The sequence below is a fragment of the Actinomycetota bacterium genome (assembly GCA_030019255.1).
Classification (GTDB): domain Bacteria; phylum Actinomycetota; class Geothermincolia; order Geothermincolales; family RBG-13-55-18; genus Solincola_A.
Window position 1 is genome coordinate 1 of record JASEFK010000017.1, and the last position, 47,739, is coordinate 47,739.

Annotated in this window: 45 protein-coding genes; 40 read left to right on the top strand and 5 right to left on the bottom strand. The window is 65.1% G+C overall.

All coding sequences use genetic code 11. The features are described from left to right. From QME84_11435 to QME84_11445, 3 genes are all read right to left on the bottom strand, one after another. Positions 1-1,884 (bottom strand): PAS domain-containing protein (locus tag QME84_11435; GenBank protein MDI6874875.1); only part of this gene is annotated, 1,884 nt, incomplete at its 3' end. Positions 1,885-1,914: 30 nt separating this feature from the next. Then, positions 1,915-2,433, bottom strand: a complete 519-nt coding sequence (locus tag QME84_11440) for a chemotaxis protein CheW (protein MDI6874876.1) — start codon at positions 2,431-2,433, stop codon at positions 1,915-1,917. A 148-nt stretch (positions 2,434-2,581) separates the two neighbouring features. Continuing rightward, on the bottom strand, positions 2,582-5,386 hold the full coding sequence (locus QME84_11445) for a chemotaxis protein CheA (protein MDI6874877.1): 2,805 nt from the start codon (positions 5,384-5,386) through the stop codon (positions 2,582-2,584). Between the two features lie 599 nt (positions 5,387-5,985). Here QME84_11445 and QME84_11450 point away from each other — a divergent pair. The 15 genes from QME84_11450 to QME84_11520 all read left to right on the top strand — a co-directional run bounded on the left by QME84_11450 (position 5,986) and on the right by QME84_11520 (position 22,358). Continuing rightward, on the top strand, positions 5,986-6,870 hold the full coding sequence (locus tag QME84_11450) for a helix-turn-helix transcriptional regulator (GenBank protein ID MDI6874878.1): 885 nt from the start codon (positions 5,986-5,988) through the stop codon (positions 6,868-6,870). Positions 6,871-7,842: 972 nt separating this feature from the next. Then, complete coding sequence (locus tag QME84_11455) at positions 7,843-9,687, top strand: GAF domain-containing sensor histidine kinase (GenBank protein ID MDI6874879.1); 1,845 nt, start codon at positions 7,843-7,845, stop codon at positions 9,685-9,687. A gap of 102 nt (positions 9,688-9,789) precedes the next feature. After that, positions 9,790-11,319, top strand: a complete 1,530-nt coding sequence (locus QME84_11460; GenBank protein ID MDI6874880.1) for a response regulator transcription factor — start codon at positions 9,790-9,792, stop codon at positions 11,317-11,319. 318 nt (positions 11,320-11,637) lie between these two features. Continuing rightward, on the top strand, positions 11,638-14,259 hold the full coding sequence (locus tag QME84_11465) for an ATP-binding protein (protein ID MDI6874881.1): 2,622 nt from the start codon (positions 11,638-11,640) through the stop codon (positions 14,257-14,259). A gap of 1 nt (position 14,260) precedes the next feature. Next, positions 14,261-15,013 (top strand): flagellar hook-basal body protein, encoded by a 753-nt coding sequence (locus tag QME84_11470; GenBank protein ID MDI6874882.1) that lies wholly within the window; start codon positions 14,261-14,263, stop codon positions 15,011-15,013. 52 nt (positions 15,014-15,065) lie between these two features. Beyond that, the gene (locus tag QME84_11475) at positions 15,066-15,227 is read left to right on the top strand and encodes a hypothetical protein (protein ID MDI6874883.1); all 162 of its coding nucleotides are present in this window, start codon (positions 15,066-15,068) and stop codon (positions 15,225-15,227) included. Positions 15,228-15,253: 26 nt separating this feature from the next. Further along, positions 15,254-16,015, top strand: a complete 762-nt coding sequence (locus QME84_11480) for a flagellar hook basal-body protein (GenBank protein ID MDI6874884.1) — start codon at positions 15,254-15,256, stop codon at positions 16,013-16,015. A 141-nt stretch (positions 16,016-16,156) separates the two neighbouring features. After that, the gene (locus QME84_11485; protein MDI6874885.1) at positions 16,157-16,531 is read left to right on the top strand and encodes a hypothetical protein; all 375 of its coding nucleotides are present in this window, start codon (positions 16,157-16,159) and stop codon (positions 16,529-16,531) included. 17 nt (positions 16,532-16,548) lie between these two features. Then, positions 16,549-16,953 (top strand): hypothetical protein, encoded by a 405-nt coding sequence (locus tag QME84_11490; protein MDI6874886.1) that lies wholly within the window; start codon positions 16,549-16,551, stop codon positions 16,951-16,953. After that, positions 16,946-17,557 carry a hypothetical protein gene (locus QME84_11495; protein ID MDI6874887.1) on the top strand — a complete coding sequence of 204 codons (612 nt, stop codon included), beginning with the start codon at positions 16,946-16,948 and terminating at the stop codon, positions 17,555-17,557. Before QME84_11490 ends, QME84_11495 begins: the two co-directional genes overlap by 8 nt. 87 nt (positions 17,558-17,644) lie before the next feature. Further along, positions 17,645-19,057 (top strand): flagellar hook-associated protein FlgK, encoded by a 1,413-nt coding sequence (flgK, locus tag QME84_11500; GenBank protein ID MDI6874888.1) that lies wholly within the window; start codon positions 17,645-17,647, stop codon positions 19,055-19,057. A 328-nt stretch (positions 19,058-19,385) separates the two neighbouring features. Further along, positions 19,386-20,285: a flagellar hook-associated protein FlgL gene (gene flgL / locus QME84_11505; protein ID MDI6874889.1), complete on the top strand. Its 900-nt coding sequence runs from the start codon at positions 19,386-19,388 to the stop codon at positions 20,283-20,285. A 137-nt stretch (positions 20,286-20,422) separates the two neighbouring features. Continuing rightward, the gene (fliW, locus tag QME84_11510; protein ID MDI6874890.1) at positions 20,423-20,923 is read left to right on the top strand and encodes a flagellar assembly protein FliW; all 501 of its coding nucleotides are present in this window, start codon (positions 20,423-20,425) and stop codon (positions 20,921-20,923) included. A 154-nt stretch (positions 20,924-21,077) separates the two neighbouring features. Then, positions 21,078-21,326 (top strand): carbon storage regulator CsrA, encoded by a 249-nt coding sequence (gene csrA / locus QME84_11515; protein ID MDI6874891.1) that lies wholly within the window; start codon positions 21,078-21,080, stop codon positions 21,324-21,326. Positions 21,327-21,584: 258 nt separating this feature from the next. Beyond that, positions 21,585-22,358: a response regulator gene (locus QME84_11520; protein MDI6874892.1), complete on the top strand. Its 774-nt coding sequence runs from the start codon at positions 21,585-21,587 to the stop codon at positions 22,356-22,358. A gap of 9 nt (positions 22,359-22,367) precedes the next feature. Here QME84_11520 and QME84_11525 read toward each other — a convergent pair whose 3' ends face one another. Continuing rightward, complete coding sequence (locus tag QME84_11525) at positions 22,368-23,447, bottom strand: glycosyltransferase (protein ID MDI6874893.1); 1,080 nt, start codon at positions 23,445-23,447, stop codon at positions 22,368-22,370. 33 nt (positions 23,448-23,480) lie between these two features. Next, complete coding sequence (locus tag QME84_11530; GenBank protein MDI6874894.1) at positions 23,481-24,548, bottom strand: glycosyltransferase; 1,068 nt, start codon at positions 24,546-24,548, stop codon at positions 23,481-23,483. Between the two features lie 501 nt (positions 24,549-25,049). Here QME84_11530 and QME84_11535 point away from each other — a divergent pair. The 25 genes from QME84_11535 (at position 25,050) to fliM (ending at position 47,626) form a co-directional block, all read left to right on the top strand. Next, positions 25,050-25,238 carry a hypothetical protein gene (locus QME84_11535; GenBank protein ID MDI6874895.1) on the top strand — a complete coding sequence of 63 codons (189 nt, stop codon included), beginning with the start codon at positions 25,050-25,052 and terminating at the stop codon, positions 25,236-25,238. A 239-nt stretch (positions 25,239-25,477) separates the two neighbouring features. After that, a complete protein-coding gene (locus QME84_11540) occupies positions 25,478-26,584 on the top strand; it encodes a flagellin (protein MDI6874896.1) in 1,107 nt (368 codons plus the stop codon). 128 nt (positions 26,585-26,712) lie between these two features. Further along, positions 26,713-27,114, top strand: coding sequence for a flagellar protein FlaG (locus QME84_11545; protein MDI6874897.1), 402 nt, complete (start codon positions 26,713-26,715; stop codon positions 27,112-27,114). A gap of 82 nt (positions 27,115-27,196) precedes the next feature. Beyond that, positions 27,197-29,983 carry a flagellar filament capping protein FliD gene (gene fliD / locus QME84_11550; protein MDI6874898.1) on the top strand — a complete coding sequence of 929 codons (2,787 nt, stop codon included), beginning with the start codon at positions 27,197-27,199 and terminating at the stop codon, positions 29,981-29,983. A 103-nt stretch (positions 29,984-30,086) separates the two neighbouring features. Next, complete coding sequence (gene fliS / locus QME84_11555) at positions 30,087-30,524, top strand: flagellar export chaperone FliS (protein ID MDI6874899.1); 438 nt, start codon at positions 30,087-30,089, stop codon at positions 30,522-30,524. A 262-nt stretch (positions 30,525-30,786) separates the two neighbouring features. Further along, entirely contained in the window at positions 30,787-31,137 is a 351-nt protein-coding gene (locus tag QME84_11560; protein MDI6874900.1) for a hypothetical protein, read from the top strand. A 236-nt stretch (positions 31,138-31,373) separates the two neighbouring features. Continuing rightward, positions 31,374-32,354 (top strand): HDOD domain-containing protein, encoded by a 981-nt coding sequence (locus QME84_11565; protein ID MDI6874901.1) that lies wholly within the window; start codon positions 31,374-31,376, stop codon positions 32,352-32,354. Next, positions 32,338-32,715 (top strand): flagellar basal body rod protein FlgB, encoded by a 378-nt coding sequence (gene flgB / locus QME84_11570; GenBank protein ID MDI6874902.1) that lies wholly within the window; start codon positions 32,338-32,340, stop codon positions 32,713-32,715. The genes QME84_11565 and flgB overlap by 17 nt, the downstream gene beginning before the upstream one ends. Positions 32,716-32,920: 205 nt before the next feature. Beyond that, positions 32,921-33,340, top strand: coding sequence for a flagellar basal body rod protein FlgC (flgC, locus tag QME84_11575; protein ID MDI6874903.1), 420 nt, complete (start codon positions 32,921-32,923; stop codon positions 33,338-33,340). Positions 33,341-33,401: 61 nt separating this feature from the next. Then, on the top strand, positions 33,402-33,722 hold the full coding sequence (gene fliE, locus QME84_11580) for a flagellar hook-basal body complex protein FliE (GenBank protein MDI6874904.1): 321 nt from the start codon (positions 33,402-33,404) through the stop codon (positions 33,720-33,722). Positions 33,723-33,797: 75 nt separating this feature from the next. Continuing rightward, on the top strand, positions 33,798-35,321 hold the full coding sequence (gene fliF, locus QME84_11585) for a flagellar basal-body MS-ring/collar protein FliF (GenBank protein ID MDI6874905.1): 1,524 nt from the start codon (positions 33,798-33,800) through the stop codon (positions 35,319-35,321). A 126-nt stretch (positions 35,322-35,447) separates the two neighbouring features. After that, positions 35,448-36,446: a flagellar motor switch protein FliG gene (fliG, locus tag QME84_11590; protein MDI6874906.1), complete on the top strand. Its 999-nt coding sequence runs from the start codon at positions 35,448-35,450 to the stop codon at positions 36,444-36,446. After that, positions 36,430-37,185: a FliH/SctL family protein gene (locus tag QME84_11595; protein MDI6874907.1), complete on the top strand. Its 756-nt coding sequence runs from the start codon at positions 36,430-36,432 to the stop codon at positions 37,183-37,185. Before fliG ends, QME84_11595 begins: the two co-directional genes overlap by 17 nt. A 34-nt stretch (positions 37,186-37,219) precedes the next feature. Then, entirely contained in the window at positions 37,220-38,578 is a 1,359-nt protein-coding gene (fliI, locus tag QME84_11600; GenBank protein MDI6874908.1) for a flagellar protein export ATPase FliI, read from the top strand. Positions 38,579-38,687: 109 nt separating this feature from the next. Continuing rightward, positions 38,688-39,176 (top strand): flagellar export protein FliJ, encoded by a 489-nt coding sequence (gene fliJ, locus QME84_11605; GenBank protein MDI6874909.1) that lies wholly within the window; start codon positions 38,688-38,690, stop codon positions 39,174-39,176. Between the two features lie 49 nt (positions 39,177-39,225). Next, positions 39,226-39,768 (top strand): hypothetical protein, encoded by a 543-nt coding sequence (locus QME84_11610; GenBank protein ID MDI6874910.1) that lies wholly within the window; start codon positions 39,226-39,228, stop codon positions 39,766-39,768. Positions 39,769-39,960: 192 nt separating this feature from the next. Continuing rightward, the gene (locus QME84_11615; GenBank protein MDI6874911.1) at positions 39,961-40,500 is read left to right on the top strand and encodes a C40 family peptidase; all 540 of its coding nucleotides are present in this window, start codon (positions 39,961-39,963) and stop codon (positions 40,498-40,500) included. Positions 40,501-41,537: 1,037 nt separating this feature from the next. Continuing rightward, positions 41,538-42,227 carry a flagellar hook-length control protein FliK gene (locus tag QME84_11620; protein ID MDI6874912.1) on the top strand — a complete coding sequence of 230 codons (690 nt, stop codon included), beginning with the start codon at positions 41,538-41,540 and terminating at the stop codon, positions 42,225-42,227. A gap of 34 nt (positions 42,228-42,261) precedes the next feature. Then, entirely contained in the window at positions 42,262-42,684 is a 423-nt protein-coding gene (locus QME84_11625; protein MDI6874913.1) for a flagellar hook capping FlgD N-terminal domain-containing protein, read from the top strand. A 16-nt stretch (positions 42,685-42,700) separates the two neighbouring features. Next, complete coding sequence (locus QME84_11630) at positions 42,701-43,108, top strand: hypothetical protein (GenBank protein MDI6874914.1); 408 nt, start codon at positions 42,701-42,703, stop codon at positions 43,106-43,108. Between the two features lie 87 nt (positions 43,109-43,195). Next, positions 43,196-44,428, top strand: a complete 1,233-nt coding sequence (locus QME84_11635) for a flagellar hook protein FlgE (GenBank protein ID MDI6874915.1) — start codon at positions 43,196-43,198, stop codon at positions 44,426-44,428. A 63-nt stretch (positions 44,429-44,491) separates the two neighbouring features. Further along, positions 44,492-44,761 (top strand): flagellar FlbD family protein, encoded by a 270-nt coding sequence (locus tag QME84_11640; GenBank protein MDI6874916.1) that lies wholly within the window; start codon positions 44,492-44,494, stop codon positions 44,759-44,761. 62 nt (positions 44,762-44,823) lie between these two features. Continuing rightward, complete coding sequence (locus QME84_11645; GenBank protein MDI6874917.1) at positions 44,824-45,654, top strand: motility protein A; 831 nt, start codon at positions 44,824-44,826, stop codon at positions 45,652-45,654. 29 nt (positions 45,655-45,683) lie between these two features. Then, the gene (locus QME84_11650) at positions 45,684-46,553 is read left to right on the top strand and encodes a flagellar motor protein MotB (GenBank protein ID MDI6874918.1); all 870 of its coding nucleotides are present in this window, start codon (positions 45,684-45,686) and stop codon (positions 46,551-46,553) included. A 95-nt stretch (positions 46,554-46,648) separates the two neighbouring features. Further along, a complete protein-coding gene (fliM, locus tag QME84_11655) occupies positions 46,649-47,626 on the top strand; it encodes a flagellar motor switch protein FliM (protein MDI6874919.1) in 978 nt (325 codons plus the stop codon). Positions 47,627-47,739 lie beyond the last annotated feature (113 nt).

The following is a 47,739-nucleotide window of genomic DNA, read 5'->3' on the forward strand; positions in this document are numbered from 1 at the left end:
CTCCACGGCGGCGTTCAGGGCCAGGAGGTTGGTCTGGAAGGCGATCTCGTCGATGGTCTTGATGATCTTGGCCGTCTGGTCGGAGGAGGCCTTGATCTCGGAGATGGCCTGGGTCATCCTCTCCACCGCCTCGCTCGCCCGGTCGGCGGAGCCCTTGGCCTCCTGGGCCAGCTTGCGGGCCTCCTCGGCGCTCTCCGCATTCTGGCGGCTCATGCCCGCTATCTCCTCCACCGAGGCGGTGACCTCCTCCAGGGAGGAGGCCTGCTCGGAGGCCCCCTGGGCCAGGGACTGGGAGGAGTCGGAGATCTGCTCCGAGGCCCCGGCGGTCTGGGAGGCCGCCTCCCTCACCTGGGAGAGGGCCTGGTTGAGGTTCTCGATCATGGTCCGGAAGGCGATACCGAAGGCGTCCTTCTCCGAGAGGGGCCGCACCTCCTGGTCCAGGTCCCGCACGGCTATCTTGCCCGCCACCTCGGCCATCTCCCGGAGGTAGGAGACGAGGCGGTCCAGGGACTCCTTGATGGCCAGGTAGGATTCCTTCACCGAGGCGGTATCCTCGTCCCCCGGGTCCACCTCGTAGGCGGTGTCCAGGTCGCCGGTGGAGAGGGACTCCATGGCGGAGATAAGCTTCTCCGTCTCCCGGGACTGGTATTCTCCCAGCTTCTCCATGCGCCGGGCGGCACGTTTGATCTCCGTCTGGTCGACGACAAACTCGCTGGCGCCGATGACCTCTCCTTGCATATCCCGCAGGGGTAAGCCGGTATACGAGATCTCCAAGTCCTTGCCGCCCGGATGAGCGTGGGTCTTGCTGCTGGCCGCGGAGCCGTCCCGCATGGCCCTTCCCACGGCGCAATTCGTCGTATGACAATCGCCGGTCTTGAAGTGGCTGTAGCACTTGGTGCCGCGGAGCTGTTCCTTGGGAGCCCCGATCACCTCCGCTCCTGCCCGGTTCATGAAGCGGATGTTGAATTCCCTGTCCACGATCATGAAGGGAGAGGGAAGGTTGTCGATGTACCCGACCAGTCGGTCCAGGACGGCGTTGAAGCCCTCGATGATGGGCCGGAACTCGAAGTTCACCTTCTCCGGGTCGCCGCGGGCGTCCAGGTCACCCGCGATAGCGGCGGAGGCCAGGGACTCGACCTGGGCCATGAGCCCCCCGAGGATGCCCTTCACGTTCCTCCAGAAGTAGAGGCCGATAAGCAGGGCGGCTACGGCCCCCAACACCAGGATGATCACGGACACCACGGTGGAACGGGAGGCCGTGGAATAGGCAGCGTCCCGGGAGGTGGCTGCCACGGCCATGTTCTCCTCCACTATCTGGTCCAGGGTTGCGTTGGCTTCCTTCCACTTCTCCCGGGCGGAGAGCATGAGGTCCTCGATGCGGGTGTCCAGCTCTTCCACCCGGGGGTCATCCTCGTCCGCACCGGAATTGAGTAGCGATTCGTATTCCCGGGCCGCGGCCACGAAGGCGTCCGTTTCCTCCTTGAAGGCCTGGTACTGGGGCTTGAACTGCTCCCACAGGCGGGTCTCCTCGGTGGTCTTGGGCAGGGACTCGTACAGCTTCAAATGCTCCTCGATGCGCGAGAACCCAGCCCCCTGGTACTGCCCGGTGCCCGCGATGTAGTCGAACTGGGCCTGGCGGGTGGTGGGATCCCGGAATATGCGCCCGATGCACAACCCCCGGGTACCCACCAGGATCTCGTTCATTCCTATATCCACCTGGTCGAGAGCCTCCACGGAAGGCAAGACGTCGTCCCCCAAATCCTTCACGCCGCCGCGCACGGATCCCATGCCGACGATACCCACCACTCCCACCACCACCAGGAGAACCAGGCAGAGGGCGAAGGATAGAAGGATCTTGGGTCCCAGTTTCACCTTTCGCAACATCGCCCGCTCACCTCCACACGCAGCATCCGCTCACTCCATCCCCGGGGGTTTGGAGGGTTCCTCCAGGCGGGCCAGGGAGGCCAGCTCCTCCCCCAGGAGCACTTTCCCTATGTCCAAAAGCATGATCACCCGGTTCCCGGACTTCCCCATGCCGGTGATGAACTCGGTGTCCACGGAGGCGCCGAACTCCGGGGTCTCCTCGATGTCCTCGGACACCAGGTCCAGGACCTCGGAGACCCGGTCCACCACCACCCCCATGTTCGTCCCGTCCAGGTCCACGACCACGATGCACGTCTCCCGGGTGTCCTCCTGCTCGGGCATCCCGAACTTGCGCCGCAGGTCGACGACCGGGATGATCCTGCCCCGCAGGTTGATGACTCCCCGCACGAAGTCGGGCATGCGGGGCACCTTGGTGATCTCCATGAGGCCGATGATCTCCTTGACCTTCAGGATGTCCAGGCCGTACTCCTCGTCTCCCAGGACGAAGGTGAGGTACTTGTTCAGGCCCGGGTTACGGCTCCGGTTCAACTGAGCGGTGGATGTCTCCATGCGCTCACCTCCTACATGGCTCCAGGAACGACGCATCGTGACGCCGCCTAATTACCTGACCTTTCTCTGGTCCCGTAAAGGGTGTCGCATAAAGATGCGGGACCCTTTTACGAAGGATCCGGCAATATCCCCCTTTTCCCTCACCGCATCACCTCCTCAGGGCCAGGGCGAGCAGCTCCTGGGGATCGAGGATAAGGGCCACCCGCCCGCTGCCCATGATGGCGCCCCCGGCCACCCCTGGGAGGCGGGGAAGGGCTTCCCCCAGCGGCTTGATGACCACCTGCTGCTGGCCCTCGATGTCGTCCACCAGGAGCCCGCACTTCCTCCCGTTTTCCCCCAGGACCAGGACCAGGGCCCGGTAGGGATCCTCTTCCGCCCCGGGTAGCGCGAAGAGGCGATGCAGGCGGAAGAGGGGTATGAGTTCCCCCCGGGAGAGGATGACCTCGCCCCGGCCGGAGACCGTCTTCACCTGTCCCGGCTCGGGACGGAAGGATTCCCGGATGGCGATGGAGGGCAGGATGTAGTTCTCCCCGGCTACCCGGGTAACCATGCCGTCGATGATGGCCAGGGTCAAGGGGAGGCGGAGGGTGACTCGCGTGCCGCGGCCCGGCTCGGAGTGGACCTCCACCCTTCCCCGGAGGTTCTCCACCGTGCGCCTCACCACGTCCATGCCCACGCCCCGCCCGGATATGTCGGTAACCTTGTCGGCGGTGGAGAAACCCTCGCTGAAGATGAACTGCAGGATCTCCTCCCGGGTGAGCTCCTCGCCCTCCCGCACCAGGCCCAGGGAGATGGCCCGGGCCAGGACTTTCTCGGTGTCTATTCCCCGGCCGTCGTCCTCGAGCTCGATGACTACGTTGCCCCCCTGGTGATAGCCGCGAAGGTGCAGGCGGCCCGCCTCCGGCTTGCCGCGGGACCGCCTTTCCTGCGGCGGCTCGATGCCGTGGTCGATGGCGTTGCGAATCATGTGCACCAGGGGGTTAGCGATCTCCTCCACTACGTTGCGATCGATCTCCGTGTCCTCGCCGGAATAGGTGAACTCCACGGGCACGCCCGAGCGCACCGAGAGGTCCCGGGCAGCCCTTGCCATTTTCTGGAACGTGTTTCTCAGGGAGACCATGCGCAGGGACATGGCCAGTTCCTGGAGCTCGCGGACGATCTTGGAAAGCTGGGAGAGGTTCTTGGCCAACCGGGGATTCCTGGTGAATCTCAATTCCTCCTCCTGGGCCACCATGGAGTGGGCGATGACCAGCTCGCCCACCACGTCGACTAGGGAGTCCAGGCGCCGGGTGCTTACCTTCACGAAATGCTCCTTGGGCTGGGAAAGAGATGGGCCGCCGGGCGCGGAGCCCCCGCTCTCCTGGGCCGTGGAGGGGGCCCTCGCCCCGGCTTTCTCGCCGCACCCGACGGCGGGGCGCCCGGGAAGGAAAGACCGGGTCTCGGTTCCGCCGGGGGAATCGCCACCCAACTCCTTCCACGCCAGGAGCCTCTTCATCACCTGAGGGTAGTTCAGGGGCGAGGAGTACCCGTTCCCGCGCGTGTGCTCCTCCACCCTTCGCAGCATCTCCTTGAGCAGGTCGAGGGCGCAGAGGGCCAGGTCGGCGTAAGCGCCGGTCAATTCCACCCTTCCTTCCCGGGCCTCGGACAGCAGGTTCTCCGCGGCGTGGGCCACGTTCACCATGTCCTTGAGGTTCAGGAAGCCCGCGCTTCCCTTGAGGTTGTGAAAGCCCCGGAAAGCCTCGTGGAGCCATTCCCTGGAGGTGGGATCCTTTTCCAGCTCGAGGAGGGCGGTCTCTATCCTCTGGACGTCCTCCGGGGCCTCGGCCAGGAAATCGGCAAGCTCCTCCTCGTCCGCCTCCAGTCCTTCCTGGGGCCGAAGTTCGGGTGATTCCTGGACCGCGCCACCCGATTCGGGAGCAGTCTTCCGGTTTGACGGAGTGGAGAAGGAAGAGACGGTTTCCAGGATCTCCAAGATCTCCTCGGCATCTTCCTCTCCCCCCTCCATTCGGGACCGGAGAAGATAATGCGTTCGGTCCTTGAACCGGAGAAGGAGGTCAACCAGGTCGGAAGACGGGGGTAGCGAGGCCAACATTTCGGACACCCCGGCCAGCGGCTCGGAAAGGCGGGCGAAGCCGAGGGAAGGGGCTCTCTCCGCGAGCTCCCTTAAAAGGCGTGCCACCGGGGCGAGATCCGGCCGCGGATCTTCCTCCGCCGCCAGGAGCAGGGATTCCAGTTCCTCCAGCCGCTCCAGACCCTCTTCCAGGGCGGCTTCCTCCTCCGCGGCGCGCGAGCCCAGGCCCCGGGCGAAGACCTCACCCAAAGAGGAGAGTTCCTCGCGGATGGCCTCCAGGAGCGCGGGGAACTCCGCGCCCGCGTCGGAGTCTCCCTCCTGGATGCGGAGCAACAGTTCCCTGGCGGAATCGAGCCTCTCACCGAGGGACGGTGGGAGGTAGGGGCGGTTGCGGTTGCGTTCCACGATGTTGAGCATGCCGGGCAAGAAGGAGGGCTGCAGTTCCTCGGCCAGTCCCGCGAGGACGTCGAGGTCCATGCACAGTTCCTCGACCTCCCTCTCCGTAAGGGCGATCTCCGAGTCCGGAGGAATGCCGGCCGCGGTTTTTGCTCCCGGGCGTTCCCCGCCTGGGATCGCTTCTCCTTCCGCGTCTCCGGGTTGCTTTTCCATGGATTCTTCCTGAAGGGCGATGATCAGGCGGTCGAGGGCTCGAGACAGTTCCTTGAAGCCCCCCTTCCTTCCCCGCAGGAACTTGCCCGCGGCCCTGGAGAGGGCCACGGCCTCGTTCTTGACCTCCGGAGGGGGAGGCTTGAGAAGGGCAAGCACCCTTTCCAGGACGGGGCGAACCTCGGGAAGCGAATCCTTCTCTTGCTCGTCCACCGCGGCAAGGGCCAGGGAAAGGCTCTCCAGCTCCTGTTGGAGCACTTCCAGAGAAGAAGGCATGGTTATTTGTACCCCCTCCTCACCAAGCTGAGTTTCTTCGAGTCAGCGCACCGGTTTTATCAATTGTCTGCAACAAGGTTCATGCTTCGTGAGGGAATGGACATCAACCGGATAGTTCTATGGGGTGGGAAAAACGGGGGAGTGCCGGGAGGGAGAGGGTTCCGGGCCGGGGAGGACTAGCCATGGACGGGAGGACCTCGCGGAGCTCGCTAGCCGATGACCGAGGGGCGGCTTGAGCCCTTTCCCCGGGAAAAGGCGGACGGATTCCGCGAACTTCGGGTTGAAGTTGCAGCTGAGAAAGACACAGACTTCGCATGTCGGTCCGCAGATGAACATCTTCACCACTCCGTCCCTCAATTCCGGTTGCTATTGTTGTACGTGACTCGGCATATATAGACGCCTTCAATGACATTGTCGATGGGAAACGCCTGCGGGGAATCCATACATGGGAGGAAAGCAAAGGGGTAAAAAGGAAGGATTAAATTATAGGTGCAAAGGCATTGATCTTGAAACTTGAAAAAAGAATGCTTAAATTTAATGAGGATTATTAATTTAATAAATTATTTAACATTTAAAGTCGCCAGAAAGGAGGAGGGGGCTTGGACCTTAAAGAGGCGGTCGACATCCTGGGCATGCTCCTGGAGGGGAAGGACAGAAAACCCCAGGCGGCGGAACTGCGCAGGGTGGGATCCATGATCCTTGACCTCGCCCGGGAGATGGACACGGTTCCCGGTGGGAAGCCACTCTCTTTAGATGAGCTGGAGAGAGCCTTGGGCTACCTGGAGAACCATATCGGTGAATTGGGTGGCGATGCCCTTCGCGAAGCCATGGACTTGAGGAAAAACCTTGTGGACATAAGCGAGGGAAGGGAAAAGAAATCGAGGCATGGTCATGGAGTAATAAATCAACCTCAACTTAACATTAAGTATAAGGATACTGAGACAAAGGATAGGGTTATAGAGCCGGTCATGGAAGCGGACGAGGAGGAAGCGTACGAGGCAAAAAGAGAGCCGGTCCCCTCCAGGCAAAACTTAATATCCGGGAATTCATTAACCTTCCGGGAAGGAAGGACACTCGGTAGAATGTTAAGAGATAAAAGGTTAAGTTTAGGGTTAAAACAGAAGGAAGTGGCGGAACGAATAGGCGTATCCCCGTCTTACCTGTCGTTGCTCGAAAACGAAAGGTGCCCTCGTATCTCGAGGAGATTGAAGGAAAGGGTGGAGGCCTTCTTGGAAAGGGAGGGGGACACGGAAGGGGTCGTGGAGGTCCCCGCTAACGCTTCTACCGGAACAAGTAACTTGAATAAGAAGGGAGTGACTTACACACGTACCTGCAAGGGGGGTAAAATGGAAGTTGAAGGTATCGATAACTCCCATCGCCGGGAGGATGCGCTGAAAAAACTTCTCCAGGCCTCGCTGCGACTGGGAAGGGAAGAATTATTGTTGTTGTATGAAATAGCGAGGCGGCTTGGGGAGGAAAATTAAAGTTCTACTAAAAGATAATTCTTAATGAGTATAAATTCAAACTCATAATATTAAATTAATTAAAATTCATTTAATTTACGCGAACCTGTAGAACGCATGGGGAGGAATTTTATATCCATGGATTGAGCCTGGAAAACAAAGCCGCAAGAGCTTGAACCATGACTCATCTTCTAAATAGATCCGTGTTCCGGGAGTTGGAACATGTAAGCCTGGCCTTAAGCGCAAGATCCGTGAGTCTTCCTGAAGAATTTATATCCCGGGGCGTGGGTCTGGTAATTGAGAAAACGGAAAAACGGGAATGCCGGCCGGAGTTTCGAGTACCGGTGCTTGGGTCGGGCTTTTCCTCGACGAGGTTGACGAGAACAAGGAAAATGCAAGGAATATTGCATCGTATTCCGGCCCTGTGCCGGGAATATAAATGCCATGCGCTACATCTTCGAGATCTACACTCTTGGGCCGGTCGAAGCAAGGCATGCCGTTTGGAGGTAAGAGGAAAAGAAAGTAAGGCTCTTGGGAAATGCGTGCCGGGGAGGTCCATCCAGACGAGGAACGCGAGAAGCACGGCGGAAGACCAGGCGGCTGGAGCCGCGAAGTCCACTCGAGTCTTTCCCGGGGAGTGAAGCCCGGTGTCCCGGTTGGATATGCCCGATGGACATCCCAGATAATATGCGTCTTCGTGCAATTGCATGTTTTCAATGGCGATTGCTCCGGGAACTTGTTGCGCACCCTTCGGGCTCCGTGGCCTGGAGGCCCGAAATCCCCCCAAAGGTGTACCTTTGCATCAACCCCTTTTATGGTTTACGTCGTGGATCTTGCAAGGCGGTTCGATTAATATAGTTATGCATTTTGGCGTGGAAACACGACGGTAACACGATGGAGAGGGAGGAAAAGCTCGGCGAAGGGTGGGGCGTGGGCTACTTCCACATCCCCTGGACCGGCTGAACAGTTTGGGGCTCTGGGAGAAGAGAAACCGTGGTATACATTGGAGACGAACAACGCCTCTTTAGCGACCTCAAGCTGGCTGGGGAACGTTCCGCCGCCTGGAACGATCTCCCTTCCCTCGGCGTAGCGGTGGAACCCTCGGAGGCCCTCTCCGAGCTGTTCGAATGGCTGGTGACCCGCATGGGTTTCGCGGGAGCATACCTGGCCCTTCCCAACATCTCGCTGCGGCAGTACCTGCAGAAGAAAAGGCATCCCCGCCTTCACTTCGTACCCCTGGAAGCCGAGGAGTTCATCCTTAACCTGCTGGCACGCGGCGAGGAAGAGGTCCTGTTCATCAACGGCCACGAGGATGGTATCCCTGCCTTTTTCCGCGGTTTCAAGAACGCGGCTTTTCCCGTGCCCGGACGCCTGGCGGCCGGCGGGTGCGAGAGGGTGAATTGCCTGTTCTCCAGGCGGGCAAGGGCTTCCGGGAACCGTTTCTACTGCTGGGAGGTACCCTTCTATTCCGGGGACTGCTGTTTCAAGAAGAGCGCGCGCGGAAATGGGTTCGGCTCTGCCTGCCACGGTTGTGCGCTGCTCCCCGTCTCCGTGGTCCTGGTCCTCCAGAAGGAGGATTGGACCAGGGAGGACGTCCTGGCCTTCATGCTGGCCTCCGAGCGCTGTTCCCTGGTCATGGACGATCTCTTCTTCCGGGATTTCAACGAGCGCCGGCAGAGGCTGGACGCCACCATCTCCAAGATCGCCACCCGGATGGGGGAGATCACCGACTTCCGGAAGGCCATGAACCTGCTCCTCTCCACGGCCATGGCCCTGCTGGCCGCGGACCGCGGATCCATATACGTTTACGAGGAACAGAGCGGCGAGCTGCGCTTCGCGGCCTGGCACAACCTCCCGGAGAACGTGGACGTAAGCGCTCCCCGCAAGGCCGAGTCGGGCATCGCGGCCTGGGTGGCCAAGCACGGCAAGCCGCTCATCCTGCAGGACCGGGTGGAGGGGGAGGCCTTCAAGGGCATAGACCCCAAGGTGAAGAGCGCCATTTCCTATCCCCTCTTCCACAAGGGCGAGCTCTTCGGGGTCCTGAACCTGGGGATAACCGACGAGGAAAGGAGGTTCTGCGAAGCCGACCTCCGTGTTCTGGAGTCGCTGACCGCGGTGGGGTCCATAGGCATGGAGAACGCCTTCCTGCACCGGAACATGGAGGAAAAGGAACAGCTGCATCGCAAGCTCCTCACCAAGATCATCAACGCCCAGGAGGACGAGAGGAAGAGGATTGCCTCCGACATCCACGATGACACCATCCAGTCCCTCATCAGCTGTTTCTACCAGCTGGAGGCGGCGGAGATGATGCTGGAGGAGGAGAACAACGCCAAGGCCTTGGACCTCTTGCGGGGAATAAAGAAGGACTTGCAGAGGAACATTACCTGCATGCGTCGCCTTCTCTTCGACCTGCGCCCGTCCATCCTCGACGACGCGGGGTTGGTGCCCGCCCTGGAGGATTACCTCAACCGCCTGGAGGAGGAGCTGGACATCAGGAGCTTTCTCTACGTGGACGAGGAAATGGGGGAGCTGGACCACGACGTGGGGGTGAGCGTGTACCGCATGGCCCAGGAGATATTTTCCAATGTAAGGAAACACGCCCGGGCGACGGAGGTGGAGGTGAAGCTCTACCGGAAGGGAAAGTTCCTGGTCATGGCGGTGCGGGACAACGGGGTGGGCTTCGATCCCGAGAGGGTGCTTACGGGTCGCGGAAGCGAGGAGCATTTCGGGTTGAGATCCCTCCGGGAGAGGGTGGATCTCAGCGGGGGGGAGATGGACATCCGATCGAGGCCGGGTGGGGGAACCGAGGTGGTGATAAGGATTCCAGTCGCCGTGTAGGGGTATTCCTTCTTCGGGAGGCGTGATCCTGCGGGGAGGAAGGCACGGGATGCCGTCCCGGGAGCGTGTAGTCCCCGGGAGGCGGGGGGAGGAGGACGCGAGGTGGAAAAGGAAGCGAGCCTTTCATTGTCCGGAGGGCATGAAGCCGAGAGCGACACCGAGCATGACACCGGCACCATCGGCATCGTGGTGGTGGATGACCACGAGAGCGTTCGCTCTTCCATTGCCCGCATCGTTTCCCTGCAGGAGGACATGACCCTACTGGGAGAAGCTTCCAACGGGCGCGCGGCGCTGGAGGTGGTGGAGAGAACGCGCCCCGACCTGGTGCTGGTGGACATCCGCATGCCGGAGATGGACGGCCTGGAGCTCATCCGCGTCCTCCGGGGGAATTACCCGGGCCTGAGGATCGTGGCCCTTAGCGCCCACGAAGAGGAGCTCTACGTCTCGGAGGCCCTGAAGCACGGGGCGGACACCTATGTCCTCAAGGGCGTGCCCTTGAAAGACCTCGTGGGAACCATCCGCCGGGTGATGTGGGGCAGGATCGATCTTCCTTCCGAGGTCACCGAACCGCTCATCAGTAGCTTCCGGCTGGCCGATTCCGTCCTCGGGATGCTGGGCCAGGCCTTCGCCGCATTTTACAGGGGTGAGGAGGCCCTAGATTTCCTGGCCTCCTGCGCGGCGGAGCTCTGTGGGGGAGAGCTGTACGCGCTGGCCTTCCGGAACGGCGACGCCTTTGGCATGGAAACCGGAAAGCTCAGGAAGGAGAGGAGACCGCCTATCTGCGAGGCGGAAGGATGGTCGCTCTCGGAAAGGGACCTCTTCGAGTTGGTCGCCCTGGTGGACGGAAGGCATCCAGTTGTGTGCAACGAACACCGGCTCAGGAACCGGGCCCGGGGTTGGAGAAGTCCCTACATCCACCTGGTGATCAACCCCGTGTTCTTGGGGGACGGGCTGGAGGCCCTCATGCTCATCGCCGGTTCCAGGCCTTTCCATCTCTCGCCGCCTCTCGTCCGCTACCTGGGTCTCCTTTCCGACCAGGCGGCGGTGTTCCTGGACCTCCTCGGCCTGCGCCGGGAGAAATCGAGGCTGGAGGAGGCCAACGGGAGGCTCAGGGACCTGCTCCGTTACGTGGCGGGCGAGGCGGCAGGCGGTGCAAACCTGCGGAGAATGTTGGAGATCCTGGTGGAGAGCCTGGGGCTGAGGTCGGGAACCTTGTTCGGGAGGAGCGAGGGGGGAAGGTGGAGGGTGGTTTGCAAGTACGGCCTTTCCGAGGAAGAGGCCGCCGCCCTGGCAAAGGTCATCGCCGGAAGTACCGCGTACGTGGATCCCCCGCGAACCCCGGTGTCTCCCAGCGGGACCCGGAGATGGCAATGGCAGGAAACGGAAGACGACGGCTCCACTCTCCTGGTCCTTCCCGTCGACCCGGATGCCCCGGAGAGGGAGGGCGAGAGGGAAGAGGGTTTCCTGCACCTGGATGGGGGGAGCTCCAGGGCGTGGCCGCCCTTCCCCCCCTTCCTCTTGGCCCTGGTCCTCCCGGAGGATTTCTCCCCCGAGGAGGAGGCGGACGTCTTGCAAGGTTTTGCGGCCTGCATGGGAAGTCTCCTCAAGGGGTTGAGCGAGGAGACCTGGTGAGCGCACGGGCGCGCTTCGAGAGCCGGATACCCTTCTTCTCCGCACATCTTTCCCGGTAATATCCCCCAAAATGCTCCTCCGCGCCTCTCCATTAGGGTGGTCAGGTATCTCCATGCCCGGGTGATTATGCAGGAGAGACGGAAAGGCGTTTTCTCGCGGTTCGGATCGCGCCTGGCCCGGCCGCGGGAGGGCGCCGCCTGGGTATCCCCGGCCTTCCGGGGAATGCCGCCGGTCACGGAGACGCGGTTTCGGCGTTCGGGCAGGAAGAATCAAGAGAGGGAAATGCAGGCGAAACGCTGGGAACGGAGAAGAGGCCGGGTGGCCGAGTTCGGTCGCCTCTACTCCCTGCCCTCCGGGCGGGACCTGGGAAGAGGAGCCCGGGAGCTCCTGGAAAAGCTGGCCGGGCTGGTTCCCTTCGACGTGGGACTGGCCTTCCTCAAGGAAGGCGAAACCGGGCACCTGGTTTACCTCGCCGGTTATCCCGGGGAGGACGAGGGCTTCCCGGTGGAGGATGTTCCCGTGCCGATGCAGGGAGGCATTTCCCCTCCGCGAACGCTTTCCGCCGGGGAGGACGAGGGTCTTTCCTCCTTTTTATTGCACTTCGTGAACCGGCTGGGGCTGCGCCATTTCGACTTCTTCGACATCCCCGCCGGGGGGCGCAGGACCCTCTATATCGTCCTGGGGGACAGGGGAGAGTACCGGGGGAGCCTGCGGTCCCCGACCACCGTGGGCGACGCGGTCAGGGAGAGCCTGGGCAGGCTTATCCGTGGAGCGGCGGAGGAGGAAACGCGGAGCGGCAGGCACTCGCGGGCCCTCATGGAGGTCTCCCGTATCCTGGCCGAGGAAACGGACCCCGAGCGCTTGATGGAGAGGGTCCTGGGCATCGTGGAGCGCCTGGTGGGCGCCAGGATGGCCTACCTGGCCCTCCTCGATCCCTCCGACCGCTCCCGGCTGCGGGGCGTAGCCGTGAAACTCGGCGAGGAGCTGATCGAGCTGGATACGGGGATGCGCAACGCCCTTTACCGCAAGGCCCGGGAAAAGGGGCTGGACAACCTGATCGCGGCCATGGAGGAGTGCCTGACCCCCGGCCTGGTGCGGGAGGGGGCGGTCATCCTCGAGGTGCCCGTGCGCCTGGAGGGCGAGCTCCTGGGAATGATCAAGTGCGCCCTCCGGGAGCCGCACGTGGACGAGACGGACCTCGAGTTCCTGCAGGCCTTGGCCGCCCAGCTGGCCGCGGGAATCAAGATCTCCGACCACTACCGGAAGCTGCGGGAGAGGGAAAAGGGTCTCTCCGCCCTCAACGCGCTCCTCTCCGATCTCTCCGAATGCCTCTTCCGGGAGGAGATGGCGGACTACCTGGCCCGGACCCTCCCCTCCATGGTGGGAGGAACGGAGGCCTTGCTCCTCCTCTGGAGCCGGGAAGGCGACGCGCGCCCCTCGGTGCTCGCCCGCTGGGGAGAGGGCAAGGAGCGGGGAACAAACCCCGCGGCGCTTCCCTTCCTGGAGAGGGTGCTCGGGGAGGCCCGCCTCCGGACCTCGAACGGCGAGAAGTGGGCGCTTTTCCGGAGGCTGGACCTGGTGGGCATCTGCGGCGGTCCGGAAGCACTGGAGGAGGCGGGAGTGGAGGAGGCCTTTCTTTTTCCCGCCTCCTCCTCGATGGACGGCGAATGGTGGTGCGTGGTCCTCTCCTCCCGGGAAGAGGGACTGGACGGCGATTTCCTGTTCTCGATTGCCGATTCACTGGTAGGTGCGGTGCAATCCTCCTTCTTGAGAGCGGCGTTCTACGAGGAGGCCCTCCGCGAGGAGGGCAAGTTGACCGCGGTCTTCGACGCCATGCAGGACGCGGTGTTGGTCTTCGACGGGGAGGGCAAGCTCATCGCCGCCAACCGGGTGGCCGACCGCCTCTTCGATTTCCGGAAAAGGGGCGTGATCGGCCGCGGGCTGGAGGAGGAAGACCTCCACCCCTCCCTTTACCGTTTTGTACGCGAGTCGAGCGGCGAGGGAGGAAACGTGGTCAGCGAGGAGATGATGGTTCCCATGGAACCTCCCCGTTACGTTCGGGCCTACAAGTCCAAGGTCCGGCTCCCGGCGGGGGAGGCGGCGGGGGAGGTGGTGGTGGTCAGGGACGTCACCGAGGAGAAGGAGGTGGAATTCCTCAAGGACGATTTCCTGGCCTGCGTCTCCCACGAGCTCCGGACCCCCCTGTCCATCGTCCTCGGGTACCTCGAGGTCCTGTGCGAGAACTGGGAGCGCCTGGACGAGCTCACCCGGCGGGATTCCCTGTGGCACACCCGCCGGGCGGCGGAGAAGCTCAAGGGTGTGATCGTGGACATCCTGGACACCGCCAAGGCGAGCAGGCGGGAACTGGTCCTCCGAAAAGCCCCGGTGGAGCTGGACCTGGTCGCCGAAGAGGTGACCAGGCAGGCCCGGGTGGCGGACGGGGACCACGCCTACAGGTTCGTGCGCATGCCAGGGTCCTGCGCGTGCCTGGCGGACGAGACCAAGATGAGGCGGGTGCTCTGGAATCTTCTGGACAACGCCAGGAAATTCTCGCCCCCGGGAACGGAGGTCACGGTGACCGTGGGCCGGAGGTCCGACGGCGTCTTCCTCTCCGTCGAGGACCGGGGGATAGGGATATCCCAGTGGCACCTCCCCCTCATCTTCCGCCGGTTCGCCCAGGTGGACCGCGGCGACGCCAGGAGATCGCAGGGGCTGGGCATAGGGCTTTTCCTGGTGGCGGAGATAGTGGAACTCCACAGGGGGAAGGTGGAGGTGAGGAGCGAGCCGGGTCGCGGCTCCACGTTTACCGTGCTGCTCCCCCCCGCCGAGGCCGTGAGCGCGGAGGGGGAGGCGAACGCGGGTTCCGACATGGAAGAAATTACAAGCAAGGTCATGGGCCTGGTCGAGGCCCAAGAGCAGCGAGATACGGGGAGGGCTTGACATGTTGCGGGGTCTCTATTCCTCGTTCGCGGGCATGCGCGCTTGGCTTTTCAGGCAGGACGTGGTGGCTTCCAATCTGGCAAATGTTTCCAGTCACGGGTACAAGCAGGACCTGGCCGTGTTCCGCTCCTTCCCCTCCCGGTCCATGGTGGCCCTGGAGGGGGAGGAGGGAAGCGTCGGCTCCAGGGCCCAGCCACTGGGGGCGTACACGGGCGGGGTCCTCCTCGGCGAGGTGAGGACCGATTTCTCCCAGGGAGCGCTCGAGGAGACCGGCGTGCCCACGGACCTGGCGCTGGACGGGGAGGGATTTTTCGCCGTGCGGCGGGGAGGGGAGATCCTCTATACCCGCAACGGCTCCTTCCACCTGGACGCCCGGCGTATCCTGGTCACCTCCGACAGCGCCGAGGTGCTTGACGAGGAAGGCCGTCCCATCCTGGTGGACGGGGAGCTCGTGGTGGAAGAGGACGGGACGGTCAACGTGAACGGCGCGGCGCGGACCCGCTTGGGACTCTACGCCTTCGACGACCTGGGGAGCTTGCGCAAGGTGGGCGGGGGATATTTTTCCTCCACCCAGGCCCCGCGCCGGGCTGGCGTCCGGGTAGCCCAGGGGTACCTGGAGGCCTCCAACGTCAACGCCGTGGACCAGATGGTCAAGATGATCGAGGGCCTGCGGGCGTACGAGAGCAACCAGAGGCTGATCCTGGCCCAGGACCGTACCCTGGAAAAGCTGGTCAACCAGACGGGGAAGGTTTAATCACCATGGGCTCCGACGCGCTTTTCGGAGCGGATGGAGGGGGAACGGGGTGATGAGGGTAGGCGTGGAGGGAGGTACCGCGATTTCGGGGCGTGGTAGAAGATCGCCGAACCGCATCCCCGCCGGGCGGGGAAGGCTGGGGGTGCGGGAGATATCCCGCGTGCTGGAGAACGTGGGAAGCGCCGTCCCGGCGAGGGATCGCGCGAGGCGGTAGGCAAGGAGGAAGGGGAGGCGAGGAACATGTTACCGGCCTTGAGAAACGCCGCTTCCGGCTTGTTGGCTCACCAGTTGATGATGGACGTCACCGCGAACAACCTGGCCAACGTGAACACGCCGGGCTTCAAGCGTTCCCTTCCCCGCTTCTCGGACCTCGTGGCTCCCCCCGGCGGGACCAGCCCCGAGCCGGTGGACCGGATAGGCCTGGGGACCAGGCCGGGGGAAGTGAGCAGGGACTTCCGGCAGGGGATCGTGGAACGCACGGACAACCCCCACCATCTGTGCGTGGAGGGAGAGGGCTTTTTTTTGGTCCACTTGGAGGACGGGAGCCTGGGCTTCATGCGGGCGGGCGTCCTGGGCTTGGACGCGGAGGGACGGCTCACCCTGAACGGACGGTACTTCCTGGAGCCCCCCCTGCGCCTGGACCCGGGGGTCACGGAGCTGGTGGTGGACGAGAGGGGCGCGGTGAGGGTCCCCGTCCCCGGGGGAGGGGAGGAGGAAATCGGTCGCATCATCCTGGCGCGCTTTCCCAATCCCCAGGGACTGGAGGCCAGGGGAGACGGCATCTTCGTGGCCACCGCCGCCTCGGGGGAACCGGTGGCCGACCTGCCCGGCGAAGGGGGGCTGGGGCTCCTGCGCCAGGGCTGCCTGGAGAGGTCCAACGTGGACGTGGCGGACGAGATGGTGCGCATGATTACCGCCCTGCGGGCCTACCAGCTCAACTCCAGGATGCTGCAGGCCTGCGACGAAGCCCTGGACGCGGCGAACAGGATAGTGAGAGGTTGAGGCGGGACGGCATGGCGAGCGGGATGGGAAAAAGCCTGGAAATAGCGGACCGCGACGGGATATGGAGCCGGGGAACGGAATGCAAGGCTCTTCCCGCCCCCGCCGGGGACGGGAAATCACGAGGGGGAGGGTAGGTCGTCGATGAACGCCATCTGGCCGTGGGTTTATGGGGTCGCCTCCGTGCCCGGCACGAACTCGAGTATCGCAGAGACGGGAAGGAACAACGGGGACCGGGACCTGCGGAGGGCCTGTTCGCGCTTCGAGGCCCTCTTCATCCGGGAGATCCTCTCCGCGTCCGGCCTGGAGCGGATACTGGGGTCCCCGTCGCCCCTCTTCGGCGAGGGGGAGTCGGGAGGCTCGCCGGGCGCGATGGGGGCGGAATTGTATGCCTCGGACGCCTTGAGCGCCCTGGCCGAATTCCTCGCCGCGCGGGGCGTCTTAGGGCTGGGGGAGGCCCTCTACCGTGGCCTGGTAGGTATTGCCGGTGAGGAGGGGAAAACGCCTGGGGACGGGTAGGCGGGTGGTGAGCGGAAATGCGCATGATCAACTGCGAGAAGTGCGGAAAGCTGTTTTCTTCCCTGTCCAGTCGCCTTTGCGAGGAATGCCGGGAGGAGGAAGAGGCCATGCTGAAAAGGGCCAAGGAGGAACTCTATCGCCATCCCGGCCTGGGGATGATGGAGCTGGTGCAACGCTTGGACATTCCCGTGGAGACTTTGGAGAAGTTCGTGAGGGAAGGACGGCTGGTCCTGCGCTCCAAGGAGCGGGTGACGCTAACCTGCGAGATGTGCGGCAAGGAGATCTCCGCCGGGAAGCGTTGTCCGGCCTGCGAGGCCAAGGTACGCAAGATGGCCCGCGAGCTCTACCGCGAGTCCAGGACCCGGGAGGGCATGTACTCGCTGCGCACCATCAAGGCGCGGAGGGAGGACGCCCATGAGTGAGGAGAAAGCGAGGGCGCGCCTTTCCGGTTTGCCCTTCACGCGGGGGCATGCCGCCGGCGTGGAGGGTTTCCGGAAAGGGGAAGTGCGCATGGCGGGGTGGACCGCCGCGAGGGGAGCCCTGTATCCCCGGGCGGAGGAGGTGCGCGGAGAGGTGGAATCCCTGCTGGAGAAACTGATTGCGCTTCTCCAGGAGGCCCGCCTCCTGGCGGAGAGCCTCCGGGAGGCGGCGGGCGAGCAGGGGAGAACCTCGCGATTGTGCGGTGAGCTGGACGCCGTAACCGGGGAACTGGAAGCCCTCGGGACGAGGATGAAGAACTGCCTCGCCGGTTTTCCGGAAGGTATCGACATGCCCGCCCTGGCGCGTCTCCTGGACCGCGGAGAGGATGGGCCCGTGACCTCGCGGTTGGAGCACGTGGGCAGGCTGGCGGCGGAGGTCCTGCAAAGGCAGGCGGCCAACGAGAAGCTCTTCTTCCTCCTGGGTGCGGGGATGGAGCGTTACCTCTCCGTCGTCGCCGAGGCCTCGGGAGGATGGGTTCCCTACGACTGCAGCGGCGCCCGGAGGTGGACGCGGGGATGGGAAAAAAGGACCTTGTACAGCACGTGATGAGACCGGGGAGGCGTGCTTCCGCGGTGGGGAAGAAGGGACGCGCCGCGCCGGCGGGTCCCACGGGACCGCGGTGGAGGTGACGAGATGAGTTCCACGTTCTTCGGCCTGCAGATAGCCTTTTCCGGCCTGCGGACCCAGCGCAAGGTGATGGAGACCATCAGCCACAACATCGCCAACGCCTCCACCGCCGGCTACACCCGGCAGAGGGTGGAGCTCACCGCCTCCCCGCCCTATCCCTTGGAGACCTCCCTCTACTTCCACGTCCGCCATCAGCAGGGGACGGGGGTGGAGGCGAAAAAGATCGTGCGGGTGGCCGATGCCTTTATCGACTACCAGCTGCGCGAGCAGATGGGCCTCCTGCAGGAGAAGCAGCAGATGGCGGACGTCATCTCCCAGGTGGAAGGGATATTCGGCGAACCCGGCGAGCAGGGGCTGGGCAGCGCCCTGGCCGCCTTCTTCAGCGGCTGGGAGGAGCTCACTCTGAACCCGGAGAGCCTGGCCGTGCGACGGAGTCTCATCTACCAGGGGGAGGCGCTGGCGGGGGCCTTCAATCGGCTGGGAGCAGAGATACGGGCGCTGCAGGGCAACCTGGACTTCGAGCTTGTCAGTTCGGTTGCCTCCATCAACCATCACGCCTCCTACCTGGCGGACATCAATGGCAAGATTCGCCGGATGGCGGGAAGCGGGGTGAATCCCAACGACCTGCTGGACGAGAGGGACCGTCTCCTCTCCGAGCTCCAGAAACTGGTTTTCGTGCACGTGGTGCAGCAGGAGAACGGGGAGGTCGACGTGTACATGGGCAACCGGGCGCTGGTGCGCGGGGATGCCGTCTACCGGGTGGCGGCGGAGGAGGAGGCCTCGGGTTATCACCGGCTGACCTGGGAGACCGACGGACGGCCCCTGGAGGTGCGGGGAGGCTCCCTCTACGCGGTGTACGAGATGCGGGACGAGTACCTTCCGGGCCTGAGGGAGGAGCTGAACCGGCTGACGGAGACCCTGGCCCAAAGGGTGAACCAGCTGCATTCCGAGGGATACGACCTTGCGGGCAACGCCGTGGCCGGCACCCCGTTCCAGGACTTTTTCCTGGGGAGCACCCTGGAGGAAATCAGGGTCAATCCCGCCTTGCTGGAGGACCCGTCGGGCATCGCCGCCTCCCTGGGGACGGGGCCCGGGGACGCGGAGAACGCCCGTCGCATCGCCTCCCTGCGGGACGAGAGGACCATGTTCGGTGAATATACCTTCATGGATTATTACCGGGGCGTGGTGGCCAGGGTGGGCACCGACGCCCGGGCCATGTACGCCGACCTGGAGAACACCAAGATCCTCACCTCGCAGGTGGAGAAATGGCGGGAATCGGTGAGCGGGGTGAACCTGGACGAGGAGATGGTGCGCCTGCAGGAGGCCCTCCACGCCTACCAGGCGGCGGCGCGCGCGGTGACGGCCATGGACGACGCCATCGCCACCCTCATCCAGGGAATGGGCATCGTGGGGAGGTAAGCGGGAAGGGAGGCGTGCCGGGGACGGGAACGGGTGGCAAGGCCCTCGCGGCGAGGGAAGGGGAAGCGGCGGGGATAATGGTAACAATTACCAGATAACGGACGGAGCGAGGGGTTACTGGCGGGCGAAAGGTCGCTCCGGGCGCCGGGCGAACCGAGGGAGTGATGAAAAGACGAGAGGGAGGACTTCACGGTCCGCGCAGAGGAGACGCGCGGGGAGTCGGCCCACGCGCTTCGCGGTGGCGGCGCGCGGAGAGGCACGAGGCGGGGAGGGGCGAGCCTTCGGGCGATGGAGCAGCCTTCGCGAGAGAAGCGGGGAGATGGTGACGATGAGGGTGACCAACCGGATGGCCAACCAGATGGTGCTGGCCGACCTGCAGAGGAGCCTGGAGAACCTCATGCGGGCCCAGGAAAAACTTTCCACAGGAAAGCGGGTCAACCGGCCCTCCGACGACCCCACGGCCGCCCACCGGGCGATCAGCTCCAGGGCCCAGCTGGCGGTCCTGGACCAGTTCACCCGCAACATCGGCGAGGTGAAGGCCTGGGTGGCGACGACGGAATACGCCTTGCGCGCGGTCTCCGATTCCCTCATCGAGGTGCGCACCCTGGCCGTGCAGGCGGCCAACGGGACCCTCTCCGACTCCGACCGGGAGAACATCGCCCAGCGCGTGGAGGAGTTCAACGAGCACATCTTCATGCTCACCCAGGAGCGCTATTTCGGGCGTTACGTCTTTTCCGGGACCCGGACCGGGGAGGTTCCCTTCGTGCGGTCCGGGGACGACGTCGCCTACCAGGGAAACGCGGCTCACATGAAGGTGAACATAGGGGAAGGAACTCCCCTGGTTTTCAACCTCACCGGGGAGGAGGTCTTCCTGGACCTGGGGAGCGGGGGGCACAGCCTGTTCAAGCTCCTCTCGGACCTCGCGGCCGCCATCCGCTCGGGAGATATCCGGCAAGTGGGAGGGGGACTCTTGGCCGACCTGGACGCCGCCCTGGACCGGGTGACGGAGAAGCTGGGCACGGTGGGTGCCGTCTATAACCGCCTGGAGAAGATGGAGGAGGTCATCTCCGGGCTGGTGGTGAAGCACAAGGAGTTACTCTCCCTGGCCGAGGACGCTGACCTGGCCGAGGCGGCCATGGATTTCCAGTTCAAGCAGACCGCCTACCAGGCCTCCCTGGCCGCCTGCGCCAAGGCCATCATGCCCACCCTCATGGATTACCTGAAATAGAAACCGTGGCCGGGGTGGGGCGCGGCGTCCCGGCGGGCGGAAGGGGGGCCAGGGTCGACTGGAAGGGAAGCGAGGCCCGGTTGACGGGGAGGCGGAAAGGAATATATTAGGAAAGAACCGGACTTGGAGGTGCGACGGTGCGGGAAAGCGAGGAAACCCGGGAGAGAGGGGAGCTGGAGAGCTTCCACAGCGAGAAGCTGGGCTGGATCCGGTACCGGCCCGACCAGGTGCTGGAGTTCCCGGAGGGACTTCTCGGCTTTTCCGACCTACATCGCTACGTGCTCATCGACCACCGCAAGGGCGTCTTCATGTGGCTGCAGTCCCTCGAGGACCCCGCGGTGGCTTTCCTGGTGGTGGACCCGTGGGCCTTCTTCCCGGATTATTCGCCCGAGGTCCCGGACGAGGACGTGGAGGCGCTGGAGCTCCGGGAGCCCTACAACTTCTCCCTCTTCTGCCTGGTCACCGTTCCGGCCGATCCGCGGCGGATGACCGTGAACCTGAGGGGCCCGGTGGTGGTCAACCTGAACAACCGCCGGGCCAGGCAGGTGGTGGTCTCCAACCCGGAGTATCCCATAAGGCAACCGGTCTTCCCAGAGGGGGAGGAGGCGGAGGGGGAGCGGCGAGAACCGCGGGATTGACCGTTGCGGCTTCCTCCGCCCCGTGGGCTTATGGCTTGGCTGCAGGAGCGGGACGGCGCAGCGGGCGCGGGTCGGCGGCCCGGAGCGAGGAGGGAAGAGGAGGCCGGAAGCCGGAGACGTAGGTTCGGAAGGGTAGAGGAGAAGGCGGGCAGGGATGCTGGTTCTCACGCGCAAGATAATGGAGAGCGTGGTCATCGGGGACGACATAGAGGTCTTCATCCTGGAGATCAAGGGCGACCGGGTGCGCCTGGGTATTAAGGCCCCCCGGGAGGTTTCCGTGCACCGCAGGGAGATATACGAGGAGATAACGCGCGCCAACGTAGAGGCCGCCTCGGCCACTCCCGAGGCCACCCGCGAGATGGATCGCCTGCTGGGCGAAAGGCACTTGCCGGGAGGGGGTTGACCGCCGGGTAGACGTCGCGGACGGCGGTGGATCGGGAACGGGGAGGGGCCGAGCGGAAGAGGCGAACGCCCATGATATTCCAGTGGCTTGGAAAACAGTTTAAGGGTGGAAAAGGGAACTGGAGGAAGTTGAGTTTATCCTCGGGGCCGGGAGGTTACCGGTTCCGGTCCGGCGAGGGCAGAGGCTGCATTAGGGGAGAGTCTAAGCCCTCCTCGAGGTCAGCGGGAGCGTGAGCCCGGCCTGCTTAGGAGGTAGAACTTGGAAGACAAGGACACGGGCCACGGGAAAAGGATAGTGTGTATCGAGGACGACCCCGATGTCTCCACCATGATCCGTACCGTCCTTTCCATGGAGGGCTACGAGGTGGTGGAGGCGGCCAAGGGCACCATGGGCCTGGACCTTCTTTACCGGACCTTCCCCCACGCTGTCCTCCTGGACCTACGCATGCCCATCCTGGGCGGCATGGGCATCCTGGAAATCCTCAAGGATAAAAGCGGCCTCCGGGAAGTTCCGGTGATCTGCGTGACGGCGGCGACCGACGAATTCTCCATGTACGAAGCCCTCTACCGCGGCGCCGATGCCTACCTTTTCAAGCCCATCAAGATCGATCTGCTCAAGCTGGTGCTGCGATTTCTCCTCGAGGAACGCGACCGCCCGTCCCGGGCGAGGGAGCTAGCCGGCTACGGGCGGGCGCGCGAGTTCCTGGACCTCGTGGGCCGGGACGTGGATCACCTCCCCAAGCTGGAGGCCCTCCTGGTCATATCCTCCCGGGGACGCATTGCCCGACACCGATTGGACGAGAGCATGGTCTACGGGGGTGGGGACTTGGCGTGCATCCTGGAGGAGATGGTAGAGTCGGGAATCCTCGTCGGCGAGGGAGAGGAAATCGCCGTCTCGGAGGCCTGGAGGGCCAGGGCGAGGAGGATAAGGGACCTGGCCGCGGAGCACCGTGGGCTGGAGCTCTTGGCCAACCTGGTGCACATGGGGATCAACCTCTTCGAGACCGGCGCCCCAGGGGCGGAAACGGGCTGAAGAGGTCACTTACCGGGAACTTTGCGCGTGGACGCCGGACCGCGAGACCTGGCTGCTTGGCGGGGAAGCTTCTTCGGCGATGGACAGCGGAAACGCACCTTCCGCGTGCGACCAGCGTTGAAGCAGGAAGTCCAGGTTCCGGAGGGAGGATTCGTCGTGGACGGGGGACTCCGCCGCGGACATCGATCCCAGGCGGAGGGCCTGTGATGCGTGAACCACCAGGAAGCGAAATCCGTATAAGCGGGCCCTCAGGGTCCAGTCCACGTCCCCGTAGGTGCCGGGAGGGAGGTAGCCCTCCTCGTCCAAGAAGCCCGTCTCCAAGGCCGGGCGACGGCGCAGGAGGGCGCAGTAAAGGGCCAGGGCTGGCACTTCATCCGTTCCTTCCACGGAGGAGGGCCTTTCGCCCTTGCGCAGTGGTAGGAGCAGGGGTTTGCCGTCCGGGGTGCGCGACGGGCGGTAGCCGGCATGGCAAATATTACCATCCATGTCCAGGATCAGCGCGGAGGCCGCCAACGCCCCGGGATCGCTTTCCAGGGCCGATAGAAGGTGGCGCAGCCAGTCCGGGCGCACCAGGACGTCCTCCCGCACCACGGCCAGGTAATCGCCCCGCGCCTCCAGAAGAGCCTGGTTCACGGCTGCCGGGAGGCCCGTGCCCCCCGGGTTCTCCAGTTTACGACAAGGAATGTTTTCCAGGTATCGACCGGGAACCGAACCGGGTTTGGCCAGGGAAACCATCAGCTCCCCCTCCTTCCCCAGGCTCCGGAGAATTGCTCCCAGGCACAGGTGAAGGAGGGGATGTCCCCGGAGGACGGGGACCAGCACGGTCACCCGGGTGTCCCCTTCCCGTGGCCCGGCGCCGGGATCGTCGCCCGTGTCCTCGGCGGGGGAAGGACGACTTGCGCAGCGGGGACAGGGACTGAGGGGGGAGAGGAAGCGCAGCTCGGAGAGGTGCAGCTCTCCGCAGAGGGGACAGCGCAGCTCCACCAGGGTGCCACGGCGCAGGGCCTCCTCCAGGTCCCTGAGCCCGGCGGGGCGCCCTTTGAGCAACGCCTCCCTGAATTTCTCGTGGGGAATGAAGTATTTCCTCACCGCTCGGACCTCTCTCCCGGGCCGGCGCGTCCCTCAGTTGGGGGAGGAAATCGCTTCCACGGCGGAGAGCAGGCGGCGTCTCAGGATGAGCGTCTCCAGTATCCCCTCCCAGAGGGGAGCGTAATGGTCGGACATGCGCCTCTCCACTATCTCCCTGGCCCGCCGCCCCATCCTGCGGCGCAGGTCCTCCTTCTCCACCAGCACGCTCAGGCGACCGAACCACTCCCTGCGGTGGGAGCAGAGGAAGCCGTTCTCGCCTTCCTCCACCAGGCGCCGGTAGGCGGGCAGGGGACTGGCCACGAAGGGGATGCCCAGGGCGGAGTACTCCAGGCCCTTGAGATCGCTCTTGCAGCGATTGAAGGAGTTGTCCGCCAGGGGCACCAGCCCCACGTCGAAGCGGGCCAGCATCCCAGGGTACTCCTCGAAGGGCACCGGGGGGAGGTATTCCTTCTGTTCTTCCGGTACCTGGTCAAGGAGGGCGAAGACCTCCTTGGGTCCCCCCACGGCCACCTTGACCTGCGGGTAGCGGCGGCACAGGGCCTCGAGGACCGGGACCAGGGGGCGGAAATCCTCCAGGTGGGTGGGGGAACCGGCCCAGCCCACCACCACCCTTCCCGCCTCCTTCTCCGGCCGCGGGTTCCACGCCGGGTCCCCCAGGTCGATGCAGTTGGGGAGGGGAAAGGTGTTGGGGTTCAGGGGGGTGAACAGCTCCGCGAGCTCCGGGGTGGACACGGTCACCCCGTCCGCCGCCCGGGCGCACTCCTCCAAGGCGCGAGCCTTGCCGTCCCGGCCTCGAAAGGCCCGAAAGGCCGGGTTGTAGAAGGGGGTGGCCCGCACGTGGTCGTCCACCTCCACCAGGCCCACCTTCCCCAGCGCGGCCAGCCTCCGCAGGAGGGTGAGCACGCCCTTGTGCTGGGCCATCTGGATAACGTAGACGTCGTAGGAGGTGTCCACGGGATCGTAGGTCTCCGGGTTGAGGCTCACCCCTACCCGCCAGTCGGCTCGGTGGCCCCGGCGGCGCAGGGCACGCGCCGGGTAAACGCACCGGTAATGCCCGCTCCCCGACAGGTTGGCGCAGTAGAAAAGCACCCTCATGCCCATCCCTCCCTCCAGGCCTGCTCCGCCGCGCGCGACCCCTGGTCTATGACCTTGGCGGGCGCGGGGCGGGACGGTTGGATCCTCCCCGCGCCGCCGAGTGCCATTCCATCACCCGTGGAGCGGCGGCGCAATAACCCAACGGCGGCTATGAAGTCCCCCTTTGGGGGGATTGACGTGAAGGCGACGCCGACGGCTCGAGGTCATTGGTCCACGGTGTCCCCTCCACGTGTGTAACCGTCGTGGCCGAGGCGAGACTTCAACCCGGGTAGTCGAGGTCGCGGGCCTCGATGGGCCTCTCCTGGTGCCTTCCCCGGGGGTGGCGGGCGCCGGGCGGCATGGACCCGCTTGGTTTGACACGGCCGGCGATACCGCGGCCCCTTCCCTCAATCCACCCTGCGTCGCCTGCCGCCCCGACAATCGGTGGATGGAGGAAAGGGCCGGACGTCCGAAGATGAAGGCGAGCGGGAAGGGAGCCTTCCCGGATTGACCAAGGAGGGATGCCCGTTGACCAAGGAGGGAAGGATGGAGCTCACCGACAGGCAGCTGGGGCTGCTGGAGAACGCCGTTTTCCTCTGGCTGACCATACTCCCCCCCGTCTCAGCCGAGGTGCAGAGGGAGCTAGGGGAGCTTCTCAACCAGCTGGGGAGGATGCGCTCCGCGTCCGTGGTGGGTAGGGAGCAATCCACCTCTTGACCGACTTCCCATCCGCCTTCGGGGGGATGGGCGGAGGCGCCCGGCGGGGCGAGATTAGGGTAAAAGCAGGGAAGCTCTTGGAGGTTCAAGGAAGGACGGTGATGCCATGGAGAGGGGACCTTAAGGATGCCCAGGGAGGGGCGGAGCCGGCCGGCCCCGCGGACAACAGGCCGGGAGCAGGCAGGAAGCCGTTGGGTCCGCGAGGACCCGGGAAAACTCGTCAAGGAGGATGATCGAAGATGGCACTCAGGATCAACCAGAACATCGCGGCGTACAACGCCCACCGCAACCTGACCCTCACCGACAGCCTGCTGTCCAAGTCGCTGGAGCGCCTGTCCTCGGGCCTGCGCATCAACCGCGCCGCCGACGACGCCGCCGGGCTGTCCATCAGCGAGAAGCTGCGCAGCCAGGTGCGGGGCCTGCAGCAGGCGGTGCGCAACGCCCAGGACGGCATCTCCCTCATCCAGACGGCGGAGGGCGCCCTGCAGGAGACCCACGCCATCCTACAGAGGATGCGAGAGCTGGCGGTGCAGGCGGCCAACGGAACCCTGACGGATGCCGACCGCCAAGCGATACAGTCGGAGGTGTCGAATCTCATTAACGAGGTCACCAGGATCGCCAATTCCACCAAGTTCAACGGTGAGGCCCTGCTCAATGGAGGCCTGGGATCGAGTATCACCGTGTCGGGATCCAGCCTCAACCCTCAGTACGGTATCAGTAACATAGAATCCCTCGGAGCCGCCGCCGGTACATACTACCTTTCTTTCGTCGCCAGCAGCAACGAGCTTACCTTGTCCGATGGAACCAATTCCGAGACCCTTAGAGTAACGGTTCCGAGCGGCGAGTTCGAGACCTCGGTGGTTACCTTCTCCAGTTTCTCCGTGGCGGTAACCATCAACTCCGCCCTCACCGCTGACATCGCCAGCGGAAACGGCGCTTTCGACGTGACCGCAGGGGCCATGAGCCTGCATATCGGGGCCTACAAGGATGAGACCATCACCGTGAGCGTGGGGGACATGAGGGCATCGGCACTGGGAATTGATTCCCTCGACGTGAGCTCCATAAGCGGGGCGGAAGCCGCCATCGAGTCCCTGGATTCAGCGATAAACCAAGTCTCCGAGCAGAGGTCCAACCTGGGGGCCGTTCAGAACCGCCTGGAGCACACCATCGCCAACCTGGGCGTGGCGGTGGAGAACATCTCCGCCTCCGAGTCCCGCATCCGCGACGTGGACATGGCCGCGGAGATGGTCAACTTCACCCGCCAGCAGATCATGATCCAGGCCGGCACGGCCATGCTGGCCCAGGCCAACGCGGTGCCCCAGACCGTGCTGCAGTTGCTGCGTTAATCCGGGAGGACCGGGCGGGGGCCCCGGCCCCCGCCCTATCTCGCACTCGGTAGGATGCCGCCCCTCCACGGCGCGTCCGCCGGAGGGGCGGCCCCGCCGGCCAGGGCCAGGGATGGAAGGTGATGGACATGGACGTCGGAAAGGTAGGAGCCGCCTACGCCTCCTTCTTCCAGGGGACCCGGCCCGCGGAAAGGCCGCGTGAGGAGAGTACCTCGGACCGCGCCCAGGTCTCGTCCGAGGAGACCCCCCTCGCGGCATCCAGGGCCGCGGAACGGGGACGCCCCGGCGGCGCCGAGGCGCTGACGCAGAGCCTCCTCTCCCGCCTGGTGCAGCGGCATCCCCGGGAGGTCAAGCTCCAGGTCCACGAGGCAACCAACCGGGTGATCATCCGCATCACCGACGCCCAGACGGGGGAGACCCTCACCGAGGTCCCCCGGGAGAGCTACCTAGACATGGTGGCCAGCTTCCTCTCCCGCCTGGACCGCCTGCAGGGGGAAGCCAGGGGGGTGAACCTGGACCGGGTCTTCTGAGGAGGAGACGCGGTCCCAAGACGGGTACGCGGAGGCACGGGCGCTCGAGGCGATAATCGAATATTACCGGGGGTGAAGGCCCATGAGTTATTATCTGAGCTCGATAGGAGGGGTTTCCGGTCTTTCCAGCGGGGTCGACTGGAGGGGCATCATCGATTCCCTCCTGGCCCTGGAGAGGAGGCCGGTCACCCTGCTCCAGCAAAGGCAGCAGAGGATCGCTGCGCAGGTATCAGCCCTGAACGAGATCAACGCCCGCCTTCTGGAGCTCAAGACTCGGGCCTTCACCCTCGGGCTGCCCTCCAGCCTCCTCGCCCGGAGGGTGGAGGTATCTGGGTCCTCCCTGACCGCGACCGCCTCCGCGGAGGCCCTTCCCGGCACCTATCGAGTCACCGTGCTCTCACTGGCCACCCCCACCACTGCCTCCGCCTCCGCGCCCCTGGGGATGGCGGTGGACGAGACCCTGCCCCTTGCCCAGACCCTTCCCACCGCTCCGTCGGTTGGATATTTCACCGTCAACGGGTCCCGTGTGTACGTGGACGCCGAGACCACCCTGGCCTCCGGGGATAACTCGGTGGTTGAGAGGGTGAACGCCTCCGGGAGCGGGGCGCGGGCGGTGCTCATCACCGACGCCGGGGGGCGGCTCAACCTCCTCGGTGTCTATACCACCGGGGACCGCCTGGTCCTGGGCGGCGCCTCGGACACCAGCGATTTCCTGAGCCTGGCCGGTCTTTACGGTTCCGCTGCCACCTCCGCCTGGGTGGGGGGCGTGGCCGAGGGCCCCGTGGAGGGTACCCTGGCGGGAGACCTTTCCAGCGACGTGACCGTGGCCTTCACCTACGGCGGGAACGACTACGTGACCGACGCCGGGGACCTGGGCTCCGCCCAGGCCGGCGTCACCACCCTCGAGGAGCTGGCCTCCCGCCTGGAGGCGGCCATGAACCGCGCCCTGGGGGAGGAGGGCCGAATATCGGTGGCGGTGGACGATCCCTCAGGATCCGGCAACGGGAGACTGGTGGTCGTGGATCGCTCCGGGGGCGGGGAGGTTGTTCTTACCGGGCTTTCCGGGACGGAGACCGCGGGCCTGCAGTCCCTCCTGGCCGCCGGCGGGGCCGAAGCGGGGCTGGCGGCCACGGGACAGGTGCCCCTGGGCAGGCTTTCCACCTCCCGCTTCCTCTACCAGGCGGGGTTCTCCGCTCACCTCCGGGACGGCTGGCTCTCCGGCTTTCTATCCTCGGGGGACGGAAAGGCGGGCTTTGACCTGGAGGGCACGGAGACGGTGAGCTTCACCTACAGGGGCGTGAACTACGAGACTGCCGCCCTGGAGTCCGTGCAGGCGGGGGTTACCGAGCTCTCGGCGGTGGCCGCCGACCTGGAGAGCAAGATGAACGCCGCCCTGGGGGAGGCGGGATCGGTGCGCGTGTCCCTCCTCCGGGACGAGAGCGGGAGGTACCGCCTGGCGGTGACCGATCTCGTGAACGAGGCTTCGGAGTCTCGCACCCTGGAATTCACCGCCGGCCCGGAGGTCCTGCGTCTTACAACCAGCCTGGGAGGCGAGGCGAAGGGTGCGGTATCCCTCAACGGCAAGGTGGTCTATTACGACAAGTATTCCGACACCCTCTCGGGGCTGCTCTCCCGCATCAACTCCGCAGGGGCGGGGGTTCGAGCCACCTATGACCCTCTTACCGACCGGGTGACCTTCATCTCCACGTTCACCGGCCCGGTATCCCTCGAATTGGTGGACGTGGCGGGGAACATCCTGGAGGGCCTGGGAGTGGCCGACGTCGCTTCGCAGGCCCTGGGGCAGGCTGCCTCGCTGGTCGTGGAGGGCTACAACGATGGCCTCCCCATCCATTCGGCGTCCAACACGGTCATCGGGGTGATACCCGGCCTCACCTTGACGTTGAGGGAGGTCAGCAAGAGTGACGAGCTCGGGAACCTCGTGCCCACCGTGCTCACCGTGGTGAGCGACGTGGACGCCGCCGTGCAGAAAGTAAAGGATTTCATCGATTCCTACAACCAGAACGTTGCCAAGATATCCGAATACCTAAGGTACGACGCAGAACAAAAGCAGGCTGGGCTGCTGGCCGGGGTCTCCCAGGCCCGGGACATCCTCAACCGGCTGCGCTCTCTCCCCTCGTGGGTGCCCGAGGGGTTGGAGGGGAGTCCCCGCACCCTCATGGATATCGGCATCTCCCTGGGAAGCGTGGGAACCTCGGTGGAGGAGGTGAAGGGTGGCCAGCTCCGGGTGGACGAGGAGAGGCTCTCCGCCGCCCTGCGGGACAACCCGGATAGGGTCTTCCGCATCCTGGGCCACTACGCGGGCCAGGTGACGCTGGAACCTGGAGGTACAGGGAGCATTATCTCCGCTTCCGGCCGGCCTTCCCAGGAAAGCAGGGCGGGGACCTATCGCATAGTCTCCGACGCGGAGGGAAACCTCACCGCCTACTTCACCCCGGCCGGCGGCATGGAGGAGCTGGTGGGGACCGGAATCATCTCCGCTTATGGCACCAACGACACCCTCATCCCCGGGGTGACCCTGAGGGCGGGCGCCCTGCGGGCGGGAGAGGACTACATCGTGAAGGAGGAGAACGCCACAGGGGTGGTGAAGCTCCTCGAGGAATATCTCGCACAGGTGACCTCACAGGGAGGGGTGCTCGACGGGTTGACGGCATTGCTACAGGAGAACTCAAGGGACCTGGCCTCCCAGGTAGAGAGGATGGAGGAACGCGTTAAGGCCACCGAGGCCCGGCTCATCGCCCAGTTCACCGCCATGGAAACGCTGCTGGCCCGCATGCAGACCCAGAGCCAGTGGCTGACCAACCAGATCCAGTCCCTGAACCGGAACTGGAGTGGTGGTGCTGGCTCGTGAGGCGGCAGGCAGTCGGGAAGAGAAGGCAGCCACATGCGGGGTCGCCGCGTGGCAGGCCTTGCGGCCGGAAGGGTTTCAGGAGTTCTTTGGTAAGGGGTGAGCGATGTACGACGCAAGGATAACGAGGCTCAACAGCGGCAAAGCGGCCGACGCGTACCGGGCCAACCAGGCGCAGACGGCCACCCCCATGGGCCTTATCGTTATGCTCTACGAAGGCGCCGTGTCCTTCCTGGACCAGGCGGAGAAGGCCGCCCGTGCCGGGAACTGGGAAACGGCCCAAGGCCTCGTCCGCCGGGCCCAGGACGTGGTCTATGAGCTCATGGGGTGCCTGGACATGGAGAAGGGTGGCCGCATCGCCGTGGACCTTTTCCGGATCTACGAGTACCTGGGCTACCGGCTGGTGCAGGCCCAGGTAAGGAGGGACCCGGGGCCCCTGGAGGAGGTGCGCGGCCACCTTTCCTCCCTGCGGGAGGCCTGGGTGGAGGCGGAGAAGAAGCTGCGGTCGGAGGCCAGGAGGGAGGAAAGGAGCGCCGTGCTTTGAGGGCTCCTCCCCTCGAGTGAGGCGGTTTCCTGATCACGGCAGCGACCGGGAAAGCGCGCGGCGCTCCAGGGCCTCGTCCCTCGGCCGCACTCTTGGAGGGCGGGTTCGGGAAGGGGAAGGTAATTCCGCGGCCCGGCGCCCCGAGTTCCCGGAGCGAGGCCCCCGGCGCCCGCTTTCGGGCAGGCGGCGAGGTGAAGGGGGCGACCCCGGGATAACCGGCTCAACGGAGGGGATGTCCATCGTCCTTTAGGGGGATGTAGGGGTGAGGACAAGGGAATACCCTGCGGTGGTGGAGGAACTGGAGAGGGCCTTCGAGAAGGAGAGGAAGGCCATCTTGAGCTCCGACGTGGAAGGTATTTCCAGGTCGCTTTCCGGGGTGGAGGAACTCCTGGACGAGCTCCTGGAAGCGTTGAGGACGGAGGAACCCCGCCGGGCCGCGGAGGTCCTCAAGTGGGCGGCCCGCAGGTGCGAGGAGAACGCTTCCCTCCTGCGGGCCCGCATGGAGGAGATAGGCGCGGAGGTGTCGAGGCTAAGGCGGGGGAGAAGGGCGGTGGCCGCCTACTCCCCTCCCTTGCCGGGAGGGTCGGGCAGGGCGGTGGATAGCGACGTGTGAGGTCCTCCGCGCCGCGGAGGACCCGTGGCGAAGAAAAACAACCGCCTCTCTCCCCGGGATGTCGAGGGACGCAAGGGGACTCTCCTCCACCCGAAGGGGGAGGGAAGGGAATCCGAGGAAGGTTCAGGGAAGGACAGCCCCCGGGTTGTCCTTCCCTCGTTTATCGGACCGCGCGGCGGGGTCGCGGCCGGGATGGAGAGGCTACGACCGGGCAAACGCTGGGAAAGGAGGCCGCCTTGGACGGCGCGGAATCCCTGCAGGAAAGGATACGGGAACGCATCGAGAGGATGCCGGCTCTGAACGCCGTGGTCCTGAAGCTTTTGTGCCTCACCTCGGGGGAGGATTATTCCTTCCAGGAGGTGGCGGAGACCCTGGCCTCCGACGCCTCCCTGGCCGCCCGCGTCCTGAGGGTGGCCAACTCCGCCTACTACGGCCTGCCGCGGCGGGTGGAATCCCTGGGCATGGCCGTGTCCATGATCGGCATACGGGCCGTCCGGCGCATAGTCATGAACATCACCACCTATGACCTCCTGAACGTGAACCTCCTGGGGTACGGGCTGGAGGAGGGCGGGCTTTGGGCCCACTCCCTGGCCGCCTCCCTGGCCACGGCGGAGCTCTGCGACCTCATCTCCTACCCGCACCAGGAGGAGATGCGCCTGGTGGCCTTGTTGCACGACGTGGGAAAGGTGGTGCTCTCCCCCTTCCTGGTGGAGGCGGTGGAGGACGGGGAGGTTCTCGCCGCGGGGGGCAGGAGGGGAGTGGAGATGGAGGACGAGCTCCTGGGCATCAACCACGCCGAGGTGAGCTCCCTCATCGCCGACCGCTGGAACCTCTCCCCTCGCTTCGTGGAGATCCTCAGGTGCCACCACGCGCCGGAGGAGTCGGCCAACCTGCCCCGCGGTACAGCCATCGTCAACCTCGCGGACACCATGGTCCGGGAGCTTATCAGGAGCGAGGAACCCTTCAAGGCGCTGATGGAGCTCGACCGCGAAGCCCTCCGTATCCTGCACCTCACCGAGGCCGATCTCATTCCGCACCTGGTGACCATCAACTCCCGCATCCTGGAGGAGATTCGGCAGTGGACGGGAGAGATGCTGGAGGAGGGGGGCGACGGGGAGCGGGCGCGGGCCGGTGAGTTCGACGACGAGTGGGGTCCCCTGCCCTGGGGGGAAGAAGGGCGGCGCGTGCAGGAAGGAGGCGGTGGCCGTGACATATGATCTTTTCGGCGACCGGGTTTTCCAGCTTCTCGGAAAGGCCATGGACGTCTACGCGCTGCGTCACGAAGTGACGGCCAACAACATCGCCAACGCCAACACCCCGGGTTTCAAGCGCTCCTACGTGCCCTTCGAGTCCGAGCTGAGGGAGCTCCTGGAGGAGGGCAAGGGGAGTCTGGATGACCTGGAGCCGGAGGTTCGGGTGGACGAGATGACCCAGGCCCGGGAGGACGGGAACAACGTGGACATGGAGCAGGAGACGGCGGAGATGGTGAAGAACAGCCTCCGCTACTCGGCGGCTGGATCCGTTCTCCGCACCAGGTTTTCCATGTACCGCTACGTGATATCGGAGGGCAAGCGTTGAGGGATGCGGGCTTCGCGACGGCGTGTTCCGGGCGGGAAACCGCACCGGTTCGCCGTGCCTCCGCGGGGGCGAGGCGGCGGTTCCGGGGAAAGCCGGTGATGTCCTCCGCCGGGAGGTCACGGACGGCGAGGGCTTCGCTGCCCGGGGATGTCGTGGGCGAAGTCCGGCGATCGGCACGGGGAGGATCGGTACCGGGAGGTAAGAGATGGGTCTTTTCAACGCCTTGAATATCAGCGCCTCGGGCATGACCGCCCACCGCATGTGGATGGACGTCATCGCCTCCAACATCGCCAATTCCGAGACCACCCGCACTCCCGAGGGGGGACCCTACCGACGGAGGGAGGTGGTCTTCTCCGCCGAGGCGGGAACGGGGGCGGATGACGGCCGGGAGACGGGTCGGGGGGTGAAGGTGGTGGGGGTGGTGGAGGACCAGGGCCCGCCGCGCCTGGTCTACGAGCCCGACCACCCGGACGCCCGGGAGGACGGCTACGTGGAGATGCCCAACGTCAACCCGGTGACGGAGATGGTGGACCTGGTGGTGGCCTCACGGGCCTACGAGGCCAACGCCACCGCCCTGGAGGCGGCCAAGTCCATGTTCACGAGGGCCCTGGACATCCTCAGGTGAAGGGCCGTCGGGGGTACGACGCGAGGACCGGAGGAGACCCGTTGAGGGGGGAGGTGAGAGGATGAAGATCACCCCGTACGGGACCTATCCCTACCAGGCGTCAAGGAACGCCGGCGTCTCCACCGGCGCGCGGGCCGGGAAGGCCTTCGCGGCGGGGGAGGGGGTGGATTTCGCCCAAGGGCTGGGGAAGGCCCTGGACCGGCTGGAGAGGGTGCAGGCCCAGGCTGACGACATGGTTGCCAAGCTGGTCACCGGGCAGGCCGAGGACATCCACAGTGTCATCCTGGCCGTGGAGAAGGCCAACCTCTCCCTCCAGATGGCGGTGCAGGTGCGCAACAAGGTCCTCGAGGCCTACCAGGAGATCATGCACATGCAGGTCTAATCCCCCGCGGCGACCTGGCGGGCAAGCGAGGCCCCGGTCCGTCGGGGGGCGGAAAAGCGAGGTGAGAAGCGGGAGATGCAGGGACTGTTGGACTGGCTGCGACGCGTATCCGGCCGCTACACCACGGCCCAGAAGGTGGGGACCCTGCTGGTCGCGGTAATCCTCATCCTGGGGCTGGTGATGGCGGCGCGCTGGGCGTCGCGTCCCCGCTACCGGGTCCTCTTCTCCGGCCTGGAGGGCGAGGAGGTCTCCAAGGTGCTGGCCAAGCTCGACGAGCAGAAGGTGGATTACCGCGTGGAGGGGTCGGCCATCCTGGTCCCCCAGGACCAAGTGGACAAGCTGCGCCTGGAGCTCTCCATGGAAGGGGTGCCCTCGGGGGGGAAGGTGGGGTACGAGGTCTTCGACTCCACGGGTTTCGGGGCCAGTGAGTTCAGCCAGAAGGTTAACTACCAGCGGGCCCTGGAGGGCGAGCTCTCCCGCACCATCTCCTCCCTCGAGCAGGTGGAGGCCGCGGACGTGCACATCGTCCTGCCCGAGGAGGGAATATTTACCAGCGGCGACCGGAAGGCCTCCGCCTCGGTCCTGGTGAAACTGAAACCGGGTCAGAAGCTCAGCTCGGGACAGGTGGAAGGGGTGCGAAACCTGGTGGCCGGGGCGGTCATGGGCCTGAGTCCCGAGGACGTGGCCGTGGTGGACGAGGCGGGGAACACCCTCACGGGGGGCGAGTCCTCCATGGCCCAGGCCGCCACCCAGCTGGAGGCCCTGCAGGCCTACCGCAGCTACTTCGAGTCCTCCCTCCAGGAGGTGGTGGACCGCGTGGTGGGGAGGGGCAAGGGCATCGTCAAGGCCCACGTGTCCGTGGACTTCTCCCAGAGCGTGACCCAGGAGGAGAGTTATCGACCTTCCACGGAGGGAGGCCTTCCCAAGAGCCAGCAGACCTTCGAGGAGGTGTACAACAACGGGGTTGGAACCGCTACCGGGGTGCCCGGGACCGGCTCCAACATCCCCGATTACCAGTCCCTCACCCAGGGGAGTTCCGGAGCCGCCTACCAGAAGCGGGAGACCAAGACGGAATACGAGAACAACCGGGAGGTTACCGAGAAGACCAGTCCCCCGGGAAAGATCACCGGCGTCAGCCTGGCCGTGTTGGTGGACCAGGGGGTGGATCATGCCACGGTGACCGCCCTGGAGGAGGCCCTCTCGGCGGCGGCCGGGATCGACCCGGGCCGGGGGGACGTGATAGCCGTGCAACAGGTTCCCTTCGACACCGCCCAGCAGGAGGAGGCGCGGGCCGCCCTGGCCAAGGCCGAGGGCGGAAGGCGGTTGATGGAGTGGGCGCGGCTGGGGGGACTGGTCCTTTTGGTCGCGCTTTTCGCCTTCTTCCTCCTGCGCAGGCTGAAGCGGGTTAAAAAACGTCTCGCCGAGCTTCCCATGCTCGACGTGACCGCTTCCCAGGCCCTTGAGGAGGCGGTGGAAAAGGCCCGGCCCATGCTCACCGGGACAACCAAGAGCCCCGTGCTGGCCTCCATCGAGATGTTCGCCAACCAGAGGCCGGACGAAGTGGCCAAGGTGCTCCGGGCCATGCTCAAGGAGAGGTGAGGAGAGATTGCTTTCCCACTACACTCCGTGGGGCGTGGAAGAGTGGGAGAAATACCAGTTCCTGGAAGGTAAGGTTCGCGCAGGAGGGATCGGAAAGTGGCCTTGGACGTCTCCACCCTGCACGGGATGAACAGCGAGCGGAAGGCGGCCATCCTCCTGGTTTCCCTGGCCCCGGAGGTGGCCTCCAAGGTCATGCAGTACCTGAGCGAGGAGGAGATCGAGACCCTCACCCTGCACATAGCCAACCTCACCCGGGTCAGCCAGGAGGAGAGGGATTTCGTCCTGGAGAACTTTTACGACCGTATCGCGGGAGGCGGGGAGCTGCAGGCGGGGGGTATAGCCTTCGCCAAGGAACTCCTGGAAAGGGCGCTGGGCCCCCAGAAGGCCCAGGTCATCCTGGAGAAGTTGAGCACCTCCGTCCGGGTGGCCCCCCTCTCCTTTTTAAGGGAGGTGGACGTGAACCAGCTGGCTGCGGTGCTCCAGAACGAGCATCCGCAGACCATCGCAATTATCCTGGCCCACATGCCGCCCAGGGAGGCCGCGGAGATCCTCTCCACCCTCCCCGACGAGATGGCCATAGACGTGTCCATGCGCCTGGCCCTCATGGACCGGACGGCTCCCGACGTCCTGCACAGCATCGAGAGGGTGCTGGAAAAGAGCCTGGCTGGGGCGGTGGTGCGAAGCTACGAGGAAGACGTCTCCGGGGGGGTCAAGGCCCTGGCGGAGATTCTCAACAACGTGGACCGCTCCACGGAGAAGTCCATCCTCGAGGCCTTTTCCCAGAAGAACCCGGAACTGGCGGAAGAGGTCAAGAAGCTTATGTTCGTCTTCGAGGACATCGTCACTCTGGACGATCGCTCCATACAAAAGGTCCTCCAGGACGTGGAGACCAAGGAGCTGGCCCTGGCCCTCAAGGGAACCGCCCCCGAGGTGAGGGACAAGATACTCAGGAACCTGTCCGAGAGGGCCGCCGAGATGCTGCAGGAGGAGATCGAGTACCTCGGCCCGGTGCGCCTGCGCCAGGTGGAGGAGGCGCAGCAATCCATAGTCTCCAAGATCCGGGCCCTGGAGGAGGCGGGGGAGATCATCATCGCCCGAGGTGGAGAGGATGAGATCATCGAGTGACCCCTGGGAGAGCCTGGACGCCCTCCTCGAGGGCGGCGGGTTGCCCTCACCGGGGAGCAGGGTCTTCAAGCGGGTGCGCCTGGCCGGGGTGTGCCGGGTGCCGGCACCCCTGGGCGAGCAGGCGGGGACGCGCCTGGAGAACGGGTACCCCCTGGAGGTGACCGCCATCCTGGACGCGGAGAGGGAGAGGGCCCGCGAGGAAGGGGCCAGGAGGGGTTACGAGGAGGGTTTCCGCGAGGGATGGGAGGAGGCGCGCCGGGAGGCGGCGGAGCTGGTCCGGGCGGCGGCCGCCCTGAGGGATGGACTGGAGAGGGCGAGGCGGGAGCTCCTCGCCGGCCTGGAACGCGAGGTGGCGGAGATGGCCCTCGAGGTGGGGGAGAAGCTGGCCCTGCAGAAGCTGGACGGGAACGCGGACTCCCTGGGAGAGATGGTGAGGGCGGTCATCTCCAGGGCCGCTGACAGGCGATCCCTGAGGGTGCGCATGCACCCAAGGGATCTGCGTCTCCTTGCCGACCGGGTGCGCGAGATCGCCTCCTCGTTCACCGACGTGGAGGGAATGGAGCTGGTGGAGGACGCCGAGATCCTCCCGGGAGGTTGCGTGGTGGAGACCCCGGCGGGGACCATAGACGGCCGCCTGGAGGAACGGCTGGAAAGGGTAAGGGGTGCCGTTCTCCCGGAGGAGGGAGTGGAGGTCACCGGTCCGGGGACGCCCCGGTCCGGGGATGGGGCTCATGGTTGAGGACGGGAACCGGGTTTGGGAGCGGGATGGCGCGATGCAGATACGGGATGAGGAGATCCTCGAGGAAACCAAGAGGGGACTTTACCTCCGCAGGAAGAGGCTTCGGGAAACCGATCCCCTGCTCTTCACCGGTCGGGTGGAGAGGATGGTGGGACTGATCGTGGAGGCCAGGGGTCCGGGAGGCACGGTGGGGGAGCTTTGTCGTATACGGGATCGAGAGGGCCAGGACCTGCTGGAGGCCGAGGTGGTGGGATTCCGGGAGGGCAAGGTGCTCCTCATGCCCCTGAGCTGGACACACGGGGTGGGTCCCGGATGCGAGGTCCTCGCCCTGGGCAGGCCGCTCTGCGTTCCCGTGGGGGAGGAACTCACGGGAAGGATACTCGACGGCTTGGGCCGTCCCGCCGACAACCGGCCCCTTCCCCCCGGCCTGGAGATGCGCCCGGTGGAGAACGACCCTCCACATCCTCTGGAGCGCAGGAGGATCACGGAGCCCCTGGGCCTGGGGATAAAGGCCATCGACGGCCTTCTCACCTGCGGCAAGGGACAGAGGATGGGCATCTTCTCCGGGAGCGGGGTGGGCAAGTCCACCTTGCTGGGGATGATCGCCCGTTACACCCAGGCCCAGGTAAACGTCATCGCCCTGGTGGGCGAGAGGGGCCGCGAGGTGAGGGAGTTCATCGAGCGCGACCTGGGCGAGGAGGGACTGCGGCGTTCCGTGGTGGTGGTGGCCACCAGCGATGAGCCGGCGATGATCCGGGTGAAGGCGGCCCTGGCCGCCACCACCATCGCCGAGTATTTCCGGGACCTGGGGATGGACGTGCTCTTCATGCTGGACTCGGTGACCCGTTTCGCCATGGCCCAGCGGGAGATCGGCCTGGCCGCGGGGGAGCCTCCCACCACCCGAGGTTACCCTCCCTCCGTCTTCGCCCTCCTTCCCCGGCTCATGGAGAGGACCGGGTGCGGGAAACGGGGGACCATCACCGCCCTCTATACCGTGCTGGTGGAGGGCGACGACATGAACGAGCCCATCGCCGACACCAGCCGCTCCATACTCGACGGTCACGTGGTCCTCTCCCGGGAGATAGCGGCCCGGAACCATTACCCGGCCATCGATGTCCTGCAGAGCGTGAGCCGCCTGGCCTCCGAGATAACCAACGCCCGCCACAGGGCGGCCGCCGACTGGTTGCGCAGGAACCTGGCCGTCTACCGGTCCAACGAGGACCTCATCAACATTGGCGCCTACCGGGCCGGCTCCAACCCGGAGATAGACCGCGCCCTGAGGTACATCCAGGACATCAACGCCTTTCTCCGCCAGAAGGTGGAGGAGAGCTTCACTTACCAGGAGGTGGTGGACATGCTGGTCAACCTGCACGAGGAGGCGGAGGGGCGATGACCATCCGCCTGGCATGGGCATGTTACGGATCGCGGAAGCGGCCGGGTCGCGCTCCACGGGCGGCGGGCAGGACCGCTTCCCGAAAGAAGACCGGGTGGGATGGTGAGAGATGAAGAAGTTCTCCTTTCGATTGGAGTCGGTGCGCAGGCTGCGAACCGCCCAGGAGGAGGAACGCAAGAGGATCTTCGGGGCCGCCGCCAGGCGATATCACGAGGAGAGAGAGGCCCTCCACGCGCTCACCGAGCGGGAAAGGAAGGCCCGCGAGAGGCTGGCCCGGGAGCTCTCTTCCGGATGTGCCAGCGGGGTCCTGGCGGCCATGAACGAGTTCTTGCGGGGAAACGCGGTGCGCATCAAGGCGCAGGTGGAAAGGACGGAGGAGGCCAGGGCCAGGATGGAGGAGGAGCGCCGTCTGCTGGCGGAGGCCTCCAAGGAGCGCAAGGTGGTGGATAGGCTCCGGGAGCGGGCCCTGGAGCGCCACCGGTACGAAAGTTCCCGGGAGGAACAGGGTTTCCTGGACGAGGTGGCCGGGGTGCGTTTTGTCCTCGGCGGAAACCTCCCGGCGGCGGGAAGGAAGTGGACGGAGCGGGACGGGACGTGACGGGAGCGACGTGTGCCGGGCTAAGAACCAAGGGAGCGGGTGACGAGCGATGCTCGAGGGAGTACGCGGAGTGCAGGCGCGTATCGCGGAGATCGAGGCCGGCCTTTCCACGCTGAGGCGCAGACCCCTCGCCCCTACCTTCCGCGCCCTGGTGGAGAAAGCCCTGGCGGAACCGGCGGCAGGCGGCGCGACCCGCCTTTACGGGGTCGGGGTCTCCGCCGCGGCAGCCGATGACGCCGCGCGGGTGGAACGGCTCCGGAACTACATGCGCAACCGTCTCTTCAATCCCGAGCTGGCCGCCTGCGCCGCGGACTTCGTGGAAGCGGCCGACCGCTACGGCATGGACTGGAGGCTGGGGGTGGCCCTGGCCACCGCGGAATCCTCGGGAGGAAAGTATTGTTTCCGCCCTTACAATCCCTTCGGGATCATGGGCAGGAGTTTTTCCAGTTTCCGGGAGGCCGTCTGGGAGGTGAATCGCCTGGTGGACTCCTACGGTTTCGGAAACGACCCGAGGGCCATTCTTCGCAAGTACAACCCCTCGGGAGGGGAAGCGTACGTAAGCAAGGTCCTCTCCGAGATGTCGAGGATTTAAGGCCATGGTAGGTCGAGCTCAAGGCCGTGGATGGAGAGATGGTAGATATTGCCATGGCAAAGCGTGGTGGGAGTGGATGGGAACCGCCGTCTCCTCAAACGGAACGGATGGAGTAATGGAAGGAATTACCGGGATGACGCGTGGTCAGGCTGGTTGGGACCCGCAGGCTCCCTTGACCGAACGGGTGGAGAGATGGAAGGGATTACCAGTGTAACGCAGAGGATAGCGGAGATCGAGGCCCGCCTCAGGGAGCTTTTCCGGGCGGGGACGTACCCTCCCGGGATGAACCAGGTGCAGGCCCCGGAGGGCGCGTCCACCGTCTTCTCCCCCTTCGGGACCTACCTTCAATCCTCCCTTAACGGGGTTGGGGAAGCGGTGGTGCAGGAGGCCGGCAAGTTCCTCGGGGTTCCCTACGTCTACGGGGGCGCCACGCCGAGCGGTTTCGACTGCTCGGGGTTGGTGCAGTACGTTTTCCGGAAGTTCGGGGTGGAGCTGCCCCACTACACGGTCACCCAGGCCCAGCGGGGAACTCCCGTGAGCAGGTCGGAACTGCGACCCGGGGACGTGATTTTTTTCGGGGAGAACGGGGGCCGCGGTTTCCTGTACCACGTGGGGATTTACATCGGCGGCAACCGTTTCATCCACGCTCCCCACACGGGGGACGTGGTGAAGATAAGCGAGTTGGTGGGAAAGTACGACCGCAATTTCGCCTGTGCCCGCAGGTACCTTTGAAAAGCTCTTGAATTCGCCCGTTTCGCGTCCGGGGGCGGACCGGGTGGGGGATTCCCGTCCGGAGGCCACGTGGCCGGAAAGGGATGGACGGTGCCATCCCGGAACCCGGGCCCGGAAGGGCGGGCGGGTTGAAAAAAGGACCCTGGGTCCGCAGGAAAGGAGGTGAGAAGATGCAGGGAACGGCAGTGCGGCTGCCGGTCGAGGACTCCTCGCGGGAGGCGCGCGGACGTCAACAGGCCGCCGGTCGACCTCGCTTGCCCGGTCCCCTTGCGTGGCAAGCCTTAGCCGGGGAAGGCCGTTGCGCCGGGCTGATGGCCGGGGCGGGCGTTTTCGCCGCCCTGGTGGGAAAGATGGCGCCACCGGAAGCGGCGCGGGGGGAAATCGTGGATGGAGGACGGGAGCCGGGGCTCCTCGCCATGGTCTCGGATGCGCGCCTCGTGGCGCTCGCGGGACGCGGTGAGGTCATCCCGGCGCATGATGCGCCCACCGGGAGGGAGCCGCGAGTCGCCGGGGAGGCCGGGAAAGGCCTTTCTCCCGCCATCGCCCAGCCCGGCTCGCCGGAAGGGGCAGGAAAGGCATGCGGGAAAGTGGAGCTACCCGCCTCCGCTGGTGGTGGGGTGGAAAGTGTGTTCCTAGTGACCCGCGTGACCCCTGCGCCCGACTCCGGTGAAGCCGAGGGACGTATCCCTCTCGCGGTTCGTGGGCCTGAAACGGGCGGGTCCGCGTCCTTGGCGCGGGAAATGCCCCTTGTCAAGGTGGAAGGCGACCCGGAACCAGGAAACTTGAAGGCGTTATTAGGGTCACCGGGTGCCCCTGTTCCCCATGCGGGCGGAAAAGCTGAGGGAGACCCGCCGTGGTTTCCGGTAACGCGACACCTCGCCGGGGATCCCACCGGGACACCATTCACTGACCCCGCGGTGGGGGAAGGGGAAGGGAGGCAAGGCGCGGAGAAAGAGACGACCCGACCGGAGTTCCGCGGTCCCGGCCCGGGAAAGGTCCTTAAACTCGCCCGCGGGGAGCGGTTCGCCGGTCCGGGGATGGCCACGGCGGACGGGGATGACCGGCGCGTCGAGGGAACCGCGTCTTCCTCGCCCATCGCCCGGGGGCCGTTTTCGGCAGAGGCGGAGCAGCCTTTCGCCGGGAGCGGGAAGGTCGTGGGCGACCCTGTCCCCGGGGAGGTGATCCATCCCGGGGCCACGAGGGGCAAGGAGGTCCGGATCGGCGGCGAGGCCGGGAGCCCTCACGGTATCACGGCGGCCCAGGCGCCGCGCGAGCCCGGGCAGGCGATAACACTCCAAAACGCGGCCGGTTCCACCGTCTTGGACTATTACGGTTGGGAGAGGCTTCTGGAGAACCTGGCCGGCTCCCTACGCGGGATACGCGAAGGCGAGGTGTACCGGGCGCGCCTGAGACTGCATCCCCCGCAGCTCGGAAGCCTGGAGCTGGAGGCGGAATGGTCGGGCTCCCTGAGAGTAAGCCTCGAGGCCCGGTCGCTCCAGGCCTTCCAGGCCCTGCGCGAGGGACTGGATCAGCTGAGGCAGTTCCTCGTTTCGCAGGGACTTCCCCTGCAGGACCTCCGGCTCTCGTTGAAGGCCGGGGACAGCAGGAGGGAGGAACGCGGGGAAGGCGGGCCCGTTCCGACCTCCGCCCGGGAACAGGAAAGGGAGCCCGTTCCGGCGCGGGTGGGGTACAGATGGCGCCTGGGAACTCTCGACCTGTTGGTATAAATTACCAGACACCGATCGGAAGGGAGGTGAGAGGATGCAGGTTTACGACTACGTTTCCGGGGCCGTCGCCCGCGGGGGGACGACGGCGTCCATGGCGACGGGAGGGGCCCGCGAGGACCAGGTGCTGGGCCGGGACGCCTTCCTCAAGCTGCTGGTGGCGCAGCTCAAGAACCAGGACCCGCTCAACCCGGTGGACAACCAGCAGTTCGTGGCCCAGCTGGCTCAGCTGCAGAGCCTGGAGGAACTGAGGTCCCTGGGCGAGTCGCTGAACGTCATGGCCAATCTCCTGCTGGCGGGACAGGCCGGAGGGTTGCTCGGCCGAAGGGTGAAGGCCCTGACCCCGCAGGGAGAGGTGGAAGGACGCGTGGAATCCCTGCGCCTGGAGAGCGGGAGGATCCTTCTCGCCACGGACGCCGGGGAGGTGGACCTGCGGGACGTGGTGGAGGTACACGCCTGAGAAAGGAGGCTCAAGGATGGGCGGCGTCGGGGAAGTTCTGGGAGCGGGACGGCCGGAGGCGATCCGGTCCGCCCGGGAGGAACGGAAAGGGACGGGAAATAAGGGAGGCCCTTCCTTCCGCGACGTCCTGGAGGAGACCGGACTGCGCTTCAGCCGCCACGCCGCGGAGCGCCTGGAGAGGCGTGAGATTCCCTTGGAGAAGGGGGACCTGCGCCGGGTGGAGAGGGCGGTGGCGGCGGCGGAGAGGAAAGGAGCCGTCCAATCCCTGGTCCTGGTGGGGGACGCGGCGCTGATCGTCAACCTGCCCACCAGGAACGTGATCTCCGCCTTTCACCGCGCCAAGCTGAAGGACGGGATATTCACCCGCATAGACAGCGCGGTGGTGGTGGAGCGACCCGAGGGCAGGGACGCGGATGGAAGGTGATGAAGGGTTACGCAAGCGGGTTGCCGGACCTCCTGCGAGGAAGCGACCCGCGTCGATCGGGAGGTCAACGAGGAGGTAGATGGTGCCATGATGCGATCCATGTTCTCAGGGGTCTCCGGACTCCGCAACCACCAGACCATGATGGACGTGGTGGGCAACAACATCGCCAACGTGAACACGGTGGGCTATAAATCCAGCCAGCTCAGCTTCCAGGATGCCCTCTGCCAGACCCTGAGGGGGGCCAGGGCCTCCACGAGCTACCTGGGGGGGACCAACCCGGTGCAGATCGGGCTGGGGGTCAAGCTGGCCCTGGTGAGCACCAACTTCACCCAGGGCTCCCTGCAGAACACCGGCCGCATGACCGACCTTTCCATCCAGGGAGACGGGTTCTTCATCCTCTCCGACGGTGGGGGAGCCTACTACACCAGGGCGGGATATTTCAGCTTCGACGCCCAGGGGAAGCTCATAAACCCCTCCAACGGGTACGTGGTGCAGGGGTGGATGGCCGACGACACAGGGGTAATCGACACCAACGCTACCCTGAACCCCATCTCCATACCCGTGGGCCAGACCATGGCTCCCCAGGCCACCACCACGGTGCGTTTCCAGGGCAACCTGCCCGCCGGCGCCTCGGTGGGCGACAGCTTCGTGACCTCCATCGAGGTCGTGGATTCCCAGGGAGGCAAGCACGCCCTCACCTTCACTTTCGCCAAGACGGACGTCAACCAGTGGTCCTGGGAAGCCCTGGGCCCGGCGGGAATCTCCGGAAACACCGGGGTCCTGACCTTCGACGACACGGGGGCCCTGGCCTCGGTTAGTGGCGGTCCCATAGTGTTCACGCCCGCCGGAGCGGCCACGGTGAGCATTACGCTGGATTTCGGCACCGTGGGCGGGATCTCGGGGGTCACCCAGTTCGCCTCCGCTTCCACCGTGGCCGCCGTGTACCAGGATGGCTACACCGCCGGTTACCTGCAGAGCATCACCATCAACGACAACGGGATCATTACCGGGTTCTTCTCCAACGGGTTGAACAAGCAGCTGGCCCAGATAGCGGTGGCGGTGTTCAACAACCCGGAAGGCCTGATCAAGGTGGGGGACACCATGTACAGGGTGTCCAGCAATTCCGGGGAGCCCCTGGTGGGCACCTCGGGCACCGGGAACCGTGGGGTGATCACCGCCGGGACCCTGGAGATGTCCAACGTGGACCTGGCCCAGGAGTTCACCAACATGATCATCGCCGAACGCGGTTTCCAGGCCAACTCCCGCATCATCACCGCCACCGACCAGATGCTGCAGGAGCTGGTGAACATCAAGAGGTAAGGCGGTAGGGCCGGGGGCGGAGACCCCGCCCCCGGCCGCATCTCCGAAAGGGAGGTACAGGCTTTGATCGAGGTGACCAGGATAAACGATGACCCGGTGGTCATCAACGCCGAGCTCATCGAGATGATCGAGGCCCGGCCAGACACCATCATTACCATGACCACGGGAAAGAAGATCCTCGTGGCCGAGAGCGTGAGCGAGGTTGTGCGCAGGGTCATCGAGTACCGGCAGATCATTCGGCCCATCATCCGCACCAACGTTCCCCTCGACTTCACCGAGTGCACGGTGGTGGAGGATCCGGATAGCGACGTGGTGGAGAAGCGCAAGCAGTAGGGAACGAGGCGGCGACATGCGGTTGTTGACGGGAAAAGGAAATTAATCCGGGAGGCCGAGGAGTGGACGTAGCGACCGTCGTGGGCTTGGCCATCACCTTCGGAACCTTCTTCGTGGGCCTTTTCATGTCCGGGAGCATCGGGCAATACATAGACGTGCCCTCCCTGGTCATCGTCCTGGGGGGCACGGTGGGAGCGAGCATCCTCGCCGTGGACCTTTCCACCATCAAGGCCGTGCCCGGGATGCTGAAGCTCATCCTCAGAAAGTACAAGGTGGACGCCATGGGGATCATGGCCCAGCTGGTGCGCTATGCCGAGATGGCCAGGAGAGAGGGCATTCTCTCCCTGGACAAGGAGCTGAAGAACATCGAGGACCCCTTCATCCAGAAGGCGGTGCAGTTGCTCGTGGACGGGACGGAGCCCGAGCTCATCCGGGACATCCTGGAGACGGAGATCATCTTCCTCGAGCAGCGCCACCAGGGGGGGATCCGCTACTTCAACATCTGCGCCGCCCTGGCACCCGCCTTCGGGTTCCTGGGCACCCTCATCGGGCTTATCGCCATGCTGGCCAAGTTGAGCGAGCCGGAGAAACTGGGTCCGGCCATGGCCGTGGCCCTGGTCACTACCCTGTACGGGGTTATCCTCTCCAACATGGTCTTCATCCCCTTCGCCGAGAAGCTCAAGGGAAAGCACGAGGACGAGGTGCTGGTGAAGGAGATGGTCATCGAGGGAGTCATGTCCATCCAGTCGGGAGACAACCCGAGGATGGTGGAAGAGAAGCTGAAGACCTTCCTCCCTCCCTCCCTGCGCGAGGAGGCCTCCAAGGCCAGGGAGAAAGCCAAGGCTAAGGCGGCCGTGGAGGAGGCGGGGGAGGGCGCGCTAAGGGGAGCATGAGAGCCGCTGGGCAAGCGGGAAGGTGAGCGATGAAGAAGAGAAGGAGGTCCGCGGGGCAGGACGAGGTCACCGCCACGTGGCTGCAGTCCTACGGAGACATGATCACCCTGATCCTCTGCTTTTTCGTGCTTCTCTTCTCCATGTCCAGCATAGATGCCAAAAAATGGCAGGCAGTAAGTGAGTCCCTCCAGGAGGCGCTGGGAGGGGCGCCGGAACGGGGCAGCGGCATACAGGAGGGGGATCTACCGGCCCTGGAGCAGAAACTGCAGATCGAGGAAGCCGCCGAGCTGGATCTGGAGGAGCTGCAGGAGCTCATGGAGCTGAAGAAGAAAATAGACGCCTACGTGAAGGATAAGGGCCTTGAGAACATGATCGTTACCGACATCGAGGATGTAGGCCTGGTGGTGCGCATCACCACCGACGAGGTGGTCTTCGACCTGGGGAGCGCCGTGCTCAAGCCCCTGGCCCTGGCCTTCCTCGACCACCTCGCCCCGCTGCTCAAGGAGACGCGACACGAGATCTGGGTGGAGGGGCACACCGACGACATCCCCATCCAGCCGGGGTTCGTCTACCCCTCGAACTGGGAGCTCTCCACCGCCCGGGCCTCCGCGGTGATCAGGTACTTTATCGAGAGGTGGGGGTTCGATCCCGCCCGCCTGAGCGCCGCCGGCTATGCAGACACCAAGCCCCGTTTCCCCAACGATTCCCCGGAACATCGGGCCCTGAACCGGAGGGTGGAAATGGTCATTCGGCCCTCGAGGAAGGAGAAGGCCGTGGAATCGGCGGGCGTCGACGTGTGGGAAAAGGTGGAGACGGCCTTGGAACAGGCGGCGAGCGAACCGGGGGTGTCCGTACCGGAGGGGGACTCCGGGGAGGGAAATTCCGCGGAGGGGAATTGATGATAGCGAAAGGGAAAGAGGCGGGGGTTCGAGGAGACGGGTAGAGAACGGGATTTCGTTGGCATCGCAAGGGAGGTAGGAACAAGTTGTCCGAGGTGCTTAGCCAAAAGGAGATCGACGCCCTGCTGGAGGGCCTGCGCAGCGGGGAGGTGCGCGAGGAGGAGCTCCTGGAGCGGGAGCGCTCTTTTCGAGTGTACGATTTCCGCCGTCCCACCAAGTTTTCCAAGGACAACCTGCGCACTATCCACCTGCTGCACGAGACCTTCGCCCGCCAGTTCGCCAACATGCTCACCGGCTACCTCCGCCTGACGGTGCGCGCCACCGTGGAATCCGTGGAACAGCTTACCTTCGAGGAGTTTTTACGTTCCCTTTCCTCGCCCACCTACATCGCCGTCTGCTCCCTGGGCAGCGAGGAGAAGCCGATCCTGGTGGAGGTGGGACTGGCCCTGGTCTTTTCCCTCGTGGACCGCATGCTGGGTGGGCCGGGAGTGGGCAACTACGAGGAAAGGGAGCTCACGGAAATAGAGACGGCCATCATGGAGGAGGTGATGACCCAGCTCCTCATCGCCCTTTCCGGCGCCTGGTCCATGGTCACGGAGGTGAATTTCCGTTTCGACCGGGTTGAGTTCCGGCCCCAGTTCGCCCAGGTAATATTTCCCAACGAGATCGTTCTCAACGTCTGCGTGGGGGTGAACTTGGGACCGTCGGAGGGTTTCGTAAATCTCTGCCTGCCCTATACCACCCTGGAGGACGTCCTCGACGAGCTCAACGCCGAGAAGTGGCTCTCCACCCGTCCTCCCGAGTCCCGGCCCATGGGGAAGGAAATGCTATTCCGCACCGATCTTTCCTCGGCGCGCGTGGAGCTGGTGGCCGAGCTTGGTCGCACCCGCCTCCGGGTATCGGATCTCCGGCACCTGCAGGTGGGCCAGGTGATAAGGCTCAACCGGCGCATAAGCGATCCCATCAGCGTGAGACTGCAGGACAGGCCGGCCTTCGCCGCCATTCCCGGTACGGCGGGGAGAAGGATGGCGGTGCAGATTACCAGGGTGTTACTGGAGGACCTGGTGGATTGAGCGGGAATCACTACGCCGTTTACCGCTTTTATGGCCGGGTCCGGTGGGAAAAACAACGTTGGTAGCGTCAAGGATTTTGTGTCAGCCACCTAGCCTTCCTCCTCCCATCCCAG

Coding starts and splice junctions, on each gene's coding strand:
- QME84_11475 (MDI6874883.1), top strand. CDS start 15,066: ATGAGGGTAGGCGTGGAGGGAGGTACCGCGATTTCGGGGCGTGGTAGA.
- QME84_11495 (MDI6874887.1), top strand. CDS start 16,946: ATGAGTGAGGAGAAAGCGAGGGCGCGCCTTTCCGGTTTGCCCTTCACG.
- QME84_11485 (MDI6874885.1), top strand. CDS start 16,157: ATGAACGCCATCTGGCCGTGGGTTTATGGGGTCGCCTCCGTGCCCGGC.
- QME84_11630 (MDI6874914.1), top strand. CDS start 42,701: ATGGGCGGCGTCGGGGAAGTTCTGGGAGCGGGACGGCCGGAGGCGATC.
- QME84_11470 (MDI6874882.1), top strand. CDS start 14,261: ATGTTGCGGGGTCTCTATTCCTCGTTCGCGGGCATGCGCGCTTGGCTT.
- flgL (MDI6874889.1), top strand. CDS start 19,386: ATGAGGGTGACCAACCGGATGGCCAACCAGATGGTGCTGGCCGACCTG.
- QME84_11635 (MDI6874915.1), top strand. CDS start 43,196: ATGATGCGATCCATGTTCTCAGGGGTCTCCGGACTCCGCAACCACCAG.
- fliE (MDI6874904.1), top strand. CDS start 33,402: ATGAAGATCACCCCGTACGGGACCTATCCCTACCAGGCGTCAAGGAAC.
- QME84_11650 (MDI6874918.1), top strand. CDS start 45,684: ATGAAGAAGAGAAGGAGGTCCGCGGGGCAGGACGAGGTCACCGCCACG.
- QME84_11545 (MDI6874897.1), top strand. CDS start 26,713: ATGGACGTCGGAAAGGTAGGAGCCGCCTACGCCTCCTTCTTCCAGGGG.
- QME84_11530 (MDI6874894.1), bottom strand. CDS start 24,548: ATGGGCATGAGGGTGCTTTTCTACTGCGCCAACCTGTCGGGGAGCGGG.
- flgC (MDI6874903.1), top strand. CDS start 32,921: ATGGGTCTTTTCAACGCCTTGAATATCAGCGCCTCGGGCATGACCGCC.
- fliG (MDI6874906.1), top strand. CDS start 35,448: ATGAACAGCGAGCGGAAGGCGGCCATCCTCCTGGTTTCCCTGGCCCCG.
- QME84_11490 (MDI6874886.1), top strand. CDS start 16,549: ATGCGCATGATCAACTGCGAGAAGTGCGGAAAGCTGTTTTCTTCCCTG.
- fliI (MDI6874908.1), top strand. CDS start 37,220: ATGCAGATACGGGATGAGGAGATCCTCGAGGAAACCAAGAGGGGACTT.
- fliF (MDI6874905.1), top strand. CDS start 33,798: ATGCAGGGACTGTTGGACTGGCTGCGACGCGTATCCGGCCGCTACACC.
- fliD (MDI6874898.1), top strand. CDS start 27,197: ATGAGTTATTATCTGAGCTCGATAGGAGGGGTTTCCGGTCTTTCCAGC.
- QME84_11595 (MDI6874907.1), top strand. CDS start 36,430: ATGAGATCATCGAGTGACCCCTGGGAGAGCCTGGACGCCCTCCTCGAG.
- flgK (MDI6874888.1), top strand. CDS start 17,645: ATGAGTTCCACGTTCTTCGGCCTGCAGATAGCCTTTTCCGGCCTGCGG.
- fliS (MDI6874899.1), top strand. CDS start 30,087: ATGTACGACGCAAGGATAACGAGGCTCAACAGCGGCAAAGCGGCCGAC.
- QME84_11620 (MDI6874912.1), top strand. CDS start 41,538: ATGGCCACGGCGGACGGGGATGACCGGCGCGTCGAGGGAACCGCGTCT.
- fliJ (MDI6874909.1), top strand. CDS start 38,688: ATGAAGAAGTTCTCCTTTCGATTGGAGTCGGTGCGCAGGCTGCGAACC.
- QME84_11480 (MDI6874884.1), top strand. CDS start 15,254: ATGTTACCGGCCTTGAGAAACGCCGCTTCCGGCTTGTTGGCTCACCAG.
- QME84_11440 (MDI6874876.1), bottom strand. CDS start 2,433: ATGGAGACATCCACCGCTCAGTTGAACCGGAGCCGTAACCCGGGCCTG.
- QME84_11540 (MDI6874896.1), top strand. CDS start 25,478: ATGGCACTCAGGATCAACCAGAACATCGCGGCGTACAACGCCCACCGC.
- QME84_11625 (MDI6874913.1), top strand. CDS start 42,262: ATGCAGGTTTACGACTACGTTTCCGGGGCCGTCGCCCGCGGGGGGACG.
- QME84_11615 (MDI6874911.1), top strand. CDS start 39,961: ATGGAAGGGATTACCAGTGTAACGCAGAGGATAGCGGAGATCGAGGCC.
- QME84_11610 (MDI6874910.1), top strand. CDS start 39,226: ATGCTCGAGGGAGTACGCGGAGTGCAGGCGCGTATCGCGGAGATCGAG.
- QME84_11445 (MDI6874877.1), bottom strand. CDS start 5,386: ATGCCTTCTTCTCTGGAAGTGCTCCAACAGGAGCTGGAGAGCCTTTCC.
- csrA (MDI6874891.1), top strand. CDS start 21,078: ATGCTGGTTCTCACGCGCAAGATAATGGAGAGCGTGGTCATCGGGGAC.